This window comes from Snuella lapsa, assembly GCF_039539345.1.
In the GTDB taxonomy this organism is placed as follows: Bacteria; Bacteroidota; Bacteroidia; order Flavobacteriales; family Flavobacteriaceae; genus Snuella; species Snuella lapsa.
In genome coordinates, this window is record NZ_BAABCY010000060.1 from 1 (window position 1) to 43,773 (window position 43,773).

42 protein-coding genes are annotated in these 43,773 nt (G+C 36.3%); 6 read left to right on the forward strand and 36 right to left on the reverse strand.

Going from position 1 to position 43,773, the window contains the following annotated elements; translation table 11 throughout:
- Positions 1-182 precede the first annotated feature (182 nt).
- From ABD792_RS10805 to ABD792_RS10840, 8 genes are all read right to left on the reverse strand, one after another.
- Positions 183-1,025, reverse strand: coding sequence for an FkbM family methyltransferase (locus ABD792_RS10805; RefSeq protein WP_345006021.1), 843 nt, complete (start codon positions 1,023-1,025; stop codon positions 183-185).
- A 20-nt stretch (positions 1,026-1,045) separates the two neighbouring features.
- On the reverse strand, positions 1,046-1,948 hold the full coding sequence (locus ABD792_RS10810; RefSeq protein WP_345006022.1) for a hypothetical protein: 903 nt from the start codon (positions 1,946-1,948) through the stop codon (positions 1,046-1,048).
- Between the two features lie 86 nt (positions 1,949-2,034).
- On the reverse strand, positions 2,035-3,459 hold the full coding sequence (locus ABD792_RS10815) for an MBOAT family O-acyltransferase (protein WP_345006023.1): 1,425 nt from the start codon (positions 3,457-3,459) through the stop codon (positions 2,035-2,037).
- 4 nt (positions 3,460-3,463) lie between these two features.
- The gene (locus ABD792_RS10820) at positions 3,464-4,321 is read right to left on the reverse strand and encodes a formyltransferase family protein (RefSeq protein ID WP_345006024.1); all 858 of its coding nucleotides are present in this window, start codon (positions 4,319-4,321) and stop codon (positions 3,464-3,466) included.
- Positions 4,315-5,274 carry a polysaccharide deacetylase family protein gene (locus ABD792_RS10825; protein ID WP_345006025.1) on the reverse strand — a complete coding sequence of 320 codons (960 nt, stop codon included), beginning with the start codon at positions 5,272-5,274 and terminating at the stop codon, positions 4,315-4,317. The genes ABD792_RS10820 and ABD792_RS10825 overlap by 7 nt, the downstream gene beginning before the upstream one ends.
- A 94-nt stretch (positions 5,275-5,368) precedes the next feature.
- A complete protein-coding gene (locus tag ABD792_RS10830; protein WP_345006026.1) occupies positions 5,369-6,553 on the reverse strand; it encodes a glycosyltransferase family 4 protein in 1,185 nt (394 codons plus the stop codon).
- Entirely contained in the window at positions 6,550-7,650 is a 1,101-nt protein-coding gene (locus ABD792_RS10835) for a glycosyltransferase (protein ID WP_345006027.1), read from the reverse strand. Before ABD792_RS10835 ends, ABD792_RS10830 begins: the two co-directional genes overlap by 4 nt.
- Before the next feature lie 27 nt (positions 7,651-7,677).
- Entirely contained in the window at positions 7,678-9,060 is a 1,383-nt protein-coding gene (locus ABD792_RS10840) for an asparagine synthase-related protein (protein ID WP_345006028.1), read from the reverse strand.
- A 233-nt stretch (positions 9,061-9,293) separates the two neighbouring features.
- Between ABD792_RS10840 and ABD792_RS10845 the strand changes: the two genes are divergently transcribed.
- Positions 9,294-11,375, forward strand: coding sequence for a YfhO family protein (locus ABD792_RS10845; protein WP_345006029.1), 2,082 nt, complete (start codon positions 9,294-9,296; stop codon positions 11,373-11,375).
- A 26-nt stretch (positions 11,376-11,401) separates the two neighbouring features.
- Here the strand turns inward: ABD792_RS10845 and ABD792_RS10850 are convergent, their stop codons facing one another.
- From ABD792_RS10850 to ABD792_RS10975, 26 genes are all read right to left on the reverse strand, one after another.
- Positions 11,402-12,151: a glycosyltransferase gene (locus ABD792_RS10850; protein ID WP_345006030.1), complete on the reverse strand. Its 750-nt coding sequence runs from the start codon at positions 12,149-12,151 to the stop codon at positions 11,402-11,404.
- Positions 12,136-12,921 (reverse strand): class I SAM-dependent methyltransferase, encoded by a 786-nt coding sequence (locus ABD792_RS10855; RefSeq protein ID WP_345006031.1) that lies wholly within the window; start codon positions 12,919-12,921, stop codon positions 12,136-12,138. The genes ABD792_RS10850 and ABD792_RS10855 overlap by 16 nt, the downstream gene beginning before the upstream one ends.
- An 8-nt stretch (positions 12,922-12,929) precedes the next feature.
- Positions 12,930-14,102, reverse strand: a complete 1,173-nt coding sequence (locus ABD792_RS10860) for a glycosyltransferase family 4 protein (protein ID WP_345006032.1) — start codon at positions 14,100-14,102, stop codon at positions 12,930-12,932.
- 170 nt (positions 14,103-14,272) lie between these two features.
- A complete protein-coding gene (asnB, locus tag ABD792_RS10865) occupies positions 14,273-16,117 on the reverse strand; it encodes an asparagine synthase (glutamine-hydrolyzing) (RefSeq protein WP_345006033.1) in 1,845 nt (614 codons plus the stop codon).
- Between the two features lie 3 nt (positions 16,118-16,120).
- Positions 16,121-16,837, reverse strand: a complete 717-nt coding sequence (locus ABD792_RS10870) for a class I SAM-dependent methyltransferase (protein WP_345006034.1) — start codon at positions 16,835-16,837, stop codon at positions 16,121-16,123.
- Entirely contained in the window at positions 16,830-17,666 is an 837-nt protein-coding gene (locus ABD792_RS10875) for a glycosyltransferase family 2 protein (RefSeq protein WP_345006035.1), read from the reverse strand. The genes ABD792_RS10870 and ABD792_RS10875 overlap by 8 nt, the downstream gene beginning before the upstream one ends.
- 1 nt (position 17,667) lies before the next feature.
- On the reverse strand, positions 17,668-18,600 hold the full coding sequence (locus ABD792_RS10880) for a glycosyltransferase family 2 protein (protein WP_345006036.1): 933 nt from the start codon (positions 18,598-18,600) through the stop codon (positions 17,668-17,670).
- Entirely contained in the window at positions 18,601-19,425 is an 825-nt protein-coding gene (locus ABD792_RS10885; protein WP_345006037.1) for a glycosyltransferase family 2 protein, read from the reverse strand.
- Positions 19,426-19,436: 11 nt separating this feature from the next.
- Entirely contained in the window at positions 19,437-20,276 is an 840-nt protein-coding gene (locus tag ABD792_RS10890) for a glycosyltransferase family 2 protein (RefSeq protein WP_345006038.1), read from the reverse strand.
- A gap of 6 nt (positions 20,277-20,282) precedes the next feature.
- Positions 20,283-21,239, reverse strand: a complete 957-nt coding sequence (locus ABD792_RS10895; RefSeq protein WP_345006039.1) for a glycosyltransferase family 2 protein — start codon at positions 21,237-21,239, stop codon at positions 20,283-20,285.
- Positions 21,232-22,431 carry a glycosyltransferase gene (locus ABD792_RS10900; protein ID WP_345006040.1) on the reverse strand — a complete coding sequence of 400 codons (1,200 nt, stop codon included), beginning with the start codon at positions 22,429-22,431 and terminating at the stop codon, positions 21,232-21,234. Before ABD792_RS10900 ends, ABD792_RS10895 begins: the two co-directional genes overlap by 8 nt.
- Before the next feature lie 101 nt (positions 22,432-22,532).
- Complete coding sequence (locus tag ABD792_RS10905) at positions 22,533-23,459, reverse strand: O-fucosyltransferase family protein (RefSeq protein ID WP_345006041.1); 927 nt, start codon at positions 23,457-23,459, stop codon at positions 22,533-22,535.
- A gap of 23 nt (positions 23,460-23,482) precedes the next feature.
- The gene (locus tag ABD792_RS10910; RefSeq protein WP_345006042.1) at positions 23,483-24,496 is read right to left on the reverse strand and encodes a glycosyltransferase family 2 protein; all 1,014 of its coding nucleotides are present in this window, start codon (positions 24,494-24,496) and stop codon (positions 23,483-23,485) included.
- Between the two features lie 69 nt (positions 24,497-24,565).
- Positions 24,566-25,408 (reverse strand): glycosyltransferase, encoded by an 843-nt coding sequence (locus ABD792_RS10915; protein ID WP_345006043.1) that lies wholly within the window; start codon positions 25,406-25,408, stop codon positions 24,566-24,568.
- A gap of 144 nt (positions 25,409-25,552) precedes the next feature.
- Positions 25,553-26,410 carry a glycosyltransferase family 2 protein gene (locus ABD792_RS10920; RefSeq protein WP_345006044.1) on the reverse strand — a complete coding sequence of 286 codons (858 nt, stop codon included), beginning with the start codon at positions 26,408-26,410 and terminating at the stop codon, positions 25,553-25,555.
- A gap of 1 nt (position 26,411) precedes the next feature.
- Positions 26,412-27,059, reverse strand: a complete 648-nt coding sequence (locus tag ABD792_RS10925; protein ID WP_345006045.1) for an acetyltransferase — start codon at positions 27,057-27,059, stop codon at positions 26,412-26,414.
- Complete coding sequence (locus tag ABD792_RS10930) at positions 27,053-28,129, reverse strand: DegT/DnrJ/EryC1/StrS family aminotransferase (RefSeq protein WP_345006047.1); 1,077 nt, start codon at positions 28,127-28,129, stop codon at positions 27,053-27,055. The genes ABD792_RS10925 and ABD792_RS10930 overlap by 7 nt, the downstream gene beginning before the upstream one ends.
- A 3-nt stretch (positions 28,130-28,132) precedes the next feature.
- Positions 28,133-29,299 (reverse strand): glycosyltransferase family 4 protein, encoded by a 1,167-nt coding sequence (locus ABD792_RS10935; protein WP_345006049.1) that lies wholly within the window; start codon positions 29,297-29,299, stop codon positions 28,133-28,135.
- A 56-nt stretch (positions 29,300-29,355) separates the two neighbouring features.
- Positions 29,356-30,096 (reverse strand): class I SAM-dependent methyltransferase, encoded by a 741-nt coding sequence (locus tag ABD792_RS10940; protein ID WP_345006050.1) that lies wholly within the window; start codon positions 30,094-30,096, stop codon positions 29,356-29,358.
- A 14-nt stretch (positions 30,097-30,110) separates the two neighbouring features.
- Positions 30,111-31,337, reverse strand: a complete 1,227-nt coding sequence (locus ABD792_RS10945) for an ABC transporter ATP-binding protein (protein WP_345006051.1) — start codon at positions 31,335-31,337, stop codon at positions 30,111-30,113.
- Between the two features lie 175 nt (positions 31,338-31,512).
- Entirely contained in the window at positions 31,513-32,364 is an 852-nt protein-coding gene (locus ABD792_RS10950) for an ABC transporter permease (protein WP_345006052.1), read from the reverse strand.
- Positions 32,365-32,370: 6 nt separating this feature from the next.
- Entirely contained in the window at positions 32,371-33,333 is a 963-nt protein-coding gene (locus tag ABD792_RS10955) for a glycosyltransferase family 2 protein (protein ID WP_345006053.1), read from the reverse strand.
- Positions 33,334-34,287 carry a glycosyltransferase family 2 protein gene (locus ABD792_RS10960; RefSeq protein ID WP_345006054.1) on the reverse strand — a complete coding sequence of 318 codons (954 nt, stop codon included), beginning with the start codon at positions 34,285-34,287 and terminating at the stop codon, positions 33,334-33,336. It abuts the gene before it with no gap.
- Positions 34,280-35,203 carry a glycosyltransferase family 2 protein gene (locus ABD792_RS10965; RefSeq protein WP_345006055.1) on the reverse strand — a complete coding sequence of 308 codons (924 nt, stop codon included), beginning with the start codon at positions 35,201-35,203 and terminating at the stop codon, positions 34,280-34,282. The genes ABD792_RS10960 and ABD792_RS10965 overlap by 8 nt, the downstream gene beginning before the upstream one ends.
- 1 nt (position 35,204) lies before the next feature.
- Positions 35,205-36,077 (reverse strand): glycosyltransferase family 2 protein, encoded by an 873-nt coding sequence (locus tag ABD792_RS10970; RefSeq protein ID WP_345006057.1) that lies wholly within the window; start codon positions 36,075-36,077, stop codon positions 35,205-35,207.
- Positions 36,078-36,121: 44 nt separating this feature from the next.
- Positions 36,122-36,952 (reverse strand): class I SAM-dependent methyltransferase, encoded by an 831-nt coding sequence (locus ABD792_RS10975; protein ID WP_345006058.1) that lies wholly within the window; start codon positions 36,950-36,952, stop codon positions 36,122-36,124.
- On the opposite strand from ABD792_RS10975, the gene ABD792_RS10980 reads away from it, so the two are divergent.
- The 4 genes from ABD792_RS10980 to ABD792_RS10995 are packed head-to-tail and all read left to right on the forward strand — an operon-like array spanning position 36,935 to position 38,402.
- Positions 36,935-37,309: a hypothetical protein gene (locus ABD792_RS10980; RefSeq protein ID WP_345006060.1), complete on the forward strand. Its 375-nt coding sequence runs from the start codon at positions 36,935-36,937 to the stop codon at positions 37,307-37,309. The two genes, ABD792_RS10975 and ABD792_RS10980, sit on opposite strands and share 18 nt — an antisense overlap.
- Complete coding sequence (locus ABD792_RS10985) at positions 37,273-37,674, forward strand: endonuclease domain-containing protein (RefSeq protein ID WP_345006061.1); 402 nt, start codon at positions 37,273-37,275, stop codon at positions 37,672-37,674. Before ABD792_RS10980 ends, ABD792_RS10985 begins: the two co-directional genes overlap by 37 nt.
- Positions 37,675-37,686: 12 nt before the next feature.
- Complete coding sequence (locus ABD792_RS10990) at positions 37,687-38,037, forward strand: hypothetical protein (RefSeq protein ID WP_345006063.1); 351 nt, start codon at positions 37,687-37,689, stop codon at positions 38,035-38,037.
- Positions 38,001-38,402, forward strand: coding sequence for an endonuclease domain-containing protein (locus ABD792_RS10995; RefSeq protein ID WP_345006064.1), 402 nt, complete (start codon positions 38,001-38,003; stop codon positions 38,400-38,402). The genes ABD792_RS10990 and ABD792_RS10995 overlap by 37 nt, the downstream gene beginning before the upstream one ends.
- Positions 38,403-39,450: 1,048 nt before the next feature.
- Here the strand turns inward: ABD792_RS10995 and ABD792_RS11000 are convergent.
- Together ABD792_RS11000 and ABD792_RS11005 are read right to left on the reverse strand one after the other, a co-directional pair.
- Positions 39,451-41,931: an exopolysaccharide transport family protein gene (locus ABD792_RS11000; RefSeq protein ID WP_345006065.1), complete on the reverse strand. Its 2,481-nt coding sequence runs from the start codon at positions 41,929-41,931 to the stop codon at positions 39,451-39,453.
- Between the two features lie 4 nt (positions 41,932-41,935).
- Complete coding sequence (locus ABD792_RS11005) at positions 41,936-42,730, reverse strand: polysaccharide biosynthesis/export family protein (RefSeq protein ID WP_345006066.1); 795 nt, start codon at positions 42,728-42,730, stop codon at positions 41,936-41,938.
- A 366-nt stretch (positions 42,731-43,096) separates the two neighbouring features.
- Between ABD792_RS11005 and ABD792_RS11010 the strand changes: the two genes are divergently transcribed.
- Entirely contained in the window at positions 43,097-43,387 is a 291-nt protein-coding gene (locus ABD792_RS11010) for a GIY-YIG nuclease family protein (RefSeq protein ID WP_345006068.1), read from the forward strand.
- Positions 43,388-43,773: the final 386 nt, after the last annotated feature.

Consider the following 43,773-nt stretch of genomic DNA (forward strand, 5'->3'; position numbering starts at 1 on the left):
TAATTTTTAATATAACTAAAGTGCTGCAATGAAATTGCAGGGTTTTAGACCCTAATTTGAAACCAATAAATTCAGCAATAGAAAAAAAAGGAATTTCCCTACTGCCCCCTCTTTTCCCAAAGAGGGGAATGAATTTCGCAAAGCGAAAGAAAGGGGAGTTCCCAACTTTAAGAAGTAGCCAATTAAACCTGTTTCGGCACACAAAACACATTTACAGGTAAAGAATCTCCATCCTTAAAGGGCTGCAAATTCATATCCAAAACCTCATAACCATGAGATTTAAAAAAGTCTACAATACGCATATCGCTATTAGTTTCTACAACAAATATAGGCTCAAATGCTTTTAAAGTTTCTTCAGCTCCCTTCAATATATCCAACTCAATACCATCTACATCAATTTTTATGAGATCACACCTATTCACACTGTTGTTCTGGACATAAGAATCCAGTCTAAACATGTCAACCTGTGTCTTCACCCCAGAATGTATAGACTCTAAAACATTGGACGTCGTATTACTCAAATACAGGTCTATAATCTTATTTTCATTTCCCAAGGCTGCATGATTGGCGGCTATAACTACCTCCAAATCATTCTTGACAATGGATTTTTGAAAGGACTTAAAAACCGTTGGATTGGGTTCAAAAGCATGTACGCAACCTCCATTTTTACTTACAGATTGTGCCCAAACCAAACTCAAAAATCCAAAATTAGCACCAATATCAAACACAACGCAATCATCTTGACAGGCTTTATATGTTTTAATTATTTCAATACTATTATTTAACAAAGTACTTTCAACCCCCTTACCTTTTGCCTTGGCTACATCCTGAATAGAACCAAAAAACCAAAACCCCATATCATAACCGCCATAAACTTTCTTAACCTTTCCAGAAACTTCCCTATAACTTTTTTTTCCACGAAATAGCATATCCCGCAATGGCTTCAAAAATTTCAGCTTTCCCAGCTTAAATCTCAATTTACCAGGCAAACGCCTGTATACAGATACTAATAATGACTTTAGCATGTTTACACTACTTATACTTCTTATTCTTCGATCAAATATAACTTTATTAATTCATTTGCAAACAGCTTACTTGCCTCCCTATTACCCTTTCTAACTACGTGAATAGCATCATAAAAATAAGGTACTTCCTTAAAAACATCGGTATGGTTAATAACATTGCGACTAGACGAAAAACACTTTACATTTCGGGTTTTATCTGGTGAAAAATAATAAATCAGTTCAATATTGTTTTGTTTACAAAGCGTTTCAATCTTCTTCAAATAAGGATTCTTAAACCTTATTTCTTTTTCAGTTTTATTCTTAAGCGCTGGCGTTCCAGTAACATTCGAATAGGTATAATTCCCTAAGCTATCAAACCGATTGCGCTTATGTGGGTAAAAAACACTTGACAAGGCAGGAAAAAACAATTCCGTATTATAATAGCTAAGACCTAAAAAAGGAGTCCATTTGGAATACCTCAATACATTAAAACCTTCTTTAGGAGCTAGAGAATTATAATAATTAAAAACATAATCTTTATCCCTATACATTAAAAACCGATAATCATTATCCCCCAAAAAATTATGCTGTCTGTCAAACGCCTCCAATGAAGTATTCAAGACGCAATAACGGGTGATTTTTCCATTAGCTAAAAAATGTTGCAACATTAAGTAATGATTGGATAAGCCTGTATCGTCAATAGCTAAATTAATACCTTGCTTTCCTGTAATAGAATCTATAATATGTGTATTTAGTGTTGTTAAGCCAGTACTGGCCCCTAAAATAATATAGTCAAAATCAGAAACCTTAACCTCATTAACCAAAAAAGGAGGTTTATAAAAGGCCGATCGGCGAAGTGTCCAAAAACTTGCTACAGATATAATATGTAACAATAAATAAAAAACGACACCAAAACTTAAAATATAACCTATAAACTTTTTCATTCACAAATATGACCTTTATTACCCAAATAAAAAGCAGTACTTCGCTAAGCACAACCAACATCTCATTTCAAGCCTCCAATATTACTTTAAAATTGAAAATATATAAAATCGGACGGGTTTTTAAAAACCCCTAGAAACATAATCAATAACGCAATTATCAAACCTCCTAAAAACGAAAATTCCAACGCATCCCGTTGCCTTTTAAACGCCCGAAACTCCATACACAACATAATCAAAATACTAAACCCACTAATCAATGAGAACAACAGGTACTTAGGAGTATTATAGAACACATCCAAATCAAAAGCTTTAAACAAAAACAACGTCTTTAGATAAATTAAAGCGGCCTCTATACTATTACTTCTAAAAAACACCCAAGCCAATGTAACCAATAAAAAAGTCCCAATCATAGGTAGTAGCTGCCGCAATGCAAACCCAGATTCTTGATACTTTTTGGTATTGCGAAACAATAGCAATGGTACAAAAAGCAAAGCATGAATACCTCCCCAAACAATAAAGGTCCAATTGGCCCCATGCCAAAACCCACTTACCAAAAAAACAATACAAACATTGCGTACTTGTTTATAAAGCGAAACTCTAGAGCCCCCCAATGGAATGTAGACATAATCACGAAACCAAGTAGAAAGCGAAACATGCCACCGTCTCCAAAACTCAGCTATATTTCTGGAAAAATAAGGAAATCTAAAATTAGTCCTTAAATGAAATCCAAATAAACGCCCCATCCCTATAGCCATATCAGAATAGCCCGAAAAGTCGCCATAAATTTGAAAACCGAACAACACAGCTCCCAACAACAATTCCAATGTCGAAAAACCACTGGGATTCTCAAAAATAAGTGACACAAAAAAGGCACAGTTATCTGCTACCACTACTTTTTTGAACAAACCCCACAATATTAAATGCAATCCACTCTTTGCAAAATCGAACACAAAATGCCTGCCTTCCGTAAACTGCGGCAATAAATGCCTTGCGCGTTCTATAGGACCAGCAACCAACTGGGGGAAGAAGGACACATAGGCAGCAAATGCTACTAAATCCTTTGTAGGCTTAAGTTCTTTTCTATAAATATCAATCGTATAACTTAAAGTTTGAAAAGTATAAAAAGAGATACCAACTGGTAAAATAATCTGTAAAGTAGCTGGATGCATAACAACACCCAAGCTATGCCAGGCATCAACCCATGTATCTACAAAAAAATTATAATATTTAAAAAAACCTAACAACCCCAAATTACATACCAAGCTCACCAATAAGAGAACCCTACGCTTTACTTCATGCTTTTGCCTTCCCAACTCAAAACCAACACAAAAATCTATAAGCGTACTTACTATAATCAACCCTAAAAACCGATAATCCCACCAACCGTAAAACACATAACTGGCAACAATAACGAACCCATTTTGAACGCGTAAGTATTTTTTAAAAACAAACCAATACAACGCAAATACCGTAGGAAGGAAGATTAAAAATGGTAAAGAGTTAAAAAGCATCCAATTATAATATTTCTATAATATTCATACTTTTTCTACTAGGGTGTTGAATCATTTTAGATAGCTTATCCTCATCCAAAGAACCAATAAACGCATCTATACTACTGTTTCTATGAATGCCTTTAAAAAGAAACCCGTCTTCCAAAACCTGTTTATGAAAATTAATAGCACTGTTGGACTTGACCATATCTATATATCGCTTTATAATTTCGACTCCCAGATAGGTCTCCCTCGCATTTATGGAATCTACAGTATCTTGGGGTGCGACCTCTACCCTTGCTTGTCCAAAAATTTCGCCGCCATCAATTTTATTACTTAATTTATGAACCGTAACCCCTATATTGTTAATATCCCAATTAAACAAGGCCCTTTTTGTACAATCTACCCCACGGTAATAAGGCGAAAGTCCCCAATGCAAATTCAATGTCATTTCAGATAAACCTATAATATTCGACTTAACTAGTGACGTTCCATGATCAAGCATTAAATCCGGATTAATTTTTTTAATAGATTCTTCAACCTTTTTAGAATTTATATCAGCAACTTCAACACATTCAATAGTATTGTCGATAGCTATAAAATCATCTCCATATATTTTTTTATAATAAAGATTGTTTTTGCGGTTACGAGATTGCCTTTCCGCAATAGTCTTCTTTTTTTCAATTTTTAACAAAAGATACTTCAGTATTTTTGTGATAGAAAAGATAGAACGCAGTTTATATTTTCTTTTACTTCTTGAATGGATTCTATGTTTTGGCCTCTCAACAATCAATAAATCAATTTTATGGTATTTATTTATTGTATTAACAAAATAAATTAGTGGAGGTGTGGGAGCACCTATCAGTACAACAAGTCTTACCATTTTAAACTGTTTAAATGTGAATACAAAGAAAACCCTATATGGATGTTCCTACATTGTTGTTCAATATCCGAAAAACCAGACAAAACCACTCGATTCAATCTCATTAAAGCATGGGTATCGCTTAATTCCGATACATTATTTCTTCCTGAATTCACGGTTACCCCAATACGATATCCTAATTTAGAAATTATATTTACACAAGCATCATTATACAACCCATGAGGATACGAGACAGAACATATCTGTTGAGAAGTCACACTATTCAAAAAGTTTTCGGCCGATTTAATGGAGCTTATTAACTCGTCTGCATCGTACAAGGTAACATTCAAATGATTATCCGTATGATTTCCTAAAGTAACAAAAGGATGAGATGCAAACTGCCTTAGCTCACTCTCTGTCATGGGGCGATCCACATCACTCGAGGGATCTAATGATCTTAATCCAAAATTATCCTTTATAAAATCTTCTTGATCTTGCCATTTCATCCTATACAACATAAGATTTTTTGAATGAATTGTATTATTAATCTCTGCATCGGTCTTATGCCCTTTATTCAATTTAATCTCCCTAAACAAAATATCCCACCAAAAAGCTTTTTGTTCTTTAACATGATTGGTAGATATCATAAACGTAGCTTTAACTTTATACTTTTCTAAGATATCTAAACATCTAAAATTATTATAATAGCCATCGTCAAAAGTTAAATATATATACTGCTTGTTTGGATCCAATTTATCCTCAAGAATATCTGTCTCATTAATAAATTCAACACCACGTTTAACAAAATAACTTACAAAAGCTTCAAGTTGACTGATATCCACACCTTCTAAAAAAGCACCGTTTTCAGGAATCAACTCATCTCGATTCTTATAAATTTTATGGATTAAAATAGTTTGAATATAAGGTCTGAAACGAAAATTACTCACATATTTCTCAGAAAAATAATGATTCAAGTTTTTAACGAGCCTCCTCATACTTTTATGTTTCTTACAAATATGGATTAAACAATTTATACTTTACTACTCTTTACACTAAACACATCTATCTTTAGTTTGGGTAATTTAGATAAAATTCCTCAAATGCCTGCTTTTGCTGTTCTATATCAAATAGTTTCCGAACCCTATTTACCGCCTGCCGAGAAATACGTTGCTTTTCCTCCAAAGGCAATGTACTTACCTTCAATAATTGGGTTGCCAATGCCTCTGGCGCACTTTTTGGAACAATCCATCCAGATGTTTCATGCTTTACATTTTCAGGCAGGCCTTCAGCATCAGAAGCAACACATAACAAACCCATGGCTTGTGCCTCAAGTAATGCATTACAAAAACCTTCCGAGATACTATATTGAATATACACTTCATGCTTTTCCAGCATATCCTTAACGCTTTCGGGGCTTTTTACACCTGCCAATACCACATGGTCATTAAGTCCCAATAAATGAATAGTATACACAAGCTCTTCTTTCAAAGGTCCTGCTCCCACAATAGTATATGTAAACGCAACACCTTGAGCCTTTAGTAGAGTCAGAGCCTTTAAGGTTTCAAGCAATCCCTTTTTCCAATGTAATCTGGCTACTGTTAACAGGGTTAAATCCGTTCCACTTTCACTAAAGTACTTTTCCCCTGCTTTAAAAAGGCGCACATCTATAGCTGGTGTTATTTTTTGATATGGTATGGTTTTAGACAAACCGTTCCTAACAGCCAAATCATACAAATCATTAGAAATTGTATGCAACTTATCTACCTGTAGCCATAAATGCTTATAACAACCTTCATGCTTTATCGGATAAATCGCAATATCAAACCCCCTCAAACTAACGGCCATTTTGGCTCCAATGCTTTTAGCCACATGCTCTTTCCCAAGAGCCATCGTTGCAAATCCAAAATGCAACCAGTCTAATGTCACTGTTAAAATATGCGCACTCGCATACAAGTTTTTAATAATAGCTGGCAAAGAACGCTTTGCCCGTTGTTCTAAACTTATAAACTTAACAACGCGCTTAAAATGCCATAGTAGCCTAAAGCATACAACCCCTCCCCAAAACAATTGTTTTAACAAATTGCTTTTTACAAATGGATAAGCGACCTTGGTCGCACACAAAGTAAACGTCGAAGATTTAGTTTGGGAAAATAAAACCACTTCCATTCCCTGTGCCTGCAACCCCTTTATTTTGGACATAAAAAAGGTTTCCGAATACCCAGGTGGCGCTGCCAATACCAATCCTATTTTCATACAACTACTTCTTTATACAAAGTTTCATGACTTCCAATAAAAGCCGTTAATGAAAAACGATGCTTAACATGAGCTTGCATTGCCCCTTTCAATGATACTTTTTCCTGTTCAGAAAGTGCTTTTATCTCTATTAGCTTCTCTTTTAAAGCCATAACATCATCTGGATCGAACATACAATCATCAAAAGGTTTTAAAACATCTTTTATACCACTAACACGAGACCCTATAACAAAAAGCCCAGAAGCCATAGCCTCTATTGGCGCCATAGGCAACCCCTCACCCAAACGTCGTGTAGGGATTACAAACACATCGGCCAAAGCATGATATGGTCTAACATCCTGTTGCTTTCCAAAAAAATAAATATTAGGGTTCATCCTGGCCAGTGCTTGCATCTTTTGACCGTAAACATTACTGCTATCCCCCACAAAACATAATTTCATTTGCTTATCCCCTATAGTATCAAACGCTTCAATTAAAAATTCTATGCCTTTAACCGGAATAAAATTGACAACCGATAAAATAACAAAATCCGTTTTCTTAAACACAATACCCTCTGGCGTTTCATAACGTTTTGGCTGCTTACAATAATACTCAGTATCAACCCCAAAAGGTATAGAAATTACTTTTTTTAAAAGCCGCCCCTTAAAAAAGGCCTGCATATCAAAATTAACCGTTACGATTTTGCTACTTAAAGCACTACGCCAACACCAGGCTTTATTGCCCCACCCCATAGCCTTCTTGGTATATATAAATGGAATCCCGGCCAATTTAGCTGCCAAAGGCTCAGTAATATCCGAACTCCAATGCCAGGAATGAATAATATCAAATCGATGCTTTTTAAAAAACCGAGCTATTTTCAATACCCGAAAAGGCAAACTTATATAAGGACGATAAGGCACAGCAAAATTAAACGTATGCATTTTAAAACCTAAGGACTTTACCTCATCATAAAAAGCACCGCGACTATGAAAACAACAAATCTCAGGCTCAAAATACTCTAAATTAAGATGCTTTACCAAATCATAAACCACCTTTCCACTACCAGCAGTTTCAAAATTGGGTATCGTATAAAGTATTTTTAACCTCTTATGCTTCATAGCCTCTGTCTAAAGATATTCAAAATATTATTTATTAAATAGATTATTAAACATAGCCAGCGTTAACAACATACTTACGGGATGCGAATAACATACAGCATCATGGGTTTTAAACTTTTTATAAATAAGCTCAATATGTGCTAAAGGTACTAGGGTATCAAGCCCCGAATCAAACAAATGGTGCTTCAAATGCTTGTCGTTCGCCTCGCCTACAAATTGCAGTTCCCAATTGCGCATTACATATGGACGGTTTAGGGCACCTTTAAGAATTCGCTTGGACTTATTAAACAATCGGTATGGCAAATTATAAGGCGGTCTGTTTCTACTGTAGTTATATAAATTATATGGCCTTTGCGCCTGCCAGGTAATCTTAGCCAAAGCTGGGGCATGTCGCTTAATATAGGCTATTTGTAGCCGTCTATTAGACAAATAAGCTTCTGGCAAGCTACAAACAAAATCATACATCCTATTATCATAATAGGGCAAGGCTATTGGGGCGGCAGATTCAAAAACCGATAAGTTATTGGAAGACCAGCGGGTAACCGCGTATCGGGACTTAAAAGCACGTAATTTGGCATTGGTATCACCAATGGTTATTTTCGATAACATCTCCGACAGCCGAAGTTTTAAATACGCATCAAAATCTCCTATTAGCCCCCAAGATGTCCACAATAACGCACCTAGCTCATACCCTCCCTTTTTAACAAACCGCTCTTGTATAAGCGACACTTCCTCATCAAAATTTAGTTGAGGAAGCCCCATAGTATCAAACAACAAATCACCCATATGCCCCAAAGAAAATAAATCACCCATAGAGCCAATGGTATTTATAACCGCCATCTGTCTCGGATGCGTAAACTCAGAATAACACCCGTTAATCTTTGCCAACGCATCTATACAAGTCCATAAATACCCCGGTTGTATTTCAAACGACCGAAAAGGCATACCCAACTGTTGCGCTATTTGTTTTGCTATCTTAGTTTCAGGATAGCCATTTTTAAAAGCATAACTAAAAGTATTAACACTGGCATGATTCCTTAAAGCCACTGCTTGAGTTCTACTGTCCAAGCCTCCCGACAAGGGCAATATCACCCGATGCCCCTGGGTTTGTTCCGTAACAATATTTTCAAATAATTCCGAAAACGCATCCAAAGCTTGATTAAAGGGTAAATTTCTAGGACTTGAATGCCATTCAAAATAAGCTTCCGATCCCTGCAATGTACCAGTATCATCTATAATATGTATGCATCCTGGAGCCAATACCTTTTCATCTTGCCAATAAGTATCACTATCTAAAAAAAAACCAGTTGCAACAAAACAACAAATGGCCTTCAAGTCCAACTCATGGGGAGCTGCTACTTTTATGCCAGTAGGACGCTTGGGGATTATATCGGTTTTTAAGGTTTTCAAATCCAAAATAATGGCAATCTAAAATATAGCCTATTTAAGAAACTTATAACTACCGCTAAAATAACCTTATTCATTAAATAATTATAATTATTTTTAAAACGCAAAAAAACCAAACACATTCACCAATCAATTCCATAGTGCTCCAGTACCTTCTAAAAAAATACAAATGGCAACTCTTATTACTCATTAGCATTATTATTGGCTTTTGGCAACTCAGCTTTATGCTTAAAATAATGAAATGGGACATGCTGTCTTATTTCTTTCCAATGAAATATTATATTGGAGAATGCCTCAGTCATGGCTATTTACCCTTTTGGAATCCACATCAATTTTTAGGCTATCCAATTCATGCAGATCCACAAAGTGCAGCGTGGTATCCCATAACCTGGATCATTGGAACAGTATTTGGCTATGATTTTTATGCCATAAATTTCGAATTCCTACTGCACATTTTTATTGGCGGTCTGGGTATCCAAGCTTTGGGTAAAACATTAAAACTAGCTCCAGAGACCGCTTTTTTTATGTCAATTAGTTATGTTTTTTCTGGGATTATTATAGGCAATGCCCAGCACCTCTCTTGGATAGTAAGCAGTGCTTGGATTCCTTTTGTTTTTGTTACTGTCTTAAACATGTTTAAAGCCCCCAATTTCTATACAGCAATAAAAGCAAGCATTTTCATATTTCTTTTATTAACCGGTGGCTATAGCGGTTTTTTCATTATCGTTTTTTACATCCTGTGCATATACACCATACATCAGATCACCAAGTGCCTTCGCAAAAAATCATTTTCAAAACTTTGGTCAATATTAAAGTACATTGGGATCATGTCGGTTTCAACCTTACTTTTATCTGCTGGCTACATTATATCCGTTTTAAAAGTCTTGCCATATTTTTCAAGAGGCCAAGCTATAACTTTAGAGCAAGCCATGCAATACCCCTTTTCATTTCGTGCATTTACCTCTTTTTTATTTCCATATGCCGCAGCAACTAATATTGAGTACTGGGATACAGAATTATCCATGGCTAATGGCTATTTTGGAATCTTAAGCCTTATATTCATTATCTTTTTTTCTTTACGTAAAACCACAAAAAAAGCATTCATACCTTTAATAATTGGCTGTTTCTTTTTACTCGCTGCTACCGGCAACGCTACACCTTTACGCGGTTTACTTTTTAGGTATATCCCAGGCATGAATCTTTTTAAGTACCCGTCCATTTTTAGGTACTTTGTTATCCTATTTTTTATTTTAAGTGCCGGATATATTTTTAATCACCTTATAAAACATTTCCAACACTACAAAACAGCAATTTTAAAAGCATTATTGATTTCCTCTCTTTTAATTACCGTATTAATTGCATACCTAAGTTTTCAAGTACCTACAGATGCTATTTACAATAGCATTACCTATTTAGTCAAAATGAAATTAAGCCCAAATGGTTCCATCACCGCCAATATCATTATACAAGGATTTTTTTATGTTTTTGTATTATTAGGATTAACAACATTAATTTACAAGAACAAGTCTGTAAATCATGCCATTATTGGTCTCTTGGTATGCCTAACGTGCGACATGATCCTATCAACGCAACTCAACATAGGAGCAACAGTCATTTCAAATAGAAATTTTAAAGCTGCGCAGGACGGATTCAACACATTACAGGACGGATTCTCTACGGCAAACTACCATAATAATACCATTAAAGATGCCATTCCAGAAAAAAGCAATGCCTTAAACATTCCCGGTTTATACCATAATTTAAATATATTCGACAAACAAATAGGCTTTGATGGCAGCAACCCGTTCCAATTAACAAATTACAACCTATTTAAAGAATCGCATTACTTCAATACCACACTTAACAATAAGCTCATTTTTCTTTCAGATAGTATTTTTCCAATTAAAGAAATAGATACACAAACCCCACAAATTCCATCACATTTGTTTTTTAATGATGCAGACTATCATACACTATCTCGCTTAAACCTTTCCACGCACCAAAACGATAACATAACAATAACCACGTTTTCACCTAATAAAATTGTTGCAAAAACCCATACCAAAACCCAACAAGTCATTACACTGTTGCAAAACAACTACCCAGGATGGGAAGTCTACATCAACAAACAAAAAAGAGAAATTTACACAACCAACAATACCTTAATATCTGCAATTTTACCTTCCGGAAATAACACAATAGAATTTAGGTACACCCCTAAATTAGAAATTTTAGGAGGCATTATTGCATTGATTACACTTGTATTGTGCCTATTATATAGTATCCTTAAATTCCGACGAATGAAGGAATCTCAATAACCACAAAACACCAACCAATTAACCCGTTATTTTTTAAATTGCCCCCTATACACCCTACTAATTTCAATCAACTGAAATGGCACCATAAGCATATGCTTTATTTTAAGGTTCGAACCGTCAACATCTTGCCATTTACTTAATGGAATTTCCTTAACAAGTCCCAAAACCTCTGCCTTGTTAAAATGAATTCTCAACCTTGCAAGAAGCTCCACATCAAACAACCACGATGTCACAAACGGCGTTTCAAAAAGATTAAGAACCAACTCTTTTTTAAACAGTTTGGCGCCACACTGACTATCATACACCGGTAAATCCAAACTATAACTAACCCATGTTGCAAAAATCCTCCCAAAATAATGGCGCATCATTTTTCTGGTAATTTCCGCCCCTAATCTTTTTACACGAGAACCAAGAACAATTTTCACAGAAGTTGTTTCAGTAAGTTCATCCAAAAAAGACCCAATCTCTAATAAAGGCGTAGACAGATCAGCATCCCAAAAACCAAAAAAATCATATAATTCCTTTGCATACATTTCTAAAATGCCCGTTCTAACAGCATTGGCTTTCCCCTTATTGTGGCCAATTGTAATTATATGAATACGGCTATGGTTTTTATTTTTCATATCAGACAAAACATCCAAAGTACCATCCGTGCTACCATCGTTCACAAAGCATAAATCAACAGCCCTATTCGCATCCAAAAATTGCAAATAGCTCTTAGCACTTAATCTATTAACCTCGTTAAAACAAGGCACAATAATTACTGTTTTTTGCATATCATATAATTTGACAAGCCATAAATATTGATACCTATCCCTTTAAAAGAAGAGGTTATTTTATAATCAACTACCAACAAATTTTTAAGCAGTTTTGATATAAATGTATTTCCGTTCCATTGCACCAGGTCCGACGTGTTTTCGTTTTTTGCTTTAAAAACCCTTTCCTTAATTACCTTTACAATTCGCAATGGCAACAAACTAAAAAAGAAATATCCACTTACAACCTCTGCAAGTCCCACCTTATTAACAAGACCCCTTAACTGCTTGTTATCGTACCTTCTATAATGTTTCAAAAAGACATCGTGAGAACAAAACAACTTTTGAAAAGCTGGAACAGTTATTAAAATATTGGTATCCCTAATTATCTGGTCATTATTTGCAATAACCTTCAAAAAAGCCCGGTCATCCTCTATGTGTTCCACAACATCTAATAACAATACCAAATCAATTTTCGCAATGTCCCCTTCTAAAGCCTCATCTAAAGAAGCATACAGTTTTAAGTTATCAACTTCAAGCGCATTGCTATAACTCGCTATTAAAGAAGCATCAAAAGCAGTATCAACAGCTAAAAAATCCGTTTCAGGATATTGCTTAGCCAACGATGCTATCACAAAAACATCCCCACAACCTATATCCAAAACCGTACCCCCTTTTTTTATTAAAGCATGCTTTTTAATGAGTTTAGAGACCACAACCAACCGCGCTAATTCCCATGGATGACGACTTTCTGCAACTGTATTTCGATGTTTAACCTCAAGTAAATCCATAACGTTTATTAGGCAATATTATAAAAATCATCAAACTCATCTAAAAAAACAGTTGCATTATTATTGGTCTTCACCAAATTAAATGCCTGCTTAGCGATGTCTTGACGAGTTTCCAAAGATGCATTTTTAAAGTCTAACACAGCATCTTTCAAAGCTTGGCTATCCAAAACCCCAACCAACCATCCGGTCTCATTTGGCACTACAACTTCGCGCATCCCCCCGCAATCCGTACTTATAACCGGAACACCCAATGCCATTGCTTCCAAAACCACATTAGCGATACCTTCCTCCAAACTGGGCAACAACAAAACATCGTAGTCTTGCAGTGCTTCAAAAAGCTTTGTTTGCTGCATGCCCTCCATAAAAACCACCTCATCTTCAAGACCCAATTGCCGCCTTTGAAACAAAAGCGCTTCCGGAACCTTCCCATCAGCAATGATATCATATCGAAACAACACACCCTGTTCCTTTAAAAGTTTGCATGCGTTTAAAGCCATGGCATAACCCTTTTTCCAATGATGCCGTCCTACCGACACCATATGTATTGTATTGTTCCCAAAAGGTTTAGGCAACCTAAACAACTTCAATGTAGATTCAGGAATTAAGGAATTTATTACCCGTATCTTCCTAGCAGAAGCCCCATAATTTTGAGACACTTTGCCAATAGCTTTCGATACCGCATGAAAAGCATCCACTTCAGGAAAATACCGCTTATAAGTCGTTTCCAATTCAGGATCCACCAACGGCGAATAATTAATATGGGCACCCCGCAGGCTAACAACAAATTTCACTCCCAAGCGTTCCTTTAAAAAAAACCAATTTTCAAGATCCTTGGCCCATTGTAAATGAAACACGTCTGGCAAATATAGCAGCACAGCTACATAACGAGACCACCAATTGTATTTGTGAAAAATCCCAGACCTAAGCTTAATTTGTTGTCGCAAAACAAAAAATCGCTTAGGATATTTTACCAATAACAAAACGGTGCGCCAAAAAGTAAATACAAAATTCTTAAACCGATTAGAATACACTGGGTAAACACGAATCCTACCACTATTGTACTCTGGCAACCTGTGTAATTTTCCAAAAAGAACAACCTCATGACTGGTAGCAATGCCTTTTATTAAAGCCTCTATAAAGGTCGTACTAGGTATGCTCCCAGAATAAATAGCGATTTTCAATAGTGATATTATAAATTTAATTACGCATTAAAGATAAATTAATTATCAAACAAACCACAACAAAACCAGCTCCCCTCTTTAATCAAAGAGGGGAATGAATTTCGCGAAGCGGAAGAAAGGGGGGAGTTTCAGAATGAATTCCACAATAGCGAAAAAAAAGGAAGTTTCCCTCAAACCAATCCCGAACTAATAGCCCACTTTTGCCAAGCATAAACATGCCATACACCCCAAAACTCCTTGTGTTTACCATCAAAAAAATCACGCACATACTGCCTAAAAGCAGCAACATCCAAAACAGCCGCACCATAAAAAGCATGCTCAAACACAACACGCATAACATCAGGCTTTAATACATCGTGCAACCAATCGTACATAGGCACCGAAAACCCTTTCTTTTCAGTTTGAATAAGCCGCTTTGGGTAATGCAAGCTCAAAACAGTTTTTAACAAACCTTTCAAATTAAACCGCCCATGCCGTTGCTCAGGCACCAAACCCCAGGCATAAGCAATACTGTCTTTTGCCAAAAAAGGAACACGTACCTCCAGGCTGTTGGCCATACTCATCCGATCGACCTTAACCAACACCCGCTGCATATGCCCATAAAATTCATTATACCGTAACCAATGTAACAACGCCCCATCAGACATCCCATTTGGTACCTTATACAAGCGCTCCAAAGCCTCGGCAAAAGGAGTGTTGGGCATCAAGGCTTCCAGACGCTTTAAAGAAATATGACAGTGCTTGGACATCACAAACGCATCCAAACTTCTATAAAGATATGGACTCCAGGAATGCCATAATTTGAGTTTAATCCCAAGACGTACCAGAGGTTTTCGTATCATAAACGGAATAGAGAACCATCCCCGCTTCCTTATAACATCTTGCATACGCGGATAGCCAAAAAACAGTTCATCCCCACCATCACCAGACAACATGACCGTATGTTCCCCTTTAGCCAGTTTGGTAATCATATAAGTAGGCAAACTTGAATAATCCCCAAAAGGCTCAGTAAGACTTTGAAAATGTGCATCAAGATGCCCTAACATTACCGAGGCATCCATAGGAGCCGTAGTATGCTCTGTACCTAAAAACGCAGCATAATCATTTGCTGCTTCACTTTCGTCATGCTGTTCCGAAGCAACAGCAACAGTAAACGTATTCAAATCCGGTTTATGCTTCTTAGCCAAGGCGCAAACCAAGGGGCTGTCAATACCGCCGCTTAAAAAAGCCGCCAAAGGCACATCACTTACCAATTGCTCACTAACTACATTACTTAACACCCTATCAAATTCCGAAACCTCAGCAGCTTCCGGTATCGTTGTTGTACCTACCCCTTCAAACTGGGTAAGCAATGTACTTGTAACATCCCCCGTAGCAGACACACTAAGCAACTCCCCAGGGCGTACTTGAAAAATATTTTCGTAAATAGTATCCGGAGCCTGCATATAGCCCAATCCAAAATACCCTTTTACAACCGAAGGCCTGAGCCTTAAATCCGACTTAAAAAAACCATGCTTAAAAATCTGGTCAAATTGAGAAGCTGCCACCACCCCTTGCTTTCCAAACCCATAAAATAAGGGCTTGATACCTGCAAAATCACGGGACAAATATAACGTTCTGTTTACAGTATCTACAATAGCAATGGCAAACATACCATCAAGCGAACGCATAGTAGCCTCAATACCCAGAACATCTAACAAATGAACCAACACCTCCGTATCACAATGCGAGCTTAAATTGTGCAAACCATGCTCAGATGCCAAACGCTTATAATTATAAAGCTCCCCATTAAACACAACACAATAACGCTGCGACGGACTGTATTGTGGCTGATTACCCTTGGCGCTCAAGTCCAAAACAGCAAGGCGATTAAACCCCAATTGGTAGTAAGACCCTCCCATTATAGCGTTTGAATCCGGCCCGCGTTGCTTGGAAAGTGCTAAAAGAGCATCAAATGTCTCAAATGCCGTTAAACATGCTTTGCCATATACAAACTCCCCAAGTAATCCACACATACCCTATGCCTTTCTTCCTAAAATACATTGGTGCATACCAAAACCAAACTTCGACATTAAAAATTCCCGAACACTCCATAGTCCCAATTTATTGCACCCGCCAATCACCCAACGGTGATTGATCCACTTAAAATAGCCTTTTTTACCAAAATCCAGAATAATCGAATCGTATTTTAAAAGTCTAAAATAAGATGACACCAATCGCTTAAATTGTTTGGGGCTCATGATCTTCTCTATAGGCTGATCCGACCAATTACCACCTTCCATATGGTCAAAAACCTTTTTATTGGGTGTGGTCATAATCAAATACCCCCCAGGTTTCAAAACCTCATAACATACCCTTAAATAAGCATCCTGATCCTCTATATGCTCTATAACCTCCTGTGAAATAACAACATCGTAGTACCCCTTTTCAAAAGGATACTCCAAAGCACTCCCCTGAAAAAAACGAACATGCGGATGTTGCTGTTGGGCAATTTTAACGGCCTCCTCAGAAAGCTCAATCGCATCAGTAGTAACAAATTCACCCACAAAGGCTGTAAAACGGCCATCGCCACATCCCAGGTCCAAAACACGAACCTGCTTATTCCCGTGCATAATACGGCTTAAGTACTGTAATATCTTTATAGACCGTCGCATTTGCAAATAATTCATACGCAAGCGCTTAGACCACAAAGCATCGTAATACGCTATCTGTTCCCTACTGCTCTTTTTACTCATTCAATAATCGTTTTACCTGTTTAAGCACACGGTATTTCGTCCGAACCTTGTGCCACTTAAAAAGTGCCTTTTTAAAATTATCCCGATACCGCTTTAAAACAACCTGTTTAATGTTTTCTGCCAACTCCTCAGAAAAATAAGTCTTACACATTCTATAAGTATGTACATCCAACATCACCGATCGGCTTCCAACCTCCCTACTCCCTCCTGTAGGCGCTGTTGCATGTAACAATTTAGCATTTGCATTATACCAAATGGCATACCCATGTTGATAGAGCTTTAGAGCCATGTCCCGATCCTCACCTGCCCCAGTCGGATCAAACGATTCCTCAAAACCTCCAACAGCATTAAATACGGTCTTCAGCATCGCCGAACACCCAGCTGGAAAAGCCAGAGTAATTCTTGAAATAGCACCCTCAGGATTCGAGGTCATCACCTTTATAAAATTAGCATTCTTTGTCTTTAAAAACGAATTTCCCTTAGGCTTATAGGCTCCCGTTGGATCACAAATAGCACCAGCTACCACATCAAAACGATCATGTACGATCGGATGGGTTATTTCCCTAAGAAAATTGGCTTCAATCCGGGCATCATCATCCAAAAACACCAAAATCCCCCCTTCACTATGCTTTGCCCCTATATTTCTGGACACACAAGGCCCCAAGGTATCAGTCACAATATGCTTGCAATGTGCCAAGGGTTTTGGATCATCAGACTGATCTACTACAATAATCTCATAATTGGAAATATCCTGATTTAAAATATCGGCAAGCAACAAACTAACATGTTCAAATCGGTTTCGGGTAGGGATAATAATACTAATTAACATGCTAACAATTTAAATAATGAGAGCCGCTTTGGCTATTCCGTTTACGACTCGCCTCAATAGAACCAAAAGCCTTCTCAAATATCCTATATTTTTTTAAATACCCCCAAGCCTTTCTTAAATTTAATTGAAGTACCTGTATTAAAATAAGCCTGACCAGTCGCTGCTTAACAAGCCTAAAATCTTTTTTAGAATAAGTGCTATTAATATTGGCATAGCGAACCTGTAAATTCTTTACCTCATGATGCCAGTACACATCACTAAACAAATAGTCCTTTGGCATGTTGCGCACCCTGGCATCATGATAAACATATGCATCAGGCACAACACCCACTTTAAACCCGTGGTAAGCTATACGCTGACAATAATTATTATCCTCACCATAATGCTTAAAAATAGGATCAAACCCACCAACCCGTTCCAATACCTGCCTGGGCAATAACCAGGAAGCAGCATTTACAAAAGGCACTTCATAAACAGCCAATGCTGCTTTCTTTAAAACATAATCACTGTAAAAAAGGGGGTTGGCCATCATAAACTGCGAAAAATAGTACTCCAGCGCATCACCCTTCCATGTACATTGCACAGGACTCAGCACCCCATATAATGGTTCCCTTTTAAAGCCCTCTACCAGCTGTTCCAAAGTATCCGGTCCAACACGAGCATCTTGGTTTAAAAGAAACACATAATCAGCTCCCTGTCCCAAGGCATAAGAAATTCCAATATTATTAGCCTTACCAAAACCCAGGTTCTCTGGCTGTGCCAACACCTTAACATCTGGAAAACGAGATGCTATCTGGGCAACCGTACCATCAGTACTCGCATTATCAACCACCACAATCTCGGTAGTAAGCCTGCTCGACACCAGGCTTTCAATACATGCTTCTATCCACTGCTCCCCATTATACGTAACAACAATGGTATATAAGTTCATCATTTACCTAACCAGTTTTAATAACAATCTGCCAATAATTTTGTCCTTATGCGCTTCCACCCAACGGTGCAACGGATGCGCCAGGGAACGTTGCAGCTTCTGCCGCTTTAATTCTATTTCTATGGGATTACCATACACCTCTATAAAAGAAGCAGCATTTTTAGCATATATACGTTCCAAGCCCGCACTGTGCAAAGCTCCTTTTTTGTTCAACGCATTCATCAACGAACCATCTTGGTGTTGCCGGTAATAAAACAATACTTCCGGCAATTTACAAACCGTCCCGCCATCTTGCAACAAACGCAACCAATAGTCCCAGTCCTCATACAGTATCTGTTCATCATAGCCACCTACCCGCTCGTAATCTGCTTTCTTGTACATGGCACTGGCAAATATCATATTGGACACCAACAAATCCTTATAACTATAATCCTTTAAAAGCCAACGCCCTTGCTTGGCACCAAAATAAACAGCCTCACAATATACTACCTTCAAATCCGGGCGGTTTATAAATTGGGCAACCGCCTTTTCAATAAACGTAGGAGCAAAACGGTCATCCGCATCTAGGGGCAAAATATAAGTTCCCTTGGCATGACGAATACCAAAATTACGGGCACTACCCAAACCGCCATTAGCCTTAACAACCATGCTAATACGGGCATCTTTGGCAATATAAGGCCTAACGACACTTTCCAAAGCATCCGTAGAACCATCATCTACAACTATAAGCTCCCATTCCCCATAAGTCTGCTCCAAAATAGAATCGATAGCTTCACTTATAAAATGCGCCGAATTATAACTGGGAATGATTACCGAAACTAAAGCCATAAAAATGCAGGTTATTTAATAGAAATTAGCTTTTTAATTTTTTTAAAAGGTGTAAGCAAAAAACGTCCCAATCTATATTCAATAGACTGTGTTAAAACAATATTCCGCTTATACAACCTATCATTATTTTTTAACAAACGCAACGTCACGCGTTTAAAGTGCGCACTATAAATATTAAAATGCTTATTAAAAATATAAGACTTTAGCTCTAAATCGTGAAAGTTAGTAGCTTTCATATTTCTTGAGTTTTCCTTAATACGGTAATAAAACAATGGCTCCTTAATAATCTCCATACGCCAACCCTTAGCTAAAATAGCAATCCAAAACTCCCAATCCTCATACCCCGTGGTCATATGCGCATCATAACCACCAACCTGTTCCCAACAGGATCTTCTAAAAAGAGCATTCCCCAACCCTTCATTTTTAGTAAGAAAGTTTGTAATTGTTCCCCCTTTAGGCCTTACAACATGCTTTATTTTTCTATCTGACACCAAATAATGGTAACACCCAACAACAGCAACATCGCTGTGGGTTTCTAAAATGTCTAGCGCCTTTTCAAGAAAAGTAGGCTCAAAATAATCATCCGCATCCAATGTTAAAATATATTCCGATTCAGACAGGGCTATCCCAAAATTTCTGGCGCTGCTCACCCCTTTGTTAGCTTCGTAATAAACCTTTATTTTTTCATGGTCTAGACGCTTTAAAATATCTTTCGTGCTTTTATCCGAACCGTCATCAACAATAATAATTTGATAATCATTCAAGGTCTGCCCCAAAATAGAATTAATGGCATCCTCAATATAAGCGCCATCATTATAACAGGGAATTACAACGGTTATTCGATACGACATAGGCATTTAACTAGCTTTAATTATTTTTCCCATTCTATAACTATCCATACCCATAACCAACAAAATAGAATAGCACACTAAACAGGTACCTTTAGCCAAACCACAACTTTTGGTATATAAATATAAGAAGTTTAAATAACTAGGAGGATATACCCTGTTCCGTAACAAAGCCGTTGCCAGTTTTAAGATCCTGTTTATAAAAAACACCTCCGAAGCATCTGTAAGCCTAGTATAAACGCTCTTAAATGTTTTTTGGGCAACTATATACTTCCTTTTAAAAGCCAACAGCTCGTTTTGCTTAAGGCTTTCCTGTATTGAACCTAAATGAATCCTTCTATAGGACAATATGCTATTTATAAATACCCCATTTAAACTATTATGGGATAATAATTGAGCACAAAAATTAAATTCCTGACCAGAAAGCAAACTTTCATCAAACCTTACCGCTCCAATTTTACTGCGCTTTATAAATAAATCATCCGTAATCCAATGTACTTGTTCCTGTATAAAGTGATCTGCCGTTAAAGCAAGGCTATCATTAAACCCATAGTAACCTATAGGCTCTTGCCTGCCATCAGCATAAAAATTAACACTCTTCGAAACCACAAAATCCACTTCTGCATTATTTAAAAAAACGGCTAATTTATTCTGGATAAAATGCTTTTCCATCAAATCGTCACTATCAAACCAATTAACATACTCCCCACGGCTCATTTCCAACGCATAGTTTCTGGCCGCATTACCGCCCTTGGGCCGATTCTCTGGCCGATGGTACAACTTAAAACGCGCATCCTTATCACAATACGATTGGACTACGGCTACCGTAGCATCCGTAGAACCGTCGTCCACAACAATACATTCCCAATGTTTATAACTTTGTAACGCAACAGAAGCCAACGTTTCACCAATTAAAGCAGCACGGTTATAAGCAGGAATAAGTATGGACACTAAAGGCTCAGGCATTGTACAAAGCTATAAGTTTTTTGTTAACCAATCCCATATCATAATGCGCTTTCACAAACTGCCTGCCTGCCACGCCCATCTTACCCCATTCCGGCTCACAATGTATAAGCCTTTGCAATCCTAAAGACAAAGCATTTAAATCATTGGCAGGTACCACAATGCCATCAGCTACCATGGCTTTTACCGATCCTACGCCAGTTGCCAATACAGGCAACTCGCAAGCTTGTGCTTCCAGTAACACGGTCGGTAAAACTTCTGCAATACTCGTTAGCATAAAAATATCCGAAGCGTTCATAGCTGCCTTGACCCCTACCGTGGACTTAGCCCCCACAAACCGCACATGTCCGTCCAGTTTCAACGCAACAACCAAATCCAGCAACTCCTTTTGTAAGCTACCTGTCCCAATGATTGTATACTCAAAACGACGCTCTGGAAACGCCTTAACCAATGCTGCAAAGGCCTCAATTCCTAGGTGCAAAGCCTTTTCTTTTTCCAGGCGGGCAACCGTTAAAACGCGAACCACGCCCGCATCCCTATCTACCTTTTCTTTCTTAAAAAAAGCAACATCTATACCATTGGGAAGATCAACAATTTTGCTTTCCGAAAACCCAAAATCAACAAGGCACTTACGGTTATAATCAGAGATCGCTACTACCGTATCGACCGCCTTAATCAAAGGCTTGTACAAACCACCCCCTTCCCGTAGCCCCAAACGTACATCATAGCCATGAAAGGTGGTAATGAGTTTTACGGGCAGCCCCAATTCCTTTAATACGGCAGCTTGCAGACCATTGTTACCAAAATGCGCATGAATCACATCAATCTTATGCTTTAACACAAAGTGCACCTGAAAAAAAAGCTGATAGGCTTTAGGGTACGCAGCATGCCGTTTCTTTGTCAATGCTTTTCTATAATACCGGTAATGCCCCTTAAAAACACTAAAAAAAACGATAAGATAAACCAATAATTTGCGTCGCCGCCACGTACTCGGCAACACATCTGTTTCATCAAAAGTTCGTGATAACAGATAAGAAGCTTCAAAACCGGCCAAAGCAACCATGGCTTCCCTATCCTTCCCCAAACTACAATAAACCCTAACATCGACCCCTTGCCCCTTAACGGCTACCACTTGATCCCGAATAAAGGTTTCCGATACGGTTGGAAAGGCATTCACCCAAAATAAAACGTTCATGGTTATATTAAGTTTATAAATTTATAATTATTGTTATAGTTAAACCCAAAAAGCCAACTTAAAACCTAACCAAAATTTTTATTTAATTTTACAATCTTAATTTAAGATATCGTGGTAAAACACATAATACTGTCACGTGCATTGGTTTGTAAACCTTTATCCCTCCTTTTATAAATCCTGTCTCCTAAATTATAAATATAAGAGTTATCATTATTCATTAACGCCCTTTTCAAACTAATTAAATTTGAATAAGTACTCCTACTTAACCCTATAAAGTCCTTGGCATGACAACAAATCTCAAGATTGATTGCTGCATTTATTTCATATTCATATTCTTCATTAAAAAAATATACGGCTTCATAATTACTTTTTTTTAAAGTTTTGAATAAATATTCATGGTTTTCTCCAGACGTAAAAAAGAACTTCTTTCCAAAATCAACAGCTTGAATCATCTCAACTAGTTTACTAATATCGACCAATAAATTCTCGCCTTTTTCTACAACTTTGTACTTTGCATATTCAACCCAATCGGATTCAGTCCTTATCTGTAACGCAACATAATCTTTCTCTTGAGTATATTTCTCTACAATATCTAGATATCTTTCTTGCAATTTTAAAGCTTTTAATGCCAATATATTCATACTCCCTTTAGACATTTCTTTATTTACTCGTTGTTCGTCCAAAAGTTTCACAGCATATTCGTATAAATCTTTGTCATTCTTTAAAACATTATTTCTTATGTGAACATTATATTTTAAACGCTTTTGGGATACTATTAAATCTTGTCCCTTATTATATTTCCGCATATAATCATTAAAATGTTTAATATCATAAATATCAGAGAACAATATCTTTTTTTTCCACCCAAAATAAGGCTCTACTAGTACGTAATTATTCTTTATCGCCAAATCACAAGCACTAAATAAACAATGCAGTTTATTACATAACCCTCCTTGTAATTTTACTTCTAAATAAATAACGTCATGACGGCGAGTCAATAATACTGTTATGGTATCAAGAAATTTCATCAATACTCTATTAAGAAATCTTATCATGTTAACTTACCATTACCTACTAAATAATAAATTCTTTTTCTCAAACTATTTTTACTATACCTCCCTATTTTATCAACTTGTAAGACCGAAAACAAAAACCAAGTCAACAACATAATAGCTGTTCTAAAACTAATTAATCTATACCTCACTAATAAAAAATAAAATCTAAAAAAATAAATAGTATTTCTGTTTTCTATAGTATATTTCTGAATAAATGTTAAAATATTAAATGCTAATAGCAATTTATAGGTTGATTGTCTTTTTTTCAATACCCCCCCCAGAATATCAAAATAAATCCAAGTATTTCGGAATAATTTTTTTAAAAACACTGGATTCATTTCACGCCTAGCTTTTTCGCCCCTATCATTTCTATAAAAACAATCGGGATCTGAATTCCTATTGGCTTTAAAAGTCAATCCCTCTAATAAAGCCCGAATGTGTAATTCGGGATCTTCCCATAAGTGTAATTGTTCATTGAAACCTTTAATTTTTTCCAATGAAGTCTTTCTCCATAAAGGACTAGTCACTGCAAACGGATTTACCCCTTTTAAAAATAAACTTAAATAGTTTTGGCTCGTTTCTATTTCAGGATATGTATTATGAACCTTGTTCAAATCCCCTACTTTAGAAATAAACTCTTCCATATTAAATACCCAAAAATCATTATCCTGATTATTTCTAACAAACTCTAATCTATTTTTCAAACAATTCACATCTAAAAGATCATCAGCGTCAAGAAAAATAACAAATTCTCCTACAGCCTTTAACAACCCTAAATTTCTGCATACAGAAACCCCATTTAATAATGTTTTTCTTCTTAAATAAAAAATATTAGGATATAAACTATCATACCTTTTAACTACAATAGCAGTATCATCTTCCGATCCTTCATCTACAATAATACATTCCCAATTCGTATAGGTCTGATCTATAACAGACCCCAAGGTCTCAGTAATTAATGATGCTCCATTATAAATTGGGATAATAATTGAAACCAAACCTTTTTCCATAAACTTTATTAATTAAAAAGACTTTTTCTTATCCTAGACGAAGAAAAACAGTTAATTAAAATAAATCCGTTATATTTTATATCTTTTTTCAAGGATATATTTAAAACATAAATCCTTAATGAAAAAGATTAAATTATAATTCTGCAAATGCATTTTCAATAAATTATCTAATTTATTGGAAATTACTCTTGCTATAATAGGTTTATATTTAACCTCTATAACTTTTAAAATTTTAAAAAAAGTATTAGTTCCTTTTTTCAAACGCTGGTATTCAGTCAGAGAACTCCAAACTCCTCCTTTATGGATACGTCTAAATGAATTTTTAATATCTTTTAAATATTTTGCCTTCCCATGTTGCGCCAACAATGCAAATAAAAAGGTATCCCCATTAAAAATAGTTTTAAAACTTTTAGGCAGACACAATAAATTATTTCTAAACATAACTGTTGCTGTTGGAATAACACCGCCTTCCATAATCTCAAGCGAAGTGTATTCTTCATTTGGTATGGGATTTAGCAATGAACCTGAAATTACCGAACTATGTTCATCAATAACAGTAGCATTATGAAAAGCAATTGAATAATCTGGATTGGCTTCTAAAAATTCTACCTGTTTTTGCAACTTTAAAGGATCCGTCCAATAATCATCACCTTCACAAAGGGCTATATAATCTCCTGAACATTGACTCATAGCCCAAACAAAGTTTGGCATAACTCCCAAGTTTTCAGAATGCTTTACATACTTAATCCAACAACCTCGAGGATGTTCCTTAATTATGCTCTCAACTATAAACTGAGTAGCATCAGGTGAACAATCATCAGCTACAATGAGTTCAATTTCAAATTCACATTCCTGCATCAAAACACCTTCAATTGACTCCTTTATAAACTTTTCATGATTATATGTAATCATACACACACTTAATTTAAGGCTTTCATTCATAATTTAGAAACTATTTTCAATTCTAGATAGCTATCTATCACCAAATTCATGGCTTACCATAAGATTTCATTACCAATCCATTAGACCTGTCTTCACAAAAAGTATGTGTACAAACTATAACTTTATCATTTTTAAATATTTATTTTTAATGTACTTAAAAAAATGATATACAAATGATTCGCCTTTACCTAATATTGACCTAAAATCTTGAATAGTTCGTCTTAATACAGTTTTCACTTCATCATCAACCACCTTTGATTCCAACACTAACTCAAAACTTTTAATGGTATTCCTTACTCTATACTCTCTCGATTGCAATGCCCAAACACCTTTTTCATGCACCCGATAAACAGCCATAATATCTTCAAGTCGTTTAATCATTTTATTATGGGCTGCAATCATATATAATGGCCAATCTCCTAATGGTGATTTCGAATACCATTGGGGCAACTCAAAATCATTACGCATTACTACTGAAGGCGTATGCATATAATTGCCTCTTGCTAAATCAAGGGTGGTTGTAGTTTCTGGCACAGCTCTCGTAAAACCATCAGCACACAACCTGTTTTCTTTTTGATAAAACACGTTTACATTATGAAAACAAATACCATAATCTAGATTTGCCTCCAAAAAACCCACCTGCTTTTGCAGCTTTAAGGAATCCGTCCAATAATCATCACCTTCACAGAAAGCTATATAATCCCCACAACATTGATTCATAGCCCAAATAAAATTGGCGAGCATCCCTTTATTTTCAGAATGCTTTACATACTTAACCCTATAACCTCGAGGATGTTCTTTAATTATACCCTCAACTATAAATTGAGTGGTGTCGGGAGAACAATCATCTGCTACAATGAGTTCAATTTCAAATTCACATTCCTGCATCAAAACACCTTGAACAGCTTGCTTTACAAACTTTTCATGACCATAAGTAATCATACAAACACTAACCTTGGGACGACCTGACATATTAGAAATTAAGTGGTGGTAATTCTTTTTTAATAACAGCCGGCACCCCTGCAACCATACAATTACTAGGTACATCTTTGGTTACCACAGCACCCGCCGCTACAATAACATTATTTCCAATCAAAATATCAGGAAGTATAGTTGCATTACTTCCTATACTTGAAAACGAACCTATTTTTGACCTTCCAAGTAAAGTTGCTCCAGGTGATATTTCTACAAAATCACCCAATACAACATCATGAGTTAATATAGCATTGTAATATATTAATGCTCCTTTACCAATATAAACATCATTAGAAATTATTACTCCTTCTAATATATTACATCCCAAACCAATATACACATCATAGTTACCAATTTTAGCTAATGGACTTACTACAGAAGTAAAATCACCACCTATCCCTATAAACTTATCATAAAGTTCTTTTCTTAATACAGGGTTACCAATACCGATCGTAAATCTTGTATCTTTTTCTTTAAAATACAAAGAAGCTTCTTTTAATGCTCTACATACCGGGAAAGCATTATAAAGCATGTCAGGGGCATTCTGGTTTACATCATCGAAAAAAACCAAGCTTTCTGTGTCATTTAATTGATGAAACACTTCTAAAATTTCTTTTGCAAACCCTTTTGCTCCTACTATTAACATAATTTTGCTTTTACAATTTCAATTATTTTAGTCATTCCGTCATCTAAATGCCCATGAAACAAAGGCAAACACAAAATCCGATTTGATATAGATTCAGAGATAGGTGTATTTTGCTTAGTCACATAGGGCAAGTTATTTAAACTGGGATAAAAATAACGCCGCGGATAAATGTGCTTGGCATTTAGGGCCAGCTTCACATTTAATAACTGAGCTTCCGTCTCAAAAATTACTGGATAATAGCTATAATTCCATTGGGTATCCACTCGTAATTTCAAAGGTTTTAGAATCATATCTTTAAAAGCAACATTATAAGCTCTTACTATATTACATCTGGTTTCCAAAATACCCTCTATATATGGCAACACAGCCAACCCCATAGCTGCCTGTAACTCATTCATTTTGGCATTGATACCCAGCCCCTGAAAACTTTCCTGTCCTTGGTGTCCAAAATTATGATGGTAAAACAAGGTGTTGTATAAGGCTTCCGAATTCGTAAACAAAGCCCCTCCTTCTCCGGTATGGAACAACTTGGTAGCATGAAAACTACAGGTACTTAAATCACCATAATTAAAAATGGATTGGCCTTTATAAGTCACTCCAAAGGCATGCGCACCATCATAAATCACTTTTAAACCATAGGCATCAGCTATGGCCTGAATCGCCTCAACATGGCACGGATTACCAAACACATGGGTCGCTAAAATAGCCGTCGTCTTTGGAGTAATAGCTGCCTCAATTTTAGTTTCATCAATCGTTAAATAATCGGGATGAATATCAACAAAAACCGGACTACAACCTTCCCATACAATACTTGAAGTAGTAGCCACATAACTAAAGGGTGTCGTGATGATCTCTCCTGTTAAACCCAATGCTTTAATGGCAATTTGCAAGGGCAAGGTGCCATTAGCCGTTGCTAATATTTTAGAGATACCCAAATAGTTTTTTAACGCACCTTCCAACTCCTTAACCAAAACACCGCGATTTGTTATCCAATTCGTGTTCCAAGCGCGTTGTAAGATAGCTTGGTACTCCTCTTGGGGTGGTAAAAAGGTTTTGGTTACTTGAATCATAGATTAACAATTATAGATTTCCCGTTTCAACAATTCTATTCTTGGCTTTATTTGACGCTCATTAGAATACACTTTTAAAAACTTCTCTCTTCCTTTCTTAGATATGAGGTATAGTTTTTCTGGATAATTAATTAATTTTATTATTTCTCTTTCAATCGCAATACTCTCCCCCTTGACAATAATTAATTCTTCATTATTCTTAAAAACAGCATTCTGTTTCAATTCATCCGTAACCAAAGCCACAACGCCATTTGAAACAGCTTCAACAACCGTTCCTAATGGAAAACCGTCAAATGCCCCTGGTCTCAACACAAATGGCTTATTTGGAGAAACAATAACATCCATAGATCGGAAAATTGATTTTAGACCATCAAAATTCTTGTACCCATAAAAAGATATCTTTTCCTCAATGCCATCTATGGCAATATCTTCTTTATCAAATCCTCCTATAACATGAAACCTCAAAAAATCATACTTAGTTGAAATTTGGTGAGCAAATTTCACAAACACATCATACCCTTTATCTTTTCCTAGAGGCGTATACTTAGCAGCGCAAAAACAAATATCAAAAGTGTCCTTATTAATCAAATAGTTTTTTCTGACCAATGCCCGTTCTAAGAGAGATTGTTGAGGCACAACACACCCAAAAACAAACATAATCCTTTCTAAACTACAAAGCTTTTTTTTAATTAAATAATCACGCGTCAATGGTTGGGTAACTATAACTTTTCTAAACATAGGTGATTCAAAAACCTTTCTTAGGCTTTCATCAACTTTCTTGTCACCAACTTGAAAACCTCCCCCTGGGTATAATGTAAAAACAAAAGGAATTTTGAGTTCCTCCAACCAACTTAAATTACTTAAAATATTATGCAAAAAAACACAGTAAAAAAGCTTTGATCTGTAATATTTTCTTCCTTTACAAATTAACTTACCTTTCAATAATCTATTTTTTTTTACAATATCAGCAACATGATTTTTGTGATTTTCTTTTAATGTGTTAACTAAACCATAAGAAATTGGGTTTAAAATAATCTTAGAGCTTTTGAATTCTGTTAATAGAACTGTTAATTCTTCGTAACGAAACCCCGAAACTGGATGTGGATAAATATCATCATAAAGTAAAAGGTCTAACTTTCTATATCTCCAAAAAAGCAACTGATTTAACAAGAACCCTATTTTTTTTAACAAAAACTTAATCTCAGAAACAAAATTACACATATAGTTCAAGCAACTAATTTTGTTAAAAATGCTCTAAGTTCCTTTACTTCATCAATTGTTAATCCTTTAGCAAAAAGAGCAAAATCATTTAACGAATCAATAAATTCAATAACAAGAGACATCTCTTTATCCAAAATATCATACGCTGGTTTAACAGAATTCCAAGAAACATCATCTAACACAACAAATCCCTTATGATCCAATAATGGCGTATAATTTAAAACATCTTCTATTACAAATTTCGTATCGTGGTTTCCATCAATATGAATTAAGCCAAACTTCCTTCCTTCTTTTTTAAAATTCAAAACAGCATTAGATGAAGTTTCTCTTACCAAAATACAATTGTCATCAAGCTCCTTATTTTTTATTACATCCTTAACATCCTTATATATTTTTTGAAAATCTGTAACAGACACAAACTTATCCAGCTCATCTTTTAATTCCGGATAATCATTTTGATTTGCATCCAACTTGGTGTAAGGATCTACCCCATATACAATACCTTTTGTGAAAAATTTATGGGCAATAGCCATAGGAAAAAGAGATCGTCCCCTATACACACCAATATCCAAACTACTCCTCAGTTTATATTGACGTATTATTTCGCCCATAACTAAAGCTTTATAGAGGCTACAACCTCCCCCAAAATCTTGAGGAACTATGTTGTATATCAATTCTATTTCACCTTTTAGTAAATCTGTCTCTGATTTTCTACTTCTAAATATATTCCTAATCAAAGTTATCATCCTTCCGTGTTATGTTAATTGTTTTCATAGAAAATATTGGAATCTAACAACAAAGGAGTCCAAGATTCTACATTGTGTTCTATTTGAAAACTTTGAATAGAATTCACCCTATAAATAGGCTTATATTCAAATTCTTCATAAATTATAATTGTCATGTTATAAATACCCTTAGAAAACTGTATGTTTTTATGAATTAAAGAAATATTAACCCCTCCCTTAGCAATTGATTTATTTGTAAATTCATAAAACAAAACTCCAGCACTTCTTTGTTCCTTATCATAAATATAAACACTTATATAAGGCACTTTTTCAAGTTTTAAATTGGTTAGTTTCAAACATAAAATTAAATCATCTTTCCAAGATAATACAGGTATACCTTTAGAATATTTATCAGTAATTATACTGACAGAATCTAAAGTAATTAGCCCACTATCGAAAACAATTGCCTTTTCAGAGGCATCAAACTTACTATAATATAAATCAATGGCCTTAGAAACATTGTTCCCTTGGAATTCAGCCTTACCTTTTTCTAACAAAACAGCCTGGTTACATATCCGCGATACCATAGGCATATTATGAGATACAAAAACAACTGCGGTATGAGGTAAAATGGTATCGATGGTTTTAAAACATTTTAAAATAAAACCCAAGTCCCCTACCGCAAGAACCTCATCAACAATCAACACATCGGGCTCCATTTGGGCGGCCACAGCAAAACCCAAGCGCACTTTCATACCACTACTATAATGCTGTACGGGCATATCAATAAACTCCCGAATCTCTGCAAAATCGATGATAGCCTCCAGTTTAGCATCAATCTCCGCTTTACTAAAACCTAAAACCGCTCCGTTGTTATAAATGTTTTCACGACCACTCAATATAGGATTAAACCCCGCACCCAACTCTATTAAAGCCCCAACACGTCCCCTAATATGCACCTTACCCGCATCAGGCTTTATCAAACCGTTCAATATTTTTAGCAAGGTCGACTTACCAGCACCATTATGTCCTATCAATCCCAAACACTCACCTCGACGTAAAGTAAAACTAATATCCTTAACCGCCCAAAACTCCTTCGGACGCAACACCCGATCTTGATGGTTCCCCAAAACATTCGTATACAAATCCTTTAGCCCATACCATAAGCTCGTCTTGAGATCCACACAAAACTTTTTCGAAAGCCTGTCTACCTCTACCAACACCTCCTTACTTCCCGTACTATGTTTCTTTATATTAGTCATGTTTTAATTGTAAGACACTCACTTTTCTCTTTTCACTTTTAACTTCTTACTTCTCACTCCCAACTTCTAACTTCTAACTTCTAACTTCTAACTTCTCACTCCCAACTAACCACTGAACTCTGAACACTGATTACTGATTACTAAACACTACTTCAAACTTCAAACTCCCAACTTCTCACCCCCCCGACCGCTCAACTATAATAGGTATCGAAACACGGTAAAACAACAAAGCCACAAAAAACAGAGGAATACAACATAGCATGATAGCCAGATAATAGTCCAAGTAATCTAACGGCAAGCCCACTACCACATTTCTGCTCACCACGAGCAAGGGCGTCAAAGGATTAAGCTCCATAAGTGTTTTTAACACCCCTGTTTGGGGCACCACATACACTACCGGCGTTACATACATTAAAAAACGCATACCTAAACTTATAATTCTTGAAACATCCCTATACAACAAAGCAATCGGTGTAATTAACAACCCAATAGACGTTCCAAACAAAAGAATGCCGATAAGCGCAAAAGGAAACAACAAAATACTATAACCAAAATCGACCTGATAAACCATTAAAAATACAAGTAGCAATACAATTTTAACCGCGCTGTTAAAAAGTAACTTATAAATACCCGACAAGATCAGGGCCTCTTTTGGAAAATTAATTTTAGTCATGATACCCATAGAAGCCGCAGTACTCCCTTTTGGCGAATTGATGGCCTCAGACAAAATCGACCAGATCAAAGAGCCCGAAAACGCATAAACCGGATAAGGAATACCCGTATCGGTCAAACGAATGGCACCCGAGCTGTTAAGAAAGATCCAAACAAACGCCGTCGTTAAAGGCGTTATCACAACCCACAACATACCTAAGTACGACTGCCTGTATTGTGCCTTAATATCCCGAACCGTTAACTGCTTAGCCAAAAAACGAGATCGGTAAAAATCCTGAAGACTCGCCTTTAATAGCGATCCGATTTTTATGCTATGTTCTTTTTGATATGTACGGGTTTCCAAGGGCAATGGCATAACAAATTATAACGTGTTGATTGTTTTTTGGTAGGCAGTCAATCCTTTTCCTGTAAAAATATAAAACAATCCTAAAATACTTAATTTTATAACAACTAGTTTTAATTTATTATGCACTAGCCTAAAAACCTCAAACATATTTTTAAAAAAAACAGGATAAGCTTTAGCATACAACAAATACTTTAAAGCCTTTAAATACATTTTTAAACTTCCTTTAAAAAGTACTTTCTTCATGTTTAATGTTTTTTTAAAAAAATATTCTCTAACATAAACTTCATCTTCAATAAGTTTTGGTGAACGGTTTGAAAACCCTGTTGTCAAAGATTTGTCATGCTTTCTAATAAAAACTAAAACCTCATCTAAAATGGCATATTTAAAGTTAGTCTGTAAAAATTGATTACCAATAAAATATACATCTTCAGCATAACTCAATTTGGAATTCAAAAAACACATATCCAGAGATTTTTTTTTCCAAATAATTGACTGAAAATTAATTACCAGCCCACCTGCTAAATAATCCTTTACAACATCTTCAATCTTCTTAAAATTGTTGAATACAACATGAGAATAATCATTTGGACGAAAATAACTGAAATTGTGAATGACACAATCTACACTATTTTCATTCATGGTTTTCACAGTGTACGCCAGCTTATCTAGACTCATAACATCATCACTATCAAACCATTGAACAAAATCACCTCTAGATTTCTCGAAACCATACTTTCTACAAGCATTTGGTCCCTTTAACATGGTTATGGGTCTCTTAAGGTATTTGAAACGAACATCTTTTTTAGCAAATTTATTTACAACTAACTCTGTATCATCTGTAGATCCATCATCAACTATAATACACTCCCAATTTGCATATGTTTGTGATAGTATCGAATCTAAAGTTGCCTCCACTAAATCTCCTCTATTGTAGACAGGGATGATAATTGAAACCAAAGGTTCTGCTATATATACCATCTACGATCTTGCTTTATCCATTAATATAAAACCTTTCCCGAAATAATAGCCAAAAAATAACGAAACTACGAACAACAAGGTTTTTGTCCACCCCTTTTCTCTTTTAAACAATTTTAGTATCGTTAATAATTTCGGTGTCTTTAATTTTCTTCTCTTTAATTCGAAGGTTCTAGAAGCTATTCTTCTAAACATATACGCCTTTGCTTCTTCATTTAAATAATCGCGGACTGCTAAAAAAGTGTTTTTATAAAGCATGTACTGATCAAAACAAAATGTGTCATCGTCACCATTAAACTTTCCTTGAATTGATTCTTTATGCAATCTTCTTTTAAAAAGTACCCTATCAACAAACACCCCCTTTAAGCTACTAGCAGCTAGCACTTTTATAAAAAAATTATATTCCTGTCCAGATTTAATTTCTTCATCAAAACGTACCAATCCAATACGTTCTTTCTTGACAAGAAAATCCGGAGTTACCCAAAACACTTCAAACAGTACAAAATTATTATGGTCCAATTTTTTTGTAGCATTATTCCTTACCGAAATATCATTAGTTTCTCCATTTTCATGAAAATTAATACCCCGAGTCACCACAAAATCACTTAATGGATTCTTCAATAAAGACTTTACTTTTTCTTCTATAAAATTTGGAAACATTACATCGTCCGAATCAAACCAATTTATAAAATCACCTTGGCTTAATTCAAGCCCATAATTACGACAAGCATTGGCTCCTTTCCGTCTATTTTGAGGTCGTTTATAATACTTAACACGGGAGTCAACCTTACAATAATTTGATATTACAACATCTGTGTTATCCGTTGAGCCATCATCAATTATTAGGCACTCCCAACACATATAGGTTTGTACTAAAATAGAGTCTAAGGTTTCCCCAATTAAATGAGCTCTATTATAAGTAGGTATAATTATAGATATAAGTGGAATTTCATTCAAGATTTATATAATTGCATTTAAAATTAATATTAATCTCCTTACTAACATTAGCTTCCCTATAAGATTTATTCAAAATTTTCAATTCCTTAATAAAACCTAATATAGTATTAAGCTTCAGTTTAATTACTGCAATTAATATGTGCTTATATATTGAATTTCTATAAACAGAAATAAGTTTCCCGTTTTCAGTATTTATATTTGCAAGCATCATTTTATATGTCCTCTCTTTGTCTATAAAGTAACTTTTCGAGAATATTTGCGGCTTATCATAGTTAAAAATACGGTCATGCCAAACCACTGATGAAGGAACAACACCAATTTTTAATTTATTGTATATAACTCGTTGGCAATAATTGTCATCTTCTCCATAATGAAAAAAAATGGGATCGAAACCACCTATTAATTTAATAGTACTTCTAGATATTAACCAAGATGCAGCATTAACAAAAGGAACTTCATATATGTCTCCAAGATTGTTAATTACAGCATCAAAATAAAATTGCTTGTTTTTATCATAAGCAAGAAAATAAGAAAAATTCCTATCAAATGAACTTCCGTTTCCATTAAACTGCAATGGACTTAAAATACCATATTCTGGATGCTTTTTATGTATAGCAATAAGATTTTCTATAGCATCTTCCTGCAAATAAGCATCTTGATTTAACAAAAAAACATAATCCACTCCTTCATTAATAGCATACGAAATACCTATATTATTGGCAGCTCCAAAGCCTAAGTTTTCTGTTTGTTGAATTAATTTAACCAAAGGGTAGTTTTCTTGGATAAATCGAACAGTACCGTCAGTTGAATTGTTATCAACAACAATAATATCATATGCTTTACAACTTGCTAAGCATTTGTGAATCCACTTCATTCCATTATAAGTGACAATAATTACAGAAACACTTACATCCATACTACAATCTTAAACACCTTTTAAGCCTAACCATAAACTTAACCAGCAAATTGTACTTCTTTAACAATTTAATTTTCTTAGTATTATTTAAATACCAAAAATAATCTGTGTAAATGATTCTATTTAATTTAACATAATCAGAAGACACCTTCCCCTTATTCAAATTAGTGGCCTGCAATGGATGCAATCTAAAACAAACCAATTCTTTATTAATGATTGCAATCTTACCTTTTTTTAAAATTCTATAAAAAAATTCATAATCTAAAACTTGTCTTAATTCAGCATCAAAATAGCCTATTCTGGAAATAAGATCTTTTCTAAACAGTACGACAGAAGGCTCTCCAATTTTATTATACGGTATTTCCATAAATTCAGGTGATTTAAATAACGACTTATCCAAAATACTAACCGCTTCCTTTTTAAGCCCCAAGGTTTGTTGCAAATCTTGAAACACCTCTATCCAGTTTTTTATTTCCTCGGTTAAAAAGGAATCTTCTATTATAAATTCACGTTTGGAAGCAACCAGATCAATAGAACTATCGAGTTCTATTAATGCTACCATTTCGGCAATACACTCAGGCTTTAAAACATCATCCTGAAACAAAAACTTAATATATTTCCCTTGGGCTTTATTTATACAATTATTCCAATTAGAACCAATCCCCGAAGGTACATGATTATGAATAATAATAGGGATATCCGTTTTCTCTTTAAACGCTTCAATCCGCTCCAAAGTTAAATCGTCCGACGCATCGTCAGATACAACGATCTCTAAATTAGGATAGGTTTGATTTACAACCGAGTCCATCGCTTCAGAGACAAATCGCTCACCATTAAAAGTTGGAATACAAACTGACACTAAGGGCAACTCCATTATTATCTATATTAAATTCATTCCCTTTAACACATTACCTACATTTATTTTATTTTCACACACTTAAAACACACAGCAGCACCAAACAGTTCTTTCAATACAGGAAATTTAAGAAAAAAGGACATACCACGCCAAGGCATGACGTGTTGGGTTACGATATTTAGCTCTGGGTGGCTCCCAATAATACCCTTAGCCCTTTTTAACGTCATTTTGTTAAGCCCCCCAATCAAATCCGCATAACGTGTATACAGCTCCGTATCATTATGGTACACCGAGTGCACCCGCATCATATGCCGTTCAGGAACAAACAAATGAATCCAGGGGCGGCTCTTTTTAAAAGTACCGCTCATATGCCGTCCGTAAGGGCTCATCCAGGCAGGGCCAAACTTAATAAAAACATGCCCGCCGGGCTTTACCAAACGTACCATTTCGTCTAGCACCATTTCAGGTTCCTCAAAATGCTCAAACGAATCATGGGAAATAACAACATCATATCCAGCACCTTCAAGACCCTCCGAACGCCCTAAATGGAATTGAACATTTGTAATACCCGCCATTGCTGCATACCGCTTAGCGACCTGAAACTGATCCTGAATATCAACCCCTTCAGCATAACAAGCAACCTTAGTAGCCATACCAATCACAAAACCACCTTCCCCACAACCAAAATCCAGAACCCTTTTACCCCTTATAAGCGGCCAAAATGCTGTACCAAACGCCGCAGACAAAGTTGCTTGGTAAGACCTTGGCTCTATAACCAAATCCTCCCTTACACGCCGCTTTCTAGGCGGAAAATAGCAGCACGTCCTTAAAATAAACTTCTCGAAACGACTAAGCTGGTGGTACTTCGGAAAATAATGAGAACTAAACTTCATGATACAATTGCGACATACAATAGCTTTGGGGTTTATATTCAAGGGCTAATATACCAAATATATGCTTACAAGCTCCCCTCTTTAAACAAAGAGGGGAATGAATTCCGCGAAGCGGAAGAAAGGGGAGTTCCACACACACCACAACAAACAAACCACAACCAGCTCCCCTCTTTAGACAAAGAGGGGAATGAATTTCGCGAAGCGGAAGAAAGGGGAGTTTGCCACTTCCCTTTAACTAAAGGGAGGCACAAGCTCCATGTCACCCAGAGCAGAAACCTATTAAATATGTATTTTTATTTAAAAAGTGTTAATTTTACTACATGTCAAAGCAATACACCCATACAAAAACCGAACTAAAGGAAATAAGAAGAGAATTACGAGCCAACCTTACCCCAGCAGAAGCTTTTTTATGGAAACATTTAAAAGCAAGACAGTTAAAAGGCAAACGCTTTACAAAACAACACAGCATTAAAAACTATGTTGTTGATTTTTACTGTGCCTCCCAGCGCTTAATTATTGAACTAGACGGAGAAGCCCACAATAATCCAACCGCACAGGATTACGACCAAAAACGAACTGCATTTCTAGAATCCCTAAACTATAAAGTTATTCGTTTTGAAAATAAAATGGTATTCGAAAATTTAGCTTCTGTCTTAAATGAAATCACTTCAAACTTCAAATCAGATCCCACACCAAAAAACACAACCAACTCCCCTCTTTAAACAAAGAGGGGAATGAATTCCGCAACAGCGGAAGAAAGGGGAGTTCCACAAACCCTACAACAAACAAACCACAACCAGCTCCCCTCTTTAGACAAAGAGGGGAATGAATTTCGCGAAGCGGAAGAAAGGGGAGTTCCACACACGCCACAACAAACAAAACACAACCAGCTCCCCTCTTTAGACAAAGAGGGGAATGAATTTCGCGAAGCGGAAGAAAGGGGAGTTTACCACTTCCCTTTAACTAAAGGGAGGAACAAGATCCTTGTCACCCAGAGCAGAAACCTATTAAATATGTATTTCTATTTAAAAAATATTAATTTTACTACATGCCAAAACAAAATACCCATACAAAAACCGAACTAAAGGAAATAAGAAGAGAATTACGAGCTAACCTTACCCCAGCAGAAGCTTTTTTATGGAAACATTTAAAAGCAAGACAGTTAAAAGGCAAACGCTTTACAAAACAACACAGCATTAAAAACTATGTTGTTGATTTTTACTGTGCCTCCCAACGTTTAATTATTGAACTAGACGGAGAAGCCCACAATAATCCAACCGCACGGGACTACGACCAAAAACGAACTGCATTTCTAGAATCATTAAACTATAAAGTTATACGCTTTGAAAATAAAATGGTATTCGAAAATTTAGCTTCTGTCTTAAATGAAATCACTTCAAACTTCAAATCAGATCCCACACCAAAAAACACAACCAGCTCCCCTCTTTAAACAAAGAGGGGAATGAATTTCGCGAAGCGGAAGAAAGGGGAGTTCCACAAACCCTACAACAAACAAACCACAACCAGCTCCCCTCTTTAGACAAAGAGGGGAATGAATTTCGCGAAGCGGAAGAAAGGGGAGTTCCACACACGCCACAACAAACAAAACACAACCAGCTCCCCTCTTTAGACAAAGAGGGGAATGAATTCCGCAACAGCGGAAGAAAGGGGAGTTCCACACACGCCACAACAAACAAAACACACCAGCTCCCCTCTTTAAACAAAGAGGGGAATGAATTCCGCAACAGCGGAAGAAAGGGGAGTTTCACACATACCACAACAAACAAAACACACCAGCTCCCCTCTTTAATCAAAGAGGGGAATGAATTCCGCAACAGCGGAAGAAAGGGGAGTTTCACACATACCACAACAAACCCACTAACTCCCAACACAAACCCTCCGCCTAAATACTCTGGTATTTAGCCACCTCCCTTTAACTAAAGGGAGGAACAAGTCTCTTGTTCAAAACGTAATACAGTGAAGCGAAGGATCTCAATCAATTTGTCAACACCTCAAAACAATTAGCGCATTAACACAAAAACAAACATAAAACCACTTTTTAGCACAGGTTAAAAAGCTACTCCTTCACCTTTCCTTCATATCTCCTTCACCTTTACTTCATATGAAAGGCATAGTAAGAGTACCACAGCACCTACCAAAACAAAAAACTTCTCAACACCATAAGAACAAAATGCAATGAAGCCAAGCACCCCTCATCCAAAAGTGGCTTCCTGCCGCAGTTTATCTTGAGTAAAATCGAAAGGCAGGAATGACAACTGCTAATTTACAATTGACTATTGATTATTGATTATTGACTATTGATTATTGACTATCGACCATTATTAATCCCCAAGACACTAGATAAAAGACGCAAAAACCTTATAACTTTTCACTTCTCACTTTAACTTCTAACTTCTAACTTCTAACTTCTAACTTCTAACTCCCAGCTCCCAGCTTCCGTCTTCCGTCTTCCAACCACTAACCACTAACTTCCAATCTCACGACACCCACTTACGTAATCTTGCTAAAAACCCTTTCTTTTTATCGGACTGATGATACGCCTCTCCATACACGCCATAACCATAACCATAACCATAACCATAGCCGTAGCCATAGCCGTAGTTTTGATTCGTTTTGTGCTTATAGAAGTTAAGTATAAAACTGGTGTTTTTAAGTTCACCATTGCGGTATTTGGCATTAACCAACTGAAGCATCCCCTTTTTTGTATAATCCAATCGAATTACAAACAAGGAAGCGTCAGCATAATTAGACAACTCCAAAGCATCGGTTACCAACCCCAAAGGCGGCGTATCCAAAATGATTATATCGTAAGACTCCCGAAGCTTGCCTATTAATTCTGGCAGATCACTCCCCATTAACAATTCGGAAGGGTTTGGCGGTATAGGTCCTGAAGTAACCACATCCAGATTATCTATATGGGTGGTACTTAGCACATCTTCAAACCTGCTTTCTCCCATCAAATAGTTTACCATCCCACGGTCGTTATCAATGCTAAAGTCGTCAAATATCTTGGGCTTCCGTAAATCCAACCCCAGCAAAATGGTCTTTTTTCCCGATAAGGCATATGCAGTGGCGATATTGATGGAACAAAAGGTCTTTCCTTCCCCGCTCACCGACGAGGTTATCATTAAGGTACGCCCCAAAGCCTTGCTATAATCTTGTTTTTTATAAAAAAACTGAAGGCTTGACCGAATGGCACGAAACGACTCAGCAACAGCCGACTTCGGCTTTTCAAAAACCACCAGATTGTTCTTATAGTTATACTTACCCACCAATCCCAAAATAGGAATACTGGACAAACGCTCTACCTCGTCCGAGCCATGAATAGTTGTATCCAACAAGAACACAACAAATATTAAAGCCAAAGGCGCAAAAAAGCCCACCATTAAGGCCATCATGTAATTTAGGCTCTTATTGGGCCCTATGAGGCCACCCCCTATATCTTTAGCCTCATCAATCATAGTAATATCCGATACGTTCGCTGCCTTAACGATAGCTGCCTCACTGCGCTTGGCCAAATACACATCGTAAGCCTCCTGGCTCAAATCCAGCTTACGTTGAATCTTAAGATACTGCTGCTGTTCCTCTGGCAAATCACTTAATTTAGACTCATGAATTGCTATTTGACGGTTTACCCTGTTCAACTGAATATTTATAATCTTTTTAGTACCATCAATAATCTCGAACAGCACATTCTTTTCTGCATCAATCCGGCTGTCCAGTTCCTTAAACAACACCGAACCTTCCTTGGTGGTCGCTTCCAGATTTTGCCGTTCTATGGCCAAAGCTGTGATCTTACCAACACTCGCTAAAATATTACTTTCATCAATCCCAACCGAAGTAGGCGCTGCTATATGACTATAATCCGTTTTGGTAAGCAAATAGCTCTCTAAAGCCTCCAAGTAATTTAGCTTATTTTGAACCCCTTCCTTTTCCGTATCAAGCACCTTTAGTTTGGTAGACACCTCTACCACCTCTGCATCCACATTAAACACCTTGCTCTGCTTCCTAAAGCTATTCATCTCTTCATTAACATCCTTTAAATTAAGGTTCACCGCTGCCAGGCTACTATCTATAAACTTAATGGTGTTACTTGCATACAAGTTTTTACTCTCCAATTCGGTCCTACTTAATATAGCAACAGTAGTGTTCAAATAGTCTACTATCTTCGCCTTGTTCGTTCCGGTCATCGCCAGACTCAATACCGATGAAGTCTGTGAATTCGGTCGGGCACTTACCGCATACTTATAAGTATTAACAATACCATCAAAATCTAAAAACTGAAGATAAAATTCAGTATCAGACACTACATGGCGCCCTGGGCGCATATGCAAACTCAAATTTAAAAACGGTAATTGCACTGGCTCACCTACACGAAAACGCTGTTTAAATTCTCCAACAGGTAACTCTACCCTGTCTTTGGATTTGTCTCCATATCGTTGTACAGTACCCGCAGCCGACTCGAATGCCTTAAATACCTCATACACACTATCGTTCAAGAACCGTACACCAATGGGATTACCCAAAAGCTGCCCTTTGGTCTTATCAAGGCTAACATAAAACGGAGCCCGTTTATAAATATCTTCCTTTCGGTATTTACCTTGCACCAAATACTGTATATAATACTGAAGCGAATCTACCACCTTTTCATTATGGCGCCGTGTACTAAGCGACGTAATGATCTTGCCTACCTTTCCCGATACACCGCCCCAGTTAAAAGAAATACTGGTATTCGCTGTAAAAAAAGGATTTTGTTCATTCTCTACCGATATTAAAGCTCCTAACCTGTAAATGTTTTGCTTCCGTACATTAATAGAATAAGCTATAATCAAAGCTACACCAATACTTAAAAATACCAGTTTCCACAAATGCAATACCTTAAACAGAAACCCTTTAAAATCAAAGGTCATCCCTTTGGATTCTATATGGTCAAGCTCTTCAAATTCGTTGTAAGACATAAACTTAAATACGGTTAAATAACAAAATAGAGGTTGTAAGCAATGATAAAATAGAGGCTGCTGTGGTAATATTTTGTATCGCTGTAGTACCAGTACCCCAAGCCTTTTGCTTTAAAGGTTTCACATAAATCATATCGTTTGGCTGGATGTAATAGTACGGGGAATGCATAACATTCACATCCGTTAAGTCGACATGGTGTATCTTTTGCCCTTGCGGATATTGTCTAATAATCAAAACATCCTTTTTATTACCCGTATCTGGTATATCACCCGAACTGGCAATGGCCTCAAAAATATTTACCCGATCCTGATACAGTGTTTTCATACCTTTACTCCCTATTTCTCCTAAGGTAGTAAATCGCAACCCCGTTAGCTTTACCGTTACAAAAATATTGGCCGTCTCCTTAAACTGCTCTGCAAGCAATTTATCCTTAATCTTCTTTTCTATAACATCGGTAGTATAACCGAGCACATGCAATTTCCCTAACTCTGGAATGCGGATATCACCATGTAAATCCACCGTAAACCCATCAAAATAAGCACGCTCCCCTGCTGTAGCATTTAAGTTACCTTCCCCTATAGGGTTGAATATCTGAACATTCTCCTGATCGGTCACCTTAATACGAATATTTAAAATATCGTTTATCTGTACCCGATATGGTTTTTGCTGTTCTACCACTACCTGTTCAGAATCTGTCGCTTGCTGTTTATTTTGCAGATACAATCTGTCCTTATGAGGAATACAGGACATTAACAAGACATTAATTAAAATAACAACTATAAAAAAGCGGTTCTTCATATGGCGGCAACTTGGTAAAATACAAAGCTACATATTTTTTTTATTTAATATTCCTGATGGAGCCTCGCATTCATTAATCGTGTGAATACTCTCTTTCTATTGATTATTGTCTATTGGTTGTTGGTTGTTAGTCAGTTGGATATTGGCTCACAACTTCTCTTTTTTCACTTCTTACTTGAAACCCCAAACTTTCAACTACCACAGCCCATTCAGAGCGAAGCGAACCTGTCTACCAGCAAGTAGGGAATCCTCTAAATAACGCAAGTAAATTCTAATGTTTTAATTATATTATCTTCATAAACTCCGTACCAATATTGTCATTCCTGCGCAGGCAGGAATCCACTTATTTAACGCATGTACAAAACAATGCACCAATATTACCTTTACATCCTAACTAACAAAACGAACGGTACGCTTTACATTGGTATTACCAACAATCTGGAACGAAGAATGTTTGAACACAAGAACAAACTTGTAGAAGGCTTCACAAAACGATATGGTTTAAACAAACTAATCTATTTTGAAACCTACCAATATGTAAACGATGCCATTAAAAGAGAAAAGAATATGAAAAAATGGAAAAGAGAATGGAAAATTAAATTGATTGAAAAAGATAACCCTAATTGGAAAGACCTTGCTAAGGATTGGAAATACTGACTCTGATAGTGGATTCCTGCCTACGCAGGAATGACAAGCAACAGTACTTCTAGATACAATGGGCTAATCGCAAAACTTACTTATAACTTCATTACCTAAACCTCTTGCTTCTGACTCCTAGCGTCTAACTCCATAACCTTAAAACTTTACAACTTTTAACTTGAAACCCCAAACTTCCAACTACCACAGCCCATTCAGAGCGAAGCGAGCCTGTCTGCCAGCAGGTAGGGAATCCTCTAAATAACGCAAGTAAATTCTAATGTTTTAATTATATTTATCTTCATAAACTCCGTACCAATATTGTCATTCCTGCGTAGGCAGGAATCCACTTATTTAACGCATGTACAAAACAATGCACCAATATTACCTTTACATCCTAACTAACA

Bases quoted from the DNA above. Each gene is read 5' to 3' on its own strand.
- ABD792_RS10805 (WP_345006021.1), bottom strand. From the start codon at position 1,025: ATGCTAAAGTCATTATTAGTATCTGTATACAGGCGTTTGCCTGGTAAA.
- ABD792_RS10810 (WP_345006022.1), bottom strand. From the start codon at position 1,948: ATGAAAAAGTTTATAGGTTATATTTTAAGTTTTGGTGTCGTTTTTTAT.
- ABD792_RS10815 (WP_345006023.1), bottom strand. From the start codon at position 3,459: ATGCTTTTTAACTCTTTACCATTTTTAATCTTCCTTCCTACGGTATTT.
- ABD792_RS10820 (WP_345006024.1), bottom strand. From the start codon at position 4,321: ATGGTAAGACTTGTTGTACTGATAGGTGCTCCCACACCTCCACTAATT.
- ABD792_RS10830 (WP_345006026.1), bottom strand. From the start codon at position 6,553: ATGAAAATAGGATTGGTATTGGCAGCGCCACCTGGGTATTCGGAAACC.
- ABD792_RS10835 (WP_345006027.1), bottom strand. From the start codon at position 7,650: ATGAAGCATAAGAGGTTAAAAATACTTTATACGATACCCAATTTTGAA.
- ABD792_RS10845 (WP_345006029.1), top strand. From the start codon at position 9,294: ATGAAATGGGACATGCTGTCTTATTTCTTTCCAATGAAATATTATATT.
- ABD792_RS10850 (WP_345006030.1), bottom strand. From the start codon at position 12,151: ATGCAAAAAACAGTAATTATTGTGCCTTGTTTTAACGAGGTTAATAGA.
- ABD792_RS10855 (WP_345006031.1), bottom strand. From the start codon at position 12,921: ATGGATTTACTTGAGGTTAAACATCGAAATACAGTTGCAGAAAGTCGT.
- asnB (WP_345006033.1), bottom strand. From the start codon at position 16,117: ATGTGTGGATTACTTGGGGAGTTTGTATATGGCAAAGCATGTTTAACG.
- ABD792_RS10870 (WP_345006034.1), bottom strand. From the start codon at position 16,837: ATGAGTAAAAAGAGCAGTAGGGAACAGATAGCGTATTACGATGCTTTG.
- ABD792_RS10875 (WP_345006035.1), bottom strand. From the start codon at position 17,666: ATGTTAATTAGTATTATTATCCCTACCCGAAACCGATTTGAACATGTT.
- ABD792_RS10880 (WP_345006036.1), bottom strand. From the start codon at position 18,600: ATGATGAACTTATATACCATTGTTGTTACGTATAATGGGGAGCAGTGG.
- ABD792_RS10885 (WP_345006037.1), bottom strand. From the start codon at position 19,425: ATGGCTTTAGTTTCGGTAATCATTCCCAGTTATAATTCGGCGCATTTT.
- ABD792_RS10890 (WP_345006038.1), bottom strand. From the start codon at position 20,276: ATGTCGTATCGAATAACCGTTGTAATTCCCTGTTATAATGATGGCGCT.
- ABD792_RS10895 (WP_345006039.1), bottom strand. From the start codon at position 21,239: ATGCCTGAGCCTTTAGTGTCCATACTTATTCCTGCTTATAACCGTGCT.
- ABD792_RS10900 (WP_345006040.1), bottom strand. From the start codon at position 22,431: ATGAACGTTTTATTTTGGGTGAATGCCTTTCCAACCGTATCGGAAACC.
- ABD792_RS10905 (WP_345006041.1), bottom strand. From the start codon at position 23,459: ATGAAATTTCTTGATACCATAACAGTATTATTGACTCGCCGTCATGAC.
- ABD792_RS10910 (WP_345006042.1), bottom strand. From the start codon at position 24,496: ATGGAAAAAGGTTTGGTTTCAATTATTATCCCAATTTATAATGGAGCA.
- ABD792_RS10915 (WP_345006043.1), bottom strand. From the start codon at position 25,408: ATGATTACATATAATCATGAAAAGTTTATAAAGGAGTCAATTGAAGGT.
- ABD792_RS10920 (WP_345006044.1), bottom strand. From the start codon at position 26,410: ATGTCAGGTCGTCCCAAGGTTAGTGTTTGTATGATTACTTATGGTCAT.
- ABD792_RS10925 (WP_345006045.1), bottom strand. From the start codon at position 27,059: ATGTTAATAGTAGGAGCAAAAGGGTTTGCAAAAGAAATTTTAGAAGTG.
- ABD792_RS10930 (WP_345006047.1), bottom strand. From the start codon at position 28,129: ATGATTCAAGTAACCAAAACCTTTTTACCACCCCAAGAGGAGTACCAA.
- ABD792_RS10940 (WP_345006050.1), bottom strand. From the start codon at position 30,096: ATGATAACTTTGATTAGGAATATATTTAGAAGTAGAAAATCAGAGACA.
- ABD792_RS10945 (WP_345006051.1), bottom strand. From the start codon at position 31,337: ATGACTAATATAAAGAAACATAGTACGGGAAGTAAGGAGGTGTTGGTA.
- ABD792_RS10950 (WP_345006052.1), bottom strand. From the start codon at position 32,364: ATGCCATTGCCCTTGGAAACCCGTACATATCAAAAAGAACATAGCATA.
- ABD792_RS10955 (WP_345006053.1), bottom strand. From the start codon at position 33,333: ATGGTATATATAGCAGAACCTTTGGTTTCAATTATCATCCCTGTCTAC.
- ABD792_RS10965 (WP_345006055.1), bottom strand. From the start codon at position 35,203: ATGGATGTAAGTGTTTCTGTAATTATTGTCACTTATAATGGAATGAAG.
- ABD792_RS10970 (WP_345006057.1), bottom strand. From the start codon at position 36,077: ATGGAGTTGCCCTTAGTGTCAGTTTGTATTCCAACTTTTAATGGTGAG.
- ABD792_RS10980 (WP_345006060.1), top strand. From the start codon at position 36,935: ATGAGAACTAAACTTCATGATACAATTGCGACATACAATAGCTTTGGG.
- ABD792_RS10975 (WP_345006058.1), bottom strand. From the start codon at position 36,952: ATGAAGTTTAGTTCTCATTATTTTCCGAAGTACCACCAGCTTAGTCGT.
- ABD792_RS10985 (WP_345006061.1), top strand. From the start codon at position 37,273: ATGTCAAAGCAATACACCCATACAAAAACCGAACTAAAGGAAATAAGA.
- ABD792_RS10990 (WP_345006063.1), top strand. From the start codon at position 37,687: ATGAATTCCGCAACAGCGGAAGAAAGGGGAGTTCCACAAACCCTACAA.
- ABD792_RS10995 (WP_345006064.1), top strand. From the start codon at position 38,001: ATGCCAAAACAAAATACCCATACAAAAACCGAACTAAAGGAAATAAGA.
- ABD792_RS11000 (WP_345006065.1), bottom strand. From the start codon at position 41,931: ATGTCTTACAACGAATTTGAAGAGCTTGACCATATAGAATCCAAAGGG.
- ABD792_RS11005 (WP_345006066.1), bottom strand. From the start codon at position 42,730: ATGAAGAACCGCTTTTTTATAGTTGTTATTTTAATTAATGTCTTGTTA.
- ABD792_RS11010 (WP_345006068.1), top strand. From the start codon at position 43,097: ATGCACCAATATTACCTTTACATCCTAACTAACAAAACGAACGGTACG.